This is a genomic window from Aquimarina atlantica (assembly GCF_000626715.1).
Taxonomy (GTDB): Bacteria; Bacteroidota; Bacteroidia; order Flavobacteriales; family Flavobacteriaceae; genus Aquimarina; species Aquimarina atlantica.
The window spans coordinates 57,672-115,342 of sequence record NZ_AQRA01000008.1 but is presented as its reverse complement, the minus strand read 5'-3'; the positions used below and the strand labels follow the sequence as shown (position 1 = coordinate 115,342).

The following is a 57,671-nucleotide window of genomic DNA, read 5'->3' as shown; positions in this document are numbered from 1 at the left end:
GAAAAAATAAAAGATTATTGTAAACAAAACAATATATTATTGCACGCAGATGGAGCTCGTTTATGGGAATGTGCCTCTTATTATAAAAAATCATATAAAGAAATATGTAAGGGATTAGATTCTATATATGTGTCACTTTATAAAGGAATTGGAGGAATGGCTGGATGTTTTCTATGCGGAAATTCATCTACTATAAAAGAAGCAAAAAAGTGGAAAAAAAGACATGGCGGAAAATTATTTCAAGAAACTATTTTAATAGCATCATCAGCTTATCAATTTGACAAACGGTTACGAGAAATGTCATTGTATTACAAAAAAGCCCAAGAAATTTACAATAAATGTTCTGATTTTAAAGAGCTAACCTTTTATCCAGAAAAACCACTAATTAATATGTTTCATGTTCATATGAAAATAACAGTGGAAGAAGCAATTTTAATGCGGGAATATTTTAAAAATAAAAAAGGCATCTGGCTTTTTAATAATGTTTTCCCTTCCCAACTCAAGGATAATAAATCCTATTTTGAAATATATGTCGGAGACATATTACTTGATAAGACTATAAGTGAAGTAAATACAATTTTTGAATTAATTGCAAAATATATAAAACCTCTATTATCAGAATAAAAAACGAGGTAGAATAATGTATTCTATAGGTAATAGCAGTCTAAATGATAAAGCAAAGATAAGAGCAAAACTGAAATGTTAACAAGTAGTATATGCTACCACTCATACACAAAACCGTTGTGCGTAATACGATAAATTGAATGAATAAAATCGAAAACTATTGCGAATTTATTAAGGACGTTTTTAATAGGTATTATCCTATTGAAGAAAACTCTTTGTCTCAATTATATGCAATTGCCAAGGTTCGACAATTACAAAAAGGAGAATTATTACTTAATGTTGGGCAAACATCAAAACATATCTATATTCTAAATCAAGGAGTTATCGTTTCTTTCTTTATTTCTAATGAAGGAAACCAATATCATAAAAATATTTTTTTAGAAGGAGATTTTGTTGGTTCTACGGTTTCAGCCTTAAAACACGAATCATCTCATTTTGGTCTTGAAGTAATTGAAGATACTACAATTATCAGCTTTGATTATAAAAAATACAGGAAGTTAATCGAGAATCATTCGGACTTAAAAAATTTCTATATCGCTTATTTAGAAAAAAACTGGATAATTAATAAAGAAAAACGTGAAATAGAAATTGTAATGAAAGATGCTTCTGAAAGATATTTGGACTTTATTCGATTTCAACCAAATATAGAAAAACGAGTTCCGCTACACTATATTGCTTCTCATTTAGGAATTACACCTACTCAATTAAGTCGAATACGAAAAAAGATTAAAAAGAAATTCCCAAATCAACATATGTAAAGAAAAAACATCTTTTTTCTGCTCAACTTTGTCGTATGAAATTAGTAATAATATACATATTGGCATTTGTTGGAGGTGTTTTTCTTGCTATTCAAGCCGGTTTCAACACCCAATTAGGATCCATTATAAAACAACCTCTTTTAGCAGTTATTTCTACCTCTATCGCAAGTGCTTTTTTTGGTTGTATCTTAATTCTTTTTGTTGGTAAAGAAACAATTCAATTAAATACATTTCAACAAGTGCCCTGGTATTTATGGTTTATCGGAGGTCTATTCAGTACGGTTGGAATTACATTATATTTTTATACGATACCTAAACTTGGTATTTCAAAAATGATAACTTTTGGTTTATGTGGACAACTTATATTTTCTGTAATCGCGGGAAAATTTGGTTGGCTTAACCTTCCAATAGAACCAATAACAACTAAACGACTTATAGGTGTGTTTTCTATGATTATTGGTATAATTTTAATGAATACAAAATGAAAAAAGCAAAATTAAATATTGACAATCTTACTGATTTATGGATAATTGCATCTTCATCACATCAAGGATATTATTATGATGAACAATTTGAATACGCCTATATCAAAAATGCACAATGGCCAAGTAGAATTTGGCAAAAAAAGCCATTGTCAATTCAACCTTTAGAAAAATTTCAAAAAGCATTAAAAAAAAATACTAAAGGTTTAACCTTTTCCTATTTCAACTTACCTAACCGAGATAAATTCATAGAAAACAATAAAAATTTTAAGTTAACATCTGTTCAATATGGAATGAGTTTGCAGCTTAACAATAAGTTTATTACTCGAATGAAACTTGATTTTAAGCGAGTAGAAAATGAAAGTGACGCAAAAACCTGGAGCAACTCTTTTCGTAAGGCATTTGGCTATGAAATTAGTTTACAAATAATAACAAAAACAAAGGAAGAAATCCCTTTTTATCTTGTTTATCTAGAAGAAGAACTTATAGGAACAGTTATTTTACATATTACAAAAAATATAGCAGGAATACACAGTTTAGGTATACTACCCGAAAAAAGAAAACAAGGCTTTGCAACCCAAATAATGCATCATACCCTAAATAAATCTATTGATCAAAACTTGTCTTTAGCAACGCTTCAAGCTTCTGAAATGGCAAAAGATATGTATTTAAAATTGGGGTTTTCGGTAGATTTTTTAATGGAAAATTATCAAATAAAATAAAGACTATGGAGTTTATTAAAAATCAAAATTGGAGATATGCCACCAAAAAATTCGACAAAAGCAAAAAAGTCTCAATAGAAAATATGGAACTTTTAAAACAAGCTGTTCGGCTTTCTGTTTCATCTTATGGTTTACAACTTTACAAAATACTTATTATTGAAAACCAAGAAATAAGAAAGAAGCTACAACCTGTATCCTGGAATCAAAGCCAAATAACAGATGCTTCGCATTTATTTGTTTTCTGTAATTATACAAAAATTAAACCTCTCGACATTGATAACTATTTAAATCTTACAGCAATATCAAGAGCCTTAAAATTAGAAGATTTAAAAGGCTATGGCGATTTTATAAAAATGAAACTTGCAGAAAAATCAATTGATGAACAACTAAATTGGTCAAAATGTCAAACTTACATTGCTTTGGCCAATCTATTGTCTGCTTGTGCAGAATTAAAAATAGATAGTTGTCCTATGGAAGGCTTTGAAGCCCAACAATACAACAAAATTTTAGGATTAACCAAACAAGGGCTAAATGCTTCTGTGATCGCTACAATTGGATACAGAAGTACAGAAGATACAACACAGCATCTATCAAAAGTTAGAAAACCAATTCAAGAATTATTCAAAAACATATAAAAAAGGCAATTATAAAATAGATGGTAACTTTAACTTACAACAATCATCTTATAAATGAACCCCTTATATTGTATCACTTAATAAAAGTGAATATAAGATTAACCATACATCGTATATAAAGAATATATATTCTTTATTTTGTTGTTGTGTGTCATTAAAAAATTGATAATTGAAATATATATTGTGCATAATATTGCTAATTTCTATATTAAGTTGCTCTTCTGAGTCCTGCAAAATTGATTTTGAGAGAAATTCTGATTTATATGGACAGGCTCTAAATGAAATCTACAATTTGAATTTAAAAATGGACAGTGACGAACCATATCATAAACCGGTTTTATTATTCACTGAATTAAATAACAAAATAGATACTAATGTTTTTGATGAGATTGAATTTATAGAATGTCACGAAGATGGAACTGTAATTTTTCAAGCTCCAGATTGTGATAATGAATCTGATTTTCGAAATGTAATTTATTTTTTAGCATATTCTCCTAAAGGAAAATCACACCTTGAAAAGAAAAGAAATATTGGATCCTTAAAAAAAATAAAAGAGGATTGGTTTCTTGGGGAACATATCGAAACGCTGGCAAATTAAAAGACTACACGCAGCAATATATATGTGATCATAGCAATTAAGTGATGAATCGAATGGTTATTGTATTTTTGGTAAAGCACAATACTTGCAATAAAGAAAAATTAGCAATCACTGCATAGAGAAATCGAAAAGCAAGGTAACATTTTACCTTGCTGCGACACCTATAGTAAACGTTATAGCTCATTAAACCCAACCTAAAAAATAATGAACAAAATTATTGTTGTCTTATTCCTGGTAACCATCGGATTTTTATCCTGTAAAAACACTGAAAACGAAACCAACAAAATTGAAATTGCGAGGCATTATTATAAGGCTCTTGATAATTCTGATGGTTCTCTTATGAAAACCCTATTAACCGATAGCCTTCTGACCAAAATACCTGAATATGATTATAGACAAGATTATTCTAAGAAAGAATATCTTGAAAAATGGTTAAAATGGGATTCGGTATTTGATCCTACCTATAAAATCCTTGAAATAAAACAGGAAAACGGAATTGTAAAGGCAAAGATTTCAAAAATTGACAAAAGAATCTTTTTTCTTCAGCAAAAACCATTTATAACAAATGAGATTTTAAAGTTTCAAAATGACAAAATAATTGCTATAGAAACAGAATACGTATATTTTAATGAGAAGGTTTGGGGAGAAAACTTAAATACACTTTTAACCTGGATTGCAGAAAATCATCCTGAATTGAACGGCTTTTTACACGATCAAACAAAGAGTGGCGGGATAAAATACTTAAAAGCGATTGAACTATATAACAAAAAATAGCTGCCCTATAGATCAGTAACGTTTGTTATATTTAACGTTGTGCTTCATTTTGACCAACCCATAATAAATGAAAAATCTTTAGAAAAATTCACATAATCCATCTTAGTCATGAAACAGTCATTTCAAATATTCTTACCCTTATTTATTCTTATCTTATTTACCTCTTCTTTGTCTGCACAAAAAATAAAGAAAGATCCTAACGAATCCGCTTTAGAAACAGATTTATCCGATCGTCAAGCTATAATTACCACAATTAAGAATTTTTATATCGGTGACCATACCGGAAGTATCAAACATAAAAAACTTTCGATGCACGAAAAGGGTGCATACAGATATGTTAACAAAGATGGAGAATATTCAGAAAGTATTTTTCGATTGGATTCTGATAACGCCGATCCTAATTATAAAGAGGAATTATTGAGTATTGAAATTTATGATAAGCTTGCGCTAGCTCGACTTCGATTAGACCAATTTCGATCCAAGCTTCCAGAATATAAATTGATGACACTACATAAGGCTAATGGTAAATGGAAAATCACTAGTATTACCTGGGGCTTCGGAATTACGCAATAAAATAACGCATTTCGGATATTGGCCTGGTGGAGGGAACACACAATTTGTTGATTTTGTAATTTTTATTAGAAAAGATAAGGTATCATAAAGACAACCTTCCTTTAAAACATGCCTTGGTTTAGACCACAGATTTGGAAAAGAAATAGAAAATAGAAAGTTTGAAAAACATTGGAATGATGTTTTCTAGGATTTTTTAAATTGGGTCTATAAAACGGAATAAAAAACGTATACTAATAATGGCAACAAAACCTCTTTAATGAACAAGGAAGAAATCATAAACATAATTTGTGAGAAATATGCTTTTTTAAATGATGAATGCAAATTAGAGTTCTCTAAATATTCTAAAGTATTAGTATTAGAAAAAGGAGAAATATTGGTTAAAGAAGGGCAATATTCTGATAAGGCTTATTTTATTGTTAATGGATGCTCTAGAGCTTTCTATTTAAATAACGGAAAAGATATTACCGATTGGTTTGCATTTGAAAATGATTTTATCTGTGCTATAAATAGTTTTTTTCAAAATATACCTAGCCCGCATTTTATTGAAGTGTTAGAAGAAACTACACTACTGGTCATATCTAGAGATTATATAATGAAATTGTCGGATAGGTATCATGATTTTGAACGATTAACAAACAGAGTCGCTACTAGAACCATGCTAAAATTACAAGCTAGAATTGTAGCCATGCAATTTCAATCTGCAGAACAAAAATATCAAAACCTATTATCTGCATACCCCAATATTACCCAAAGAGTTTCATTAACACATATCGCTTCTTATCTCGGGATTACCCTCGAAACATTGAGTAGAATACGAAAACAACACATTAAAAATTTGATATAAATCAAATAAAAAATAATGATCTGTATCGACATTTGTAAAAATAGCAAAGATGAAACGAATACAATATACACCAGATATCATAACAACAACCCAGCAAAAATCTGCAATTATGATTAAAAAAAGTATTGCCATAAAAGAAGTTAGCCTGTTATTGCTATTTTTTATAGGTAGTTTTTTACTGTTTCCCACGATCACTATAGGGCAGCATCGATACACCGGAGTCTCGGACCAAAATCAGACAGGTTCGAAAGGGATCTCTACCGATGGTCTGGTGGCATCTTATGATTTTGAGACGTATACCAGTAATGGGTTGTTAAAAGACTTTGGTCCTTTTAAAAATCATGGTAAAACTTTAAGAAACCTGGATACATTGGGGCTCTCTGGTAAAGCCCGTAAATTTTCTACTCTTGCAGATATAGTAGCGCTTCGCGATCATAAAAGTTTTGATCTTGAAGGCCCTATTACAGTAGCGGTCTGGGTGAAGGTGTCTACTCTAAATCTACATCAACATATTTTGGCGTGTAATGATAAATTTGTTCTTTGGATCACAAAATCAAATAAGTTTAAGTTTGCAGACACACAAGGAAATGCTTTTACTACATTAGAAGGAACGGTGAAGGCCGATGGTTGGCATAGTGTAGTTGCTGTATGGTCGGGAACCAAAGGAGATACACTTTCTAAAGATAACATCAAAATATTTGTTGATGGTGTACAGATGGATGGTACTTATAAGAATAAATGGAGTCCCAGTACTATGAAAGCCAATAACGCATCTGTTATAGGTTCGACACTTCATGGTGCTATCCCGCATCAGGAATTACCTTTTGTAGGAGCAATAGACGAATTACAGGTCTTTTCTAGAGCTCTTAGTGAGGATGAAATAAAAATTCATGCAACAAAATAACCATTAGATTACTATTTTGATTTTATTTAGACTCCGCAGGCTTGTGCTGTGCTTATTACAGTATCCCTGTAGGATTTGTGTTTTAATTTTCGTGTGAGAAATTGTCCAAAAATAACAAGGTAACCTTATTAAAGTATATATATGTTTGTATATGAGTAATCCTACACAGTTAGAAAGGTACAAGTCTTTGTTAGATTTTTTGGATAAGAAGTTTAAAGAAGATATCACTATCAATGATATAGAAGAGGTATCATATTACTCCTATCGAAATATCAATCGAATATTTCTTGCACTACACCATGAAACAATCGGAAAGTATATTAAAAGAATTAAGCTAGAAAAAGCTGCACAATACATTAAATATTCTGACACTACTATTTCTGATATTGCTTTTTTTCTTGGGTATAGTGACATCGCAGCTTTTAGCAAAGCATTTAAAAATCAATTTAATTGTTCCCCCTCTCAATTTAGAGAAACCCAGGAACTTAAACGACAACTAATTCAAAAAGCAATAGCACCTCGCGAAATAAATCAACAATCCCCTATTACTTTTGAAATTGAAGAATTGCCTGGTTTCGATTTTCTATACCTTACCTATCAAGGAACATTTGAAGATATTGATAGTATTAAAGAAACCTGGAAACAACTTATAACGTATGCATCAAAAAATAATGTATTTGATAATGATACCATATGTATGGCAGAGATATTAGATGATAATGATATTACCGATAGTGTACATTGTAGATATAATGCAGGTATTGTTATAGAATCTCCATTAAAATTTGAAGTAGATGGATTGTTTAGAACTAAAACAATAGCGCCTCAAAAATATGCTAAATTTCTTCATAAAGGCAGCTATGAAAACTCTACGGTGACCTATGATTATATTTATTCGCATTGGATGACCGATATACAATTAGAATTGGTAGATAAACCTACCCTGGAGTTTTTTCTTAATGATGAAGCAGATACTCCCCAAGACGAATTACTTACCGAGATTTACATTCCTATCAAATAACATATTGTCCAAAATTAACAAACAAGTGCTTTAGCATTGCTATTACTTTTGCTTTATAAGTAAAAAGCATGAAGAACTTTACGTTTCAAAAATACTGGTACTTAGGAGTTTTAGGGTGTATTGGTTTCTATACCTTCTCAGATGTGGTTGATTATTACCATGGTCGAGGTTCTATATGGGGGTTATTAAGCCTGTTGTGGTTCCTTTGGTTTTTATACTTCTTACCAGAAAACCAACAGCAAAAATGAATATAGACGAAATTACTTTACTTTTTGAGACTTCAGAAATACTAGATTATGTAGCGTATTTCTTTATCATTAATTTTACGCTTATCTTTTTTGAAATTTGCTTAGATTTTTTTACCAGTAAAGCGCGAAGGTGGAAAGATACAGGAGCTAACATCCTTATATTTTTTATCGGACAATTAGTAGAAAAAACAGCCTTTGGCTCTATCGGCGTCATTTGTCTCCTGCCCTTTTACCATCTATCACCATTTGAGATCCCTATGAGTGGCTGGACCTGGATTGTAAGCCTATTGGCTGCTGATTTTACCTACTATTGGATGCATAGGTTAGAACATGAACATCGTATTTTATGGGCCAACCATAGTGTACATCATTCTTCTGAAGATTATAATCTAACCGTATCTATGCGATTAAGCATCATAGAAAGTGCAATCGAGTGGATCTTTCTTATACCAATGATCTTAATGGGTTTTAATCCTTTTCAGGCGATAGTTTCATTAATTTTTGTAGCACAATATCAAACATGGATCCATACCGAAAGAATTATCAAACTGGGCTGGCTCGATGAAATATTTAATACCCCTTCTGTACATAGAGTGCATCATGGCTCTAATGAAAAGTACCTCGATAAAAATTATGGTGGCATCCTGATACTATGGGATAAACTCTTTGGCACATTTCAGAGAGAAGAAGAAAAAGTGATTTATGGTTTAACAAAAAACATAAATTCTAATAACCCTATCACGATCAATTTTATTGAATACAAAAACATATGGAGAGATGTAAAACAATGTAGAACCTGGAGTGATCGGTTTAGGATCATCTTTGGTGGTCTTATATGGCGCCCTTCTTATTTTAAAAATCATAAAAAATAATACATGACAACTATAACAATAGCTAACAAACTAGTAGAGTTACTACGGGAGAAAAAAATTTTGGAAGCCCAGCAACAATTATTTGCTACAGATGCAATAAATCAGGAACCCGATATGTATAAAGAAAAATCAGTAGCAGGTTTAGAAGCTATGATTCAAAAAGAAAAACGTTTTCTTTTGTATATAAAAAAATGGAATCATTTTGAGGTTTCAGAACCCTTAGTGAGTAAAGATCATTTTAGTATACGAATGATCACAGATGTAACCATGGTAAATAATGATAATGTAGTGATCGATGAGGTTATTGTTTATGAAGTAAGGGAAGGAAAAATCGTAAAAGAGCAATTTTTTTATTAAATAATCAAACGGCTTCAAATAATTTTCCTGGCAACGGCTTTACAACTCCTTTAAGTTCCATATTAAGTAAAACAGAAGCTGTTTTAAACGTAGGGATTTGGCATTGTAATGCTATAACATCTAATAGTTCTTTTCCGTTATCGGTTAAAAAATCATAGATTTTCTTTTCTTGTTCATCTAACTCTACAAACAATTTTTTCTGTACAGCAGGTTGTTTATTCTCATCGAGTTTCCAATTAAGCATATACATTAGATCAGCTGCACTGGTAAGCATATGGGCGCGCTGGGTCTTTATCAACATATTACATCCCTTGCTTAAAGGATCATGTGCCCTGCCAGGTACTGCAAATACATCGCGATTATACGAATTCGCAATATCTGCAGTGACCAAGGAGCCTCCTTTATCGGCACTCTCGATTACTATAGTTGCTTCGCTAAGCCCGGCAATAATTCGATTACGACCCAGAAAATTTTTACGATCAAAAGTATCTGTGCTCCAGAAATCTGTGAAAAATCCGCCGTTTTCCTCGATCTGTGCGACATACCTCTTATGTGCTTTGGGATAAATTTGATTTAAACCATGAGCTAAACAACCTATAGTTTGCAGATTATGCTTAACCGCTGCGCGCTGTGCTGTAATGTCTACACCATACGCAAAACCCGATATAATAACAGGATCTATAGGCGCCAGCGTTTCTATCAATTCTTCACAAAACCGTACTCCATATCGAGTTACCTTTCGTGTCCCCACAATACTCAGTATCTTTTTGTGCTCAAGATCAATATTTCCAGAACTAAATAATACTACGGGGCCATCAATACAATGTTTTAGTTTTTCAGGATACCCCTGTTGATCATATACCAGGCAATTGATATTATTCTCCTGCACAAATTGTAGTTCGTTTTCTGCCATTTTTCGATATTCTGGATTATGCAAATCTTTGATTTTCATTTTTCCTATTCCATCAATTTTGAGCAGGTTGTTCGTTTTTTCGGCAAGTACTGCCTGTGCATCACCTACTTCGCGTATTAATTTTTTGATAGAACTATCCCCAAGATTGGTTACTTTTTTAAGGGTAAGTAAGGCAAGAAGTTTTTCGATATTCATGTAATAATTTGTAAGTCAGTGCAAGAAACAAAAAAAAACGAAACTGTTAATAAATTCAGCGGTTAGAGTTTAAATGGCCTTCATTTTTTTATACCTTTGGGATAATTAATTTTCACTAACAAAGAAAGCACATTTTAGAAGGGGTAATGAATAACACAGCTAACTATATAAGCGAACTATTATATCGATATGAATGCATAATTCTACCAGGTTTTGGAGCATTTTTGACCAGACGTCAACCCGCTACAATACAAGATGGTACTAATGCATTTTATCCTCCTCAAAAATTAATTTCTTTTAACAGTCAGTTGAAAAACAATGATGGCTTGTTAGCGAATTATATTGCTTCTGCCGAAAACATCTCATATACAGATGCTGTTGCCAAAATCCAACGTTATGTTTTATCTCTTAATGAAAAGATGGCAAAAGGACAACGTATAGAATTAGAGAAAATTGGTGCGTTCTATACTTCGGTAGAAAACACCTTACAATTTGAACCTTTACAAGAAGTAAATTATCTTACAGAGGCTTTTGGATTACATTCTTTTGCATCTCCTGTGATCAAACGTGATATTGAAATCAAGCGTGAAGTATACAAAGAAGAGGTAGAAGCTATCGAAGAAGCAATCCCACTTACATTTACACCAGAAAAACGTCGTGAACGCCCTTATTTACAATATGCAGCTGTGGCAGCAATCCTATTGGGAGTTGGTGGCTTTTTTGGTTTGAAACAAGTTAGTGATACCAATGTAAGTTATAATAATAAGGAATGGCAAAAAGCCAATCAGGAAATTGAAAACAGAATACAAGAGGCTACTTTTGAGATTTCTAATCCACTTCCTGCTATTAATCTTAATATTATAAAAGGCAAAGAAAATACTACAACTACAACCTCTGAAGTATCTAATACTACGACATCAGGAAGTTTTCATATTGTAGCTGGTGCCTTTAGAATTGCATCTAATGCAGATACTAAAGTACAAAAACTTAAAGCGCAAGGGTTTAATGCACATCTAATTGGAGTAAACAGATATGGTTTACACCAGGTAGCTTACGAAAGTTATGAAAATCGTTCTGAAGCGGTACAAGCACTAGCCAGAATTAAAAGAGAACAAAGTTCTAAAGCCTGGTTATTAATTAAAAAGTAATCTAAAAACCTTACTGCACCTATATGGTATAAGTGTTTTGTTGTTACCATGACAGAATACTGTAATATCAAGTTTAAATACTCATAAATTATACCTGTTGTTATTTTCTCATTATGGTATTACCGCATATCTTTGCAAAAATTTAAAATTGCATGGAATCCAGATACCCTTCAGAATCTCTTACTACTTTAACCGATTTGGTACTAACAGGAGAAACCAACCCTTTAAATAACTTATTTGGAGGAGAACTTTTAGCCCGTATGGATCGGGCAGCAGGAATTGCTGCAGGTAGACATTCTAGACGAATTGTGGTTACTGCTTCTGTAAATCATGTTGCTTTTAATAAGGCTATCCCATTAGGTAGTGTTGTAACTGTCGAAGCAAAAGTTTCCAGAGCTTTTAGATCGTCTATGGAGGTGTATATAGATGTTTGGGTAGAAGACCGCCAGAGTGGAGATAAAACTAAAGCGAATGAGGCTATCTATACCTTTGTTGCTGTAAACGAAAGCGGAAGCCCGGTAGCCGTACCTTCAATAAAGCCAGAAACAGCACTCGAAAAACAGCGGTATGATGCAGCTTTGCGCCGTAAGCAATTGAGTTTGGTTCTAGCAGGAAAAATGAATCCTAGTGATGCTACAGAGCTAAAAGCATTATTTGTATAAACGATATACTCATTACATCTTATAAATCCAACTTTGAGGATTTAATCGTTTTGCATTTTGGTAGATTAAGAATTTCATGATTGCTCTACCGGTTGTTGGGTTGGTACGCACCTCACCTATTGCTTGTTTTGTTGCTACTTTTTGCCCTTCTTTAACACTAATATTCTCGATATTATAATAGGTAGTGATATAATTACCATGTCGTATTTGTATCAAACGACTGGCCCCCTTAAGTTTTTGTATCGCGATTACTTCTCCTTCAAAAATGGCTCTCGCAGGTTCTCCCGACCTCGTTTCAATTTCTACCCCACTACTATTAATTTGTATATTAGGAAGCGTAGGATGAGGCTGACGGCCAAATTTCTTTGTTATTCTTCCTGTTCCTACAGGCCAAGGCAATTTTCCTTTATTAGATGTAAAATTATCTGCTAATATTTTAGCCTCTGCAGTAAGGGCAAATGTGGTCGCAGATCCTTTTTTAGTTACTTTTTTACCTGCCTTTTTATTAGCTCTGGCAATTGCTTCTCTAATTAACTTCTCAATCGCTTTATCAATAGCACTGGCCTGTTGTTCTTTTTCTTTAATTTGCTTTGTGTAGGTGCCTTGTTTTTTGCGAATAGAAGCCATTAAAATCTGTTGCTCCTTTTTTTCTGCTTTAAGCTTATTCTGTTCTTCGCGATTCTCCTCGATCAGTACTTGCTTTTCTTTTTTTTGTCTAGACAGATCTGTATTTAAAGCCTGCAATTCTCTGGTATTACTTTCTATTCGATCTGCCTGCTCTTTGCGATGTTCATTATATTGTTTCATATACTGTAATCGCTTATAGGCTTGAGAAAAATCAGAAGAAGAAAGTAAAAACATAATTCTACTTTGGTGAGATTTACTCTTATACGACTTTGTGATCATCTTGGCATAATCCTTCTTAAGGGCAGAAAGCTCCTTACGATACGCTTCTATTTTTTTAAAATTCGTATTGATCTCACGGGTTAATAAGTTAGCCTGTTGGTTGGTTATTTTTATTAGATTTTTACGTGTTCCTATCTGCGAATTGATCGTTTCAACTTCATAAAGAACAGATCGTTCTTTACGTTTGTTATTAGCCCGTAGCTCTTTCATTTGTTCGATCTCTTCTCTAAGTCGCTGGCGCTCTTCTTCTAGCTGCTGTTGTTTGCTACTTTGAGAAAAGGATGGATTACAAACCAATAATAAACCTACGAAATATATAATCTTTAAAAACCTCATTGAATAGTGACTTGCTTATATCCTGATGGTATTTTAAACGGAAAACTCACCTTAGCATTGTAATCTACCGTCTTATAATCTATCTCTATCATTGTTTTTTCTTTTTCCTGCAATGCTTCGATATAGATTTCTTTTGGAAAATCCTGATTTCCTACTTTTTGATAGCTTTGATAATTAATCGTTAAATCTCTATTTTCGATAGGCTGTTTTAATCGTTGTGAGTACATTTTGAAGGTATCCGGATGTATTAAAAACAATCGTTCAAAAAGTGCTAATTCTGTTTTAGGTCGTAATTGATATCCTTTTCCTGTTATTGAGGATTTATATTTATCGTCTCTTAAGTTAAACAACGCTTGCCCTAACAGCATTTGCTGTACCTTATCATAATCCAGATCTGTGCCCAACCAATCACTTAGCAATTTAAAATCTCCTTCAAAATAGGTATTGTTAATTTTCTCGTAGTAGCTTACCTTTTCTGGTGTTATTAGTGCCTTTGCCAATGTAATACCTAACATCTTTACACTAATCCAAATGGTTTTATCTTTTTCTATTCGCAATGTAGCATTAGGGCTATAAGATTGTTTGCCATCATCATATCTTACTTTTATACGAGTATTAAGTGTTTTAAAATTAAAAGATCGATTGTAATGATTTGCAATTATTTTTTCTGCATTTAGTTTTTTGATTCCCAACGCACTTACCGCTTTGGTTCCCTTACAAGAATTAAGCATCATCATAGCAATGCACAATAGATAAAATATTCTGTTCATTACCCGCTTATGATTTTTTCTGAAGTTGATTTACTTTTTGTTGATATTCTGAAGCTTTTGTAGTATCTCCCAAGTTGCGATATGCCACACTTATTTGTTGGTAAAAGTCTGATTCCATCTTTAGGTCATCTATCACGTAGTCTATACCTATCGTAAGGATCTCGATAGCTTCTGTCGCTTTTTCGAGATGAATTAGTGCTACACCATTAGCCAAATAGAAAATAGGTTGTGCAGGATACATTTCTAAAGCCAATTCGCTTCCTATTTCTACTTTTTCGTATCGCTTTAAATCGAGTTGTAATAGTAATATTCTTTTTAGCAATACAAAGTCATTAGCATTACTTTTAATTCCTCGTTCATAAAAATTGAGAGCCTGCTCTTTTTTGTCTTTTTTATAATAATAATGGCCTAATTCTGTAAAGACTTTTCCATTATTTTGACCATTAGAGAGCAACGAAACAATATCTGTTAATTGAGACTCATATTGAGGATGCTTATCAAGAAACGGCAAAAAATCGTTAATCACTTTATATTTTGATTCGACATCTATTTTATTGCTTTTTAAAGCAATCTTCATCGAACTAATAGCTTGTTCAAAATTATTTTCTTCAAGATAAAATTTATACAGTGCCAGATGTACGAATTCTGATTTTGGCTTTTTCTTTAATAACAATTTAGCCGTTTCAAACGCTTTTTCTTTTTGATTATCCTTACTATACAGGTAGATCAGGTTTAAATAATTCTGCTCTACCTTAGGTTTTTCTTTTATTTTTTGCTCTAGTCTACTAATTTGACTATTGGGGTTAATAATTTTTGAAGAGATTCTTTTTCGCAACCGATTGCGATAATCATCGGCTCCAAATTCATCATCTAATTCATCCAGAACGATTAATGCTTCTTCATATCGTTTTTCTAGAAAATACAAATTCGCTAGTTGCTCCTTGAACATAGGATTAAATGCAACTAGTTTTTCTACTACTCCTATTGATTCTTTATATTTTCGTTGTTGAAAATAAACTTCGAATAAAAGCTCAAGGAGAAACCTGTTATTGGGTTTGGCATCTAATACTTTTACAAAATTATTTTCTGCATCCTGATATCGTTTTAGCTCTAAATAATTCTTACCTAATTCTAAATATAAGAAATCGGGTTTAGGATCAATTTGTATACATTTCTCTATAGCTTCAATTGCCTTATCGTAATTGGTAATCGCTTTTTGTTTTAGCGCCTCAAAAAAATTCTCTTGAAATTCGTCAGAAACATTTCCCAGATCGTCGATATTTATCTCTTGTTTAGGTTCTATATCCTGAGATAGAACCATAGTATTCCCACTCCAAAAGAATAGAAATAAAAAACATATATGTTTCCAATAGTTAATCATAAACCGGGTTCTGCAATACTAGTATTGCATCATAAATTATTCCAAAACAGAATAGTCTCCAATACTCACTGTAGTGAAGTTTCCATCATAAACAGCATTGTTTCCAATCATAGCATTGTCTAAGTTAGCATTTTTTATGACAGTTTTGGTCTGAATCAGACTATTTTTGATTATTGCATTCTCGATTGTACACCCATTTCCTATCGAAACATTAGGCCCGATAGTCGCATTTTTTAACGTTACTCCTTCGCCCAAATAGCATGGTGCGATAACAGTTGAGTTTTCTTGAGTAACTTTATCACTAACCAAATGTTCTCCATCTTTTTGTAAAAACCCCAGCATTCTTGTATTTGTTTCTACCGTAACATTTTTGTTTCCGCAATCCATCCATTCATCTACCTGTCCGGTTACAAATACTTTTCCATTACTCATCATTCTTTTAATGCCATCATTAATCTGGTATTCTCCCCCATTAATAATATTATTATCCAGAACATACTGTAATTCGTTTTTAAGAACTCCCACATCTTTAAAATAGTATATCCCTATTACTGCCAGGTCAGATACAAACTCTTTTGGTTTTTCTACTAGTTCTACAATCTCATTATTATCATTTAGTTTTACAACACCATAAGCTTCTGGGTGATCTACTTGCTTTACCCAAATTACAGAGTCTGCGTTTTTATCGAGATTAAAATCTGCTCTAATTAGTGTATCTGCATAAGCAATTACTGCAGGTCCAGACAAAGATTCTTTGGCGCACATAATAGCATGCCCTGTTCCCAGGGGTTGATCCTGTCTATAAATAGATGCTTTTGCTCCCAGGCTTTCTGCTAATGTGGTTAAACTTTCTACTACATCATCTCCAAAAAATGCAGGGTCACCTAATACAAAGGCGACTTCATCAACTGGTTCTCCTAAAACTTTAGCAATATCAGATACTAACCGATGTACTATTGGTTTTCCGGCAACCGGAATTAATGGTTTAGGAACGGTGAGCGTATGAGGTCTTAATCTCGACCCTCTTCCTGCCATTGGTACTATAATTTTCATGTGACTTTAAATTGGTTTTATGATGATTGTTGTTTTATTTAACTCCTGTACTTCCAAATCCCCCTTCTCCTCTAGTTGTTTCTGACAATTCTGTTACTTCGATCCATTCTGCTCGCTCGTGTTTTGCAATTACCATTTGGGCTATTCGTTCTCCATTCTGAATAGTAAAATTTTCATTTGACAGGTTTACTAAAATTACTCCTATCTCTCCACGGTAATCTGCATCTATTGTTCCTGGTGCATTAAGTACTGTAATTCCCTTTTTGGCTGCTAATCCACTACGCGGACGTACTTGTGCTTCATACCCAACTGGTAACTCTATAAACAATCCGGTTTTTACAATGGTACGTTCTAGTGGTTTTAGCGTTATTGATTCTGTTATATGTGCTCTTAGATCCATTCCTGCCGAAGCAATAGTTTCATAATGAGGTAGATCGTGAGCTGATTGATTAATTATTTTTATCTGCATATTAACATCTTATTATCCTGTAAAAGTAGACTACTTTGCTATAAGCACTAAAAGCCAAAATTTTAACCGGACTTATCTTTTTAAAATTTGTTTTAATTCTTTCTTTTCTGAGGCGTACAAAATTACTAAAAACCCAAGTAACAACGGGATAGAAATTATATAATTACTATCAAAAACATAAAATGATAAAATCGAAAAGGTAATGGATACAACAAGGTACATTCCTATCTTTTTAAGATTATAAGGAATGGGGTAATATTTTTTGCCATAATACCATGATAACATCATCATAGATCCATAAGCTGCCAATGTTGCTATCGCTGATCCGAGATAACTATATTTTGGTATTAAAATAAAGTTCAACACCAATGTAATTATGGCCCCTACAACAGAAATATAGGCTCCAAACTTCGTTCTATCTGTAATTTTATACCATACAGAAAGGTTATGGTATATCCCAAGACAGAGGTTAGCTAATAAAATTATCGGAACCACAATCATTGCTTCCCAATATTCTGGGTTCTTAATCATAAACTCCTTTAAAAATTTTGAAAAAGTGATTACAATGATTAAAATTAAAGAGCCAAAAATCACAAAATATTGAGTTATTATTGCATAGGTTTTGGGTGCATCTTTTTCATTAGCATGACTAAAAAAGAATGGTTCGATTCCCATTCTGAAAGCTGTAGCAAATAATGTCATAAAAAGGGCTAGTTTATAGCAAGCAGAATATGCTCCAGAGTCAAACAATCCTTCTTTCTTACCCAATATCCATTCTAATAGTATTTTGTCAAAATGTTCATTAATAGCAAAGGCTAGACCAGAAACTAAAATTGGAGACCCGTATAATAACATCTTATGCCATAGTTCTTTATCAAATCGATAATCAATCTTGATATAGAAAGGTAACATTAACAATAATGTTACTCCACTGGCAATTACATTAGAAAGAAAAATATACTGTACTTGAAAATCTTCTTTATAAATTATCTGAAGCCATTCTATTTCTGTTGAAAGATCACCAAGAAATATAAGGAAAAACACATTTAAAGATGCATATATTATAACATTAACAGTCTTAATAAAAGCATAACGAATAGGTCTTTCTAAAGCTCTTAAATTGGCAAAAGGAATGATAACCAAGGCATCTAATACCAGAATCCAAATCACGTATATCAAAAACTCAGTTTTGACACCTATTAAAGTTGATATTTGATCTTGTGCTATGAATGCTACTATTGCAAAAATTATTGTAGAGACTACTATAGAAATTGCAGAGGTGCTAGTTACATTGTTTTTATATTTATCTAAATTTAAAAATCTAAAAAAAGAGGTCTCCATTCCATAAGCCAAAATAACATTAAACACTATGATCCATGAAAATAGTATAGTTACTCTACCATAAGATATAGGGCCTTCTAGATATTTGGTATGAACGATTACCAAAAGAAAAGACAACATACGCGGAAGCACTGTTGCCAGCCCATAAATAAAAGTTTGCTTAAAGAGTTTTTGAAATATGCTCAATTGGTGGTGTCCTTATAACTATAAAAATACAATTTTTTGTCTTACGTTTTTACCAACAAACTAGCTCTTAATCCCTAAAATATCATCAATAGTATTTATAGTAACAGAATGATAGTTTGGTCGAGCTTTCTCATAAATAAGTAATGCTTCTTTTGTTTTATTGTTTTGTTGATATGCCTTAAAAATAGTAGAAACGTACCAACGACGTCCTACAGTAATAAGAAAATCTTCAATTTTTTTATCTACATCATTACCATGGTAATCATAATTTATTGATTGTTCATACCAAACCATTGCGATATAAGAATTGGTAGCATTCGTTAGATTAAAAGCATCATCAAACATGGCTAAATGCTTTTTATTTATATCTTTTGGAAAATTACGAACAAAATATACCCACTCCTGAGTTGTCCAATTTTCGGTAATTTTTACATCTACCTTATTATTTGCAATAAATTGTGTTAATGCTTCTAAGACCTTATCAAATTTGTCTGATTTTGCAACAGCTTCATTATCCGGAACACCTGCTTTATAAATCCACTCATCGGTATTAAATTTAATGTTCTCTTTACTCAATAAATTTTCATTCAGAAAAACAATAAATTTCTCTGTACTTATGGTAGAAAAGGCATGCGTTTGAAAGTAATTGTTAAGGAATGTATCGAATTTTTCACGCCCCACTGTTTCTTCTAATGTTCTTAAAAACAAGTATCCTTTCTCATAAGCAATACTATTCATACCATCATCAGGATTACGTCCTTTTAAGTTCAGTTTTAATTTAGTCTCATTTGGTGTAGCTTTAAAACCCTCTATTTCATCATCTAAACTTTGTCTACTAATTAATGCTAACATATTTGCTCTGTCGACTCCATACAATTCTTCCATTATACGGGTTTCAAAATAAACTGTAAATCCTTCATTAAGCCAAAAATCATCCCAGGTTGAATTAGTAACTAAATTCCCTGACCAGGAATGTGCCAATTCATGTGCTATAACAGATGTTAAACTTTTATCTCCGGCTATTAGTGTAGGAGTAGCAAAAGTTAAACGTGGGTTTTCCATTCCTCCAAAAGGAAAACTTGGCGGTAATACAATTACATCAAATTGCTCCCAGGCATATTTTCCATATAACTTTTCGGCTGCAACAACCATTTTTTCCATATCCGAAAACTCATTATGAACGGCATCTACCATAGATTTCTCTGCATAAACTCCTGTTCTATTACTAATCGCCTTATACTCAATATCCCCAACCGCAAGTGCAATGAGATACGGAGAAATAGGTTGTTTCATTCTAAATCGATACTCTCCGTTTTCTGCTTTCTCTTTTGGGTTTTCTGCACTCATCACTGCCATCAAACCTGCAGGAACATTTACTGTAGCATTGTACGTTATTCTTATCTGCGGACTATCTTGTATAGGAATCCAGGTCCTGGTCAATATTGCCTGCCCCTGAGTAAATAAGAAAGGATGTGTTTTATCTGCGGTTTGTTGAGGATTTAACCATTGTAATGCTTCAGTTTTATTGGTGGTTTTATATTGAATAGTTATTGTTTTTGTGGTGTTTTGAATATCAATTTTTAGTGGTTGTCCCATGTATTCATCAAAACTTCCTAATACAAACTTGGTATCAACCCCATCTGCCTGTACATTTTCAATTTCCAAAAATTTAACATCCAAAACTATTTCTGAAGCGTTGTTGTTTTCTATTTGATACGTAGCACTTCCATTAATGATTTCTTTTTCAAAATCAACATCTATATCTAAATCTAAATGTTTTATCGCAGCTTTATTTGGTTGTGCAAAAGAATGCGGTTCTTCTTCATACTTAGGTAAAGAAGCTTCCTTTTTCAATTCTGTTTTTTCTTTTTTAGCATCGGCACAACTTCCTAACATTAGTGTTGCGCACACCAATAAAGTAATTACTTTTTTCATTTCCTATTTATAAATTTACAATGTTGATTATTCTCTTTTATTCAAAAACAGCATTTCTTGTCATGCATTGTTTCTCTAAATACACCAATATATGACTAGTTTTTCTTTATAATTTACTGACTCTTTCTACTCGGATACGCTTGCAATTCTTTTTCGGGTACATTATTTAATTTAAAATACCCTTTTTTACCTTTTTTGGTATACGCAACAATGCACTCATTATCTTTAAGTTCGAAAAGAGGTTTTTTTTCAACTGCAGGTAACTGGTTCTTAAACTCTTTCTTAGGATCATCACTCATAATCAGATCTTGCCTTCTAGGAGGGTAAGTATGATGGCCTACATATACAAGTTCGCTGGTTTTATGCCCCAGTTCTATCTTTTTCCCTTTAAAATAAGCATACTCTAATTGCACATCTGATGTCGAATTAACTTCTATATACAACATAAAACCAGAACCGCCGCCTTCAACCCCGGCTACCCATTTCTGAAAATAAACATCTTTAATAACTATTGGAGTTTTCATATCTATTTGCTGACTGCTGGCACATTGTGTATGTGTAATCAGTATTAACAAAATACCAATTGTTGTACTTATTGTTCTCAAATTTATCATTTTTGATATTTTAAATATTGAAAAACAAAATTGATACCAAAAACAATAGTTCTGGTAATTTTAGTTTCGCTAAAGATAGGGAAATAGGCAAAATACCAATTGAAAAAACAAAAAACCTCATAAGTTTTCTTATGAGGTTTTGGTATTTTATTATGATAACTCTGGCCAGGCAGAATTTATATCAAATTGTAATTAGTTATTTAAAGCTTCGGCACCACCAACAATTTCTAGAATCTCATTAGTAATAGAAGCTTGTCTTGCTTTGTTATACGACAATTTAAGCGCATCTCTAAGCTCTGTAGCATTATCTGTTGCTTTATGCATGGCTGTCATACGTGCTCCATGTTCTGATGCAAATGAATCTCGTATTGCTTTATACAATTGCGTCTTAAGTGATTTAGGAATTAATTGCTCTACAATTTCTTCTTTAGAAGGTTCGAAGATATAATCTAGATTTACATTCTTATCACTTTCTATTGGTACAATTGGTAAGAATTGCTCTGTAGTAACATCCTGAGATGCTGCATTTCTAAATTTATTATACACAATAACAATCTTATCGCAAGAACCATTAGTAAATAACTCCATAAGTTCTTCGGCGATATCTGCTACATTAGCAAAGGTAAGATCATCATACACCGAGCTTTTATTTGCTACTACTGTATGTGTTTTTGAAACAACATCATTAACTTTTTTACCTATAGTAACAAAATCTACTTGCTTACCTGCATATTCATTTTGAGATAACTCTCTTACAGCTTTAACAATATTAGAGTTAAAAGCACCAGCTAAACCTCTATTAGAAGCAATTGCTACTATCAATACTTTATTTACTTCACGTTCTTCTGCATATGCACTTGCACTATCTCCTTCTAGCGAAGCACTTAAGTTTTGTAATAACTCGGTAAGTTTATCTGCATAAGGACGCATTGCAGTAATTGCCATCTGTGCCTTATTCAACTTTGCTGCAGATACCATTTTCATGGCACTTGTAATTTGCATCGTTGAAGATACAGAGGTAATTCTACTACGTAATTCTTTTAAATTTGCCATTTTTCTTAGTATTGAGTATTGAGTAGTTAGTAATGAGTACTTTCTAGATCAACACCATTCTAAATAGTAAACTTTATTTTATTAAGTACAGCGTATTAGAACCTAATACGCTGTACTCTAATACTAGTTTTTATATTTTGCTGAAATTTCTTTACAAGCAGCCATTAACACATCGATTACCTCGTCTGTTAATTTTCCTGCTTTTAAAGTATCTAGTGTATCTCTATGCTTGGCATTAAGATATTCTATATAATCACTTTCAAATTCTTTTACTTTATCTACCGGTACATCTTTCAGTAAGTTCTTAGAACCTGCATAGATAATTGCAATCTGATCTTCTACAGTATATGGATCATTTTGCGCTTGCTTAAGAATCTCTACGTTACGTTTTCCTTTTTCGATTACGTTTAAGGTAGCTGCATCAAGGTCAGATCCAAACTTGGCAAATGCTTCTAGTTCACGAAACTGTGCCTGATCAAGTTTTAATGTACCTGCTACTTTTTTCATAGACTTAATCTGTGCAGATCCACCCACACGAGATACAGAAATACCTACATTAATTGCCGGACGTACACCAGAGTTAAATAAGTCTGATGTTAAGAATATCTGACCATCTGTAATCGAAATTACGTTTGTAGGAATATATGCAGATACATCACCTGCTTGCGTTTCGATAATTGGTAATGCAGTTAATGATCCTCCTCCTTTTACTTTATCTTTTAAAGAATCAGGAAGGTCATTCATATCTTTAGCAATAGTATCATCTGCAATTACTTTTGCAGAACGCTCTAATAATCTAGAGTGAAGATAGAAAACGTCTCCAGGATACGCCTCACGACCTGGTGGACGACGTAATAATAAAGATACTTCACGATATGCTACCGCTTGTTTTGATAAATCATCATAAATAATTAATGCAGGACGTCCTGTATCTCGGAAATATTCTCCGATAGCCGCACCCGCAAATGGAGCATATACCTGCATTGGAGCAGGGTCAGAAGCATTAGCCGCTACAATAGTTGTATATGCCATTGCTCCTTTATCTTCTAATACTTTTGCGATACCTGCTACTGTAGATGCTTTTTGCCCAATGGCAACATAGATACAGTATACTGGCTCACCAGCATCATAAAATTCTTTTTGATTAAGAATAGTATCAATACATACCGTTGTTTTACCTGTCTGACGGTCGCCAATAACTAATTCACGTTGTCCTCGTCCTACTGGTACCATCGCATCGATAGACTTGATCCCTGTCTGAAGAGGTTCGTTTACTGGTTGACGAAAAACTACACCAGGAGCTTTACGCTCTAATGGCATTTCGAAAGTTTCTCCTTCGATTGCACCTTTACCATCGATAGGGTTACCCAATGTATCCACTACACGACCTACGATTCCTTCTCCAACATTAATAGATGCGATACGTTGTGTACGTTTTACAGTTGCACCTTCTTTAACTTCGGTTGAAGAACCTAAAAGTACTACCCCAACATTATCTTCTTCTAAGTTAAGTACGATACCTTCTAAACCAGATTCGAATTGTACTAATTCTCCATATTGAGCATTAGACAATCCGTATACACGAGCGATACCATCCCCTATTTGTAATACTGTTCCTACCTCTTCTAATGAAGCTGATGCTTCAAATCCAGATAATTGTTGTTTTAATATTGCTGATACTTCAGCAGGATTCACTTCTGCCATTTTATAATAGTTTGAAAGAAAGAGTATAAACACTCATCCTCTTATTATTAAATTTATAAACGTATGTATTAATTACTTAATTCTCTTCTTAAGTTTGTAAGCTTATTTGCTATACTTGCATTATACTGTAAATCACCTACTCTAAGAATAAACCCACCGATAATACTTTCATCGATTACATTTTCTATTGTAGCTTCGTTACCTGTTAATTCTTTAATCTTGGCCAAAACTTTAGCACTTAACCCTTTGTCTAATGGTACTGCTGTAGTTACTTTTGCAATCTGAGTGTTATTTAACTTATCAAACAAAACACTATATTGCTTAGCTACATCATTTAATAGATGTACTCTTTTATTTTCGATTAATACATCAAAAAGTTTTTGTGTAATCTCACCAGTATTCTTAAAGATCTCACGCAATGAAGCAAGTTTTACTTCACTTTTGATCAACGGACTATTTAACACCATTCTGAGCTCGGCGCTATCGCTAATTGTTGCGATAATACTTTGCATATCCTTCTGAACATCTTCTGTAGCTTTTTTATCCTGAGCTAAACTCAAAACTGCTTTAGCATAACGTATTGCTGCTCTACTCATTTAGTTTAATTTAAAGTAACGTCCTCTAACATAGACTCAACTAATTCTAGTTGTTTTCCTTTGCCAGATAATTCTTTTCTTACTACTTTTTCTGCAATCTCTACAGAAAGTCCTGCTACCTGATTCTTAAGATCTGCAATTGCGGCCTTTTTCTCGCTAGCAATAGTAGCTTGTGCCTGTGCTACAATTTTATCGGCTTCTGCCTGCGCTTCAGACTTTGCATCTGCAATCATATTTTCTTTAAGCTGTCTAGCTTCTTTAAGCATCCCATCTCGTTCTGCTCTAGCCTCATTTAAGATGCGCTCATTATCAGCCTGAAGGTTTTGCATTTCTTTTCTTGCTTCTTCAGCAGATTCTAATGCATTTTTGATTCCTTCTTCACGATTACTAACAGCCTCTAAAATAGGTTTCCATGCAAATTTTCTTAATAATAATAGTAAACCTACAAAGATTAAAATCTGCCAGAAAAACAGACCAAACGAAAAATCATTTATTAACTTCTCCATTATTAATTATATTAATTTCTTTACTGTTTAATTTTAAAAATCTAATAACAACAGCTACAACCAACCGTTATAGCTGTTGTTTGTAAATTAAGCTGCGAATAACGCTGCAAATCCAATACCTTCAATAAGTGCCGCTGCAATAAGCATAGCGGTTTGTATCTTACCAGAAGCTTCTGGCTGACGAGCGATAGCGTCCATCGCCTGACCACCAATTCTACCGATACCGATACCAGCACCTATTACAATTAAACCTGCTCCAACAATATTTGGAATTTCCATAATTATATAATTAAAAATTAAACGTTCAAATTCTAGTGATGTGCCTCTTCATTTGCCATACCGAAGTATAGTGCAGACAACATCGTAAATATATAAGCTTGTAATGCTGCTACCAATAATTCTAATATTGATAACGCAAAAGCTAATCCAAATGATAATGGACCACCGATCCAGTTTTTAAACAAGAATATCATTCCGATAATACTCATTAGTACCACGTGACCCGCAGTCATGTTCGCATATAAACGAATCATTAATGAAAATGGCTTGATAAAAACTCCTAACAATTCTATAGGTGCCAAAACAACTTTCATAAAAGTTGGCACACCTGGCATCCAGAAAATGTGACCCCAGTAATTTTTATTCGCTGTTAAATTAGTGATTAAAAATACGATTAATGCCAACGCAAAAGTTACTGCAATATTTCCTGTAACATTAACTCCCAGAGGAGTCATTCCCAAAAGGTTCAAAAACCAAATAAAGAAGAAAACAGTAAGCAAAAAGCTCATATACTTCTTATATTTATGTTCACCTATATTAGGGATAGCGATATCATCTCTTATAAATAAAACCAAAGGCTCTAAGAAACGTCCTACACCTGTAGGGATACCATTATTTTTCTTATATGATTTTGCAAGACTTCTAAACATAAAAAACATAAGTAAACTAATTAATAGCATACTTACTACATTTTTGGTAATCGAAAAATCAAGTGGTTTTGCATTGGTGGCATGATGATCCTCATCATAATTGATCGTTCCCGATGCATCTGTTTTGTATATTTTTGAATGGTATAGTTTATAGTAATTACCATCAACTTCTGCAACAGTTTCACCATGATGAAACTTAGAAGAAGAAAAAACTTTTAGTCCATTATCCCATAAAATTACAGGCAAAGGAAAGCCATAATGCTTATTTGCTTCTTCATCAGAAAACAATGTAAAATCATATGAGTCTTGAAGGTGATGATCTATAAATTCTTTGATTCGTTCTTTTAAACCTCCTTCTCCTTCATGTTCCTTTTTCTCGGATTCTTTGGCAAATAAGTTTCCAGTCGTAAAGACCAGGCTAAAAATCAATAAAATTTTAACTACAGTATGTTTTTGCATTACGCGTAAAATTTCGGTTCCTAAATTTCGGTGCAAATGTACATAATTATGTTAGATTCTTAAACTATTTTGACTAAATAAGTTTAAGATTATCTATAAATAATTAAGTTTCTGAAAATCAATTACTTATTAGAATTCAAAATCTTAGAAAGATAGTAGACTTCGAGGATTAAACAGATTAGATAGGCTATAAAAAAATCAAGAAAGACATTTTTATTGATTTCGAAATCACTTAACTTACTAATAGCAATAAAAACTCCGATTTTTATAAGGCTACCAGCCATAAAAATAAAACCAAGTTGGTCTTTAAATTTTTTACTTAGTAATAGTATAATGAAGGTAAACACAAAGGTAAATGTGCTGTTAAATATATATGAAAGCTTGATAATATTGATATTTCTTTCTAGCAAAAATGCATTTATGATGCCCATATGGATCAAATAAGTGCCTGCTATTACAATAGTGAAAAGAAATAAAAAACGAAATACGTTCTTTCCCATTAGCGTATTAAAATTCTATATTCAAAAAAACTCATCAAATATCTAAAATTTTCTAAACATGCATAAGCAAGTAAGAAATTTAAAAATCTAATACGTGATATGTTAATAATTAATCCGATTTATTAATCCGATTGAGTTGCTTAATTACCAAATATATAGAAGCAGTTACCCCAAAAAGAATAAATCCCATGGTAAACCATTGTTTATCCAGTTCATAGTAGGCATCCAGTTTTTTTCCGGCATAAGCACATAGGAATATGGTAGCCCCCATTTGGAAAGCTATTCCTGTAAGGGCAATATATTTGTTAAAGGTCTTCTTGCCTCGATTATTATTTTTCAAGATTTCTTTTATTAAGAAAAAACATCGTTTTAAATAAACATTCTAATATACAGAAAATCTATTGTTTGGTCTTGTCCTTATATCACAACCAAAATAAATAATCGCTAAATTATCGAGGTTATTTACTAAAGAGAAGCTTTTCTCTCTCATCGTTTCGGAGAAATACCCACTTTGGTACCCTGTAACTAATTTATAGTACGTGTTTTTATGAAATTGATATTTTTCATACACTCTATCAACAGTTACATTTTTTATATTAGAAGTTTGTATTTACTCTATCAAGAGAAAACCTAATCCAGCAAATACAAACTTCTAATCTAAGCCGATTTTCCTTGCCCTTGTGTTGTTTGAGGTTGTGAAGATTTCTGTTCACTAGGCTTGCTCAAAGATTTTACATTACCTTTCATAGAACAAGATGCATTAAAGTTTGCTCCTGGTTCGACAGCTAATTTACCTACGGTAACTTCACCTTCGATATGTGCTGTTGGTTTTAAAGATAAGGTATTTGACACGTTAAGAGTTCCTGAGAACTTACCTTCGAAATCTGCATCAGAGCACTCTAATGTACCTTTAATAAAGCCTGACGTTCCTACTACTACTTTGCCAGTAGTTTTAAAAGTTCCTTCGATAGTACCTTCAATTCTAAAACCTCCTTCAGAAATAACATCTCCTACGATTTTAGTTCCTTCTGAGATTTTGTTTTGGTTACGAGAGAAATCGGTTGTACTGCCGTAGTCTCTTCCTTTTTTATTGTCTGAAAACATAATATATAAGGGGGATTAAATGATTATTCGGTTTCTGGTTCTAATTCTGGTTCTGATTGAGCATATTCTTCAAGATTTTTATGAATCTGAAGTACTCTATAATTTGGAGATGCTATTGTAAAATACGTAGCCTCCACTTTTTCATAATATTTCTTTTTCCTGTTCCACTTTGTTAAATCTACACCACGCGTATCTTCGGTTTTACCCAAAGACAATAATTCTCCAAACCCTTCTGCTGCTAATCTATTTCCGTTTGTATGTACAACTACAAATTGTTGATCTTTATTATATACATCTAAAGAAACTTTCATCTTCTCATATCGAAGTTCTTTGATAATAGCTTCTATTTGTTCTTTTAATGCTTGCGCTTGATTGTTTCCAAAAGTAGAAAATGCATAAATCAACTTATGATTATTCTGATCGTCTATATTGGTCAAAAATGCATTATCCTGAATTTGCGGAATCGTAACCTGATAGATCACCTGTGCCTTTTTACCTTCTGGGCTTTGAGGGTAATTAAGAGCTACATAATTAAGGGCTTCTTTATAGGCTTCAAACCCTCTATAACGTCCTATCGCTTGAGCTTTCAATAATTCAAATTTGGGTAAGAAATCTTCATCTCCTCCAAATCTTGTAATCATCACATCGCTTTCTTTTATTACAGATGCATATTTTTGATTCTGAAAATCCCTATATAACCTATTATATATTGATGTTGGGCTATTTTCATCATCTTTTAATGCTTCATCAGGATTTTGAAGAATTTTGGCATATCTCGATTCTCCATGATTATTAATAATATCCTGCATCATTGCATTGGATCTCGAGGTATTCCCTTGTGCCAAATAAATTTTATACAGATTATATTTAGAAGGAATAATCAAACGTTTTTCGGGATTACTTTGCAATAGATTCTCGAATTTATCTATAGCTAAACCATATTCCTGAAATTTTTCTTTATATATAACTCCGAGTTGATAATAGGCAAAGTTACGATCGGTTTGAAGGCTATCTATAGCTGAAGGGTCGGTTGGCAATTGAGCAATATAGGTTTGCGGATCAAATGTTGGATCAGTATCGATAGAGTATTCATCCTTTTTCTCTTCCTCTACTGTAGAAACGGCGCCTGGATTAGAAATACTCGAAACTCTCCAATTGTCTTGTAACTCTCTGTTTCCATATGTTCTTTTAAATGCAGTTTTACCATAGGCTACAGTAGTTTGGTTATAGAAATAAAAAGTTCCTCCTTCTACACTTGGTCCTTTAGTATCTGTTCGAAATCCAGAACCTGGCTGTCTGTACCTTTGTTCTACAGGCAAGTTATCCTTTATTCTGGCAATTTCTGCAGCTTTTTCTTGTTCTATAGCTTTTGTTTTTAATGCATTGGTATACTCTGCATAATACGCTATTCTCTGTTCTGGTGACATAGCCAAAACAGTAAGAATACTGTCGTTTGTTTTGGCAATACCTTCATATAAAATAACGTCCTCAAGATTGTCTCTCTTTTTCTTTAATACCCTATACCGTTTTGAATCTACAATCATTCGCTGAAGTGTACTATCATAATATGCTCCAGAGATAGCGTACTCTTTTCTGTCAAAGCTAATATCCCCAAGAGTATAATAATTAAGGGATTCTAAGTATTTATCTTCAGACTTTGTTCGCAATGATTTATTATAATATGTTATAGCCAAATCAATAGAATCCAAAGTTTTAAAATAGACTGCTTTTTGGTTATATATTTTATCCAAAAATGGGCGATTTTCTCTATTTTTTTCAAGGTCACCTAATAATTCGAGAAATTCTTCTTTATTCCCTTTCTCGTAATTAAAATTTCGGGCTTTTGCCATATAGGCATTCATCATATATTTTCTGGGTGCCTTTCTATTAAGTGCAATGACCTGATCAAAAGCATAATTTGCACTATCCTTATAACCCAATTCATTTAATAATTGTCCTTTTATATAGAGGTATCTGCCTTTTTCTTCATTTTTTCTGGTATGAACAGCAGCTTTGGTAATATAAGTAACGGCAGAGTCTTTTCTTTCTAAATTAATATATGCCTGAGCCATCATAGCTACAGCATCGGCATAATCCTGAGGTTTCATAAACTCCTGTTCGATCATTCTGGTAAGATCCTCTATCGCTTTATCGTTATTATCAAGACGAAGATTCGTTTTGGCCCTCCATACTTTAGCATGATTGATCGTATTACTTGTGGGATATTTATATAGAATATAGTTAAAAGCTTCTAATGCCGGCACAAAACGTTGTTCAAAATAACGAGCTTTACCTAATAGCAAAAATGCTTCATCGATTTTAGGGTTACGTTCCTTATTATCAATAAGCATGCTATGTTTTTGGATTGCTTTTACCGCCTTTTCTTCTGCCTTATCAAAGTTTTTATTAAGCACTTCGTTAGGGAGTCTAACATCTTCACTTACAATCATCCTTTCTACCGGTAGTAACTCCCAGAAATTATCTTTATAAGATTGAACGATATCTTCTTTGCCTATATCAAAAGCTAATCGGCCATTATATAGCGTATTATTTTTTGTAGTAACATCATGCCATGTACGATTTATAAACTTGTCCTTTTTACGAGAACAAGCAAATCCTACAATTGCCAAAAGCAATATCAGCGCGATCTTTAATAATTTTCTGCCCAAACCAGATTAAATTTATACGTGTGATAACTAAAAAACTTGACTTTTAGTGTGTTGATTGTACACAAAAATTATGTGTTCGTTGTAAAAATACATTTCTTTCGTTAAAAAACCGGTTGTTAACATATTTTTCTCGGCTTAAGCTCTCTTTTTTTATCATATTGATTATTGATCAAAATATTACATTGAAAATTAAGGAAATCACGATATCAACACTTTATTGATTATCAAAATGTTAAATATAATTATGATTTGTTTTCCAGGTAAAAATTATTCAATAAATTCATTGTGGTTTTTATAAACTATTATTCTATCAAAATTTTAGACTCATACCTTAGGTATCTATAAATGTTTAAGGTAAAAATCTCTTAAAACTCTTATTATGAAATCAAAATTATTAAACTTAGGTAAAGCACTAAACAAAAAGCAACAGCAAAAAATTATGGGCGGTGCTCACAGGCGTTGTACCAGTCACCAGGATTGCCCCGGGGGTCAGGGATGTTGTTATGCTGTAGAATTATGCTTTTTAGATTCTTATCCGGGTCTACAGCCAGGTGGCACGTGCTGGAATTAACTATTTTTTTCTTTTTTAACTTAAAAAATAATATAGGGTGCTGAGATTGAATTTTCAATACCCTATATACCAAAAAAACATGTCCTTTTGTATCTTTCTTCTAATCTCGAAAGGTATTTTACAGCTCTCTTGTCAAAAAATTAAAATATCACAATGATTCTAAAAAAAGAGAGGAGTTGTCCATTATTTTTTCAATATGACCATCATAAGGTATTTTCTTCTCATACAAGCTCTTACAATTCTTTTTATTTCCGGAGGAGTTTTCTTCAAATATTCTAAAAATTTAAAAAGCTGGACTATCGGTTTATTTTCAGGAATATTTGGTTTGGAAATTTTAGTATTTCTATATGGGACCAGTAAACTATCAATAGTATATCCCCAGTTTTTGGGATGGTTTTATTTCGATATGGGTTTTCTCTATGGTCCTTTTTTATGGTTTCATTTTCAATCTTTTATCTATAACAAAAACAGATATTCAAAAATTGATGGTTTACATTTTATAGCATTTATAATTATATATATTCTCATAATAGATATTTTGATGTTACCCAATGAAGAGCGTTTACAATACATGAGGGAGCGTTTTTTGGATCAAATCATGCCTATAAATTATGCCAGAGCTATTCATCAACTATTATATGCAATTGCTGTTATTTATGTAAGCATAAAAAACAGGACAAAACTATCATCAAATGTATTAGTATACTTATTTACACTCGCGATTATATACATCTGTTCTACTCTGATCATTTCATTCCTTACTTTATTCGCTGATGGCTGGCGTCAATTTGCTTATTATTATTTGTTTAATAATATCATGATTTTTGTTGTTGGGATTATTCTCTATACCAATCCTCAATTTCTTAAAGAGATCACAAAAAAATACTCGAACTCTACATTGGATTATGACGATATGGTTCAAATTCAAAACAAGATTAATGAACTGTTTATTCATGATTTAATATTCTTAAAAAATGATCTTACCATTGGTTATTTGGCCAAAAAGCTTAACGTGAAACCCTATAAGATTTCGCAAACCTTTTCTGAATTTATTCAAGAAAATTTTAATGATTACGTGAACAAGCACCGAGTGATGTATTCTCAAAAACTATTGAAAGACAATGCATACAATATTTATAAAATAGAAGCTATTGCTACAGAGTCGGGTTTTAATAATAAAGTCACTTTTTATAAGGCCTTTACAAAACATACGGCTACAACACCTTCTAAGTACCGAAACTTAAATAAAAAAGAAGTAAAGAATAATTTAAGTTAACGTTTTACAAGGTTTTTTCTCCCCTACACATTATAGTTGGTTAGTAATTTTATGCTCATAACTTTTAAAACCATACAATTATGAAAACACAAAAAATGAAAAAATCAACAATCTCTACTTTGTTATCAGTAGTGGGGCTACTAATTTTTATTGTTGTACTTACTAGTTTTGAAAACAAAAGAAACATAGTTTCAGATGAAATAACTACAGTAGAATTTTCTGAAGACCTTACAGGAAGCTGGGTGTGCGGAGGAACATCATCTGGTTGCGGAGATACCAGAGAACGTAGTCGTACAGAAAAATCATGTCAAAAACATTGGAGTTGTCTTTGGTTATGTGAAAAAAAATATGTTGTAACTACCAAAGAAAAAAAGTATTGCGGCACTGGGTTTCCTAATTGTGAAGGAGGGAATGCTCATAAATGGGAAGAAACCAGTAGTAGCGGTAGATGGGTAAAATGTAACTAATCAAAAAGTCTTCATCCTATTTAAAAGGTCAAACAATTTTAAAATTGTTTGACCTTTTAATCATTTATAAAAAACATCTATGTTTTCTTATTCTTCTTCACCAAAATGTGCTTCGAGTTCTTTTAGAGTCTCTTCTGATGTTGAAAGATCCTTTACTACTTCCCCTTTATCCAATACTACAATACGCTCGCATACTTCGGTAACATGCATTAGGTCATGACTAGACACTAAAACTGTGATATTTGGGTCTGTAGATAGTTCTTTAATTATTTTTTTCAAACGAATTTGTGTCGTTGGATCCAAATTAGCAAAGGGTTCATCCAGGACAATTACTTCAGGATTACCAATAAGCGCCGCGACAATACCAGCTTTTTTCTGATTCCCTTTAGAGAGGTCTCTTAAGTATTTTTTTTGTCCTAAAATTTCACCATGAAAAAAGTCTTCAAAACCAGATAATAATGCATCTACATCGGCTTTATTTTGCCCACGAAGTTCTCCTATAAAATAAAAATACTCTTCGGCTGTAAGATATCCTATCAAGAATGTCTCGTCGATAAATGCCGAAGTAGCCGATTTCCACTCTTCACTTTCATTAACTTTAATCCCTTTATTTTCAATATATCCTGTTGTGGGTTGAATAAGATCTAATATGGCACTAAATAAAGTTGTTTTTCCTGCCCCGTTATTACCCACCAAACCAAAACTCTTTCCTTTTTCTATTTCTAGAGATTCAATATTAAGAACGGTATTTCCGGTATAGGTTTTAGTAAGGTTATGTACTGATATCATGTTTCTTATTTTTTTTGTTTGTATGCCCAGATCGTTTTATACTTTTCTGTTCTATAAATACTTTCGATTTTATTAAAAACTGCATCTTTAAATGCAAACCCTGCAATACCTGCAACTGTTACCAGAGCATATCCTGCATAAGGACTGTATGCATAATGACCTATAGCATACAATATCATAGGCAAAACCATTTTAGGTAATGACAATAGTAAAGTCTTGGCGTTAAAAGCCTGTTTATCTCCGAATGCATTTTTGTTACTAGTTAAATCAATAGGTGTTTTTACATATGCTCCTGCCCATAATACTACATGAGAATTCACTCCTATATTGTAGATTGCTCCAACGATTATAGCAAGATATACTTCCCATCCATAATACAAATACCCAGATGCTAATACTGTAGAGATTAATGTTGCAATTACCATCAACCACCATTTAGAAGATAAATATTCTTTATATCGAATATTTTGACTCATCATCAACGGATAATAGGAACTATCCCAACTTGGCACAAACTGTCCAAAACTTAATAGAAATCCACCGGTAACAAAAATAGCAGCAAAAATCCTCCAAACGGGTCCATCATAAGCCTCTACATTTCCTGTGAAGAACAACAATCCATAAAATAAGAATAGAATACTTACCAAAACAGTAGATCTCGCTCGCTTATTTCTTTTTATGAGTTTTATATCATTTTTAAGAAAGGTTGCTGTCTTACCAAATCTATCTAACCACTCGAGGTTTTCTGTTTTTACATTTTTGGTTTTAGCTGCTAATCCAGCATCCAGATATAGATCGGCTACAAAGGATCGAAACGATATAATTATTAAAAACAACAGTATCGCTATAGGAATCAATACTAAAAAAGGAACCTCGTATAACCCCTTAAAAAATGGAGCTGTATATATAGTTATATCAAAATATTCGAAATAATGTAATCCTCCTAAAATCGCCAAAATACCTCCTATGATAAATATGAGGTTGTCTTTTTTGTTTAAAATAATGTTTAGGAAATTGTTACTGTAGATTAATGCAGCTAATCCAATATTCCATAACAACACATCAAGTACTGGGTATTCATTACCAATCAACACAATAGAGAATGGAATAAAAAAGAAAATATGGATGATATTAAAAAATGAAAATACCGTTTTCCCAAAAGCAAATGAAACAATTTTTCTTTTTTTGAAAGGAAGAATGAGTAATGGTTTAATATTAATAACCGGCATTTTTTGTAATGCATACCGAAACAATAAGTCGACCACTAGCCAATATATTAAAAGCTTGTTTATGGTCTCTAGAGGATCGAGATTTAACTCTTCTTTAATTAAATAAAAGGCGCCAATTCCTCCCGAAGCCATCATCACAATAAACCAAAGTGCCCAAAACCCCATAAAGAACTTCATAAATAATCCAGAGGTTAAAGAAGCAGATCGCCAAAAAGATTTCCATTGTAAATTGATGAAGTGGGTAAACATAGTTAAGATGTATTTAACTATTTAGTAATCAAAAACGAGATTTTGTTACAAAAAACAATTAAGAACTGCTTAAATTTTTTAGTAAAGGCTATCTTCTCTGATTGCATTTACTATTTTTGTCACAAATTTTAAAAATGAGATTCCGATATACCATCGGACTCTTACAACTGTCTACTTTGAATTCTCTTTATACTGAAGTTTTCAAATTAGTTTTTTAGTACAATACAATGTCAGATTTTCATAAATTACCCATACAACATATTACTCGAGAAACTCCCTTGGCAGTTTCTATAACATTTGAAGTACCAACAACATTACAGAGTGCTTATTCTTTTATTCCAGGTCAATATATTACTATTAAAACCGAAGTAGAAGGAAAAGAATTGCGTAGAGCTTATTCTATTTGTAGTTCACCAAAAAGCAATATGCTTAAAGTGACTGTTAAAGAAATACCCGGAGGTACATTTTCGGTTATTGCAAATAACAAATTAAAAGAGGGTGATGTACTCGAAGTTCATACTCCCGAAGGTAATTTCTCAATTACTACTAATGCTCAAGCAAGTAATTCTTATGCTGCTTTTGCAGCAGGTAGTGGTATTACTCCCATAATGAGTATGATTAAATCTGTTCTTGAAGAAGAACCTAATAGTCGTTTTGTTTTGGTATATGGAAATAAAACACCAGAAGAGACTATTTTTCATAAAGAATTATTAGAATTACAAGCGAAATATTCTGACCGTCTATTTATAGAATTTATATATAGTAGAAGTCAGGAGGATAATGCACACTTCGGAAGAATAGAAAAGTCAACTGTAAATTATGTATTAAAAAATAAATTTAAAGACATTTCTTTTACTTCATTTTATCTATGTGGTCCCGAAGAAATGATCAATACAGTAACTTCCGTTTTACAAGAGAATGATATTACTAAAGAAAATATCCATTTTGAACTATTTACTAGTAGTGCTTCTGCAACAGAAATAGATACTAACCTTGAAGGAAAATCCAATATTAAAGTATTGGTAGATGATGAAGAGTTTAGTTTTGTTATGGATCAGAAAAAAACGATTCTTGATGCAGCACTAGATCAGGATATTGATGCTCCCTATTCCTGCCAGGGAGGAGTATGTAGTTCTTGTATATGTAAAATCACTGAAGGTAGTGCTGTAATGGAAAAAAACAGCATTCTTACCGATGGAGAAATAGAAGAAGGATTGGTCTTAGCTTGCCAGGCACATCCAACCTCTGCTTCGATTACTGTTGATTTTGATGATGTATAGATATAGAGGCATCTTTATCAGAATGTAATTATGTATTATTCAAAATACCTGTAACGGCAATTTTATCACAATTTGTTAACCTTTTCTACCACGGTTTCTGGTTTTATGGTGTGCATTACTTTTTCATAACCAGGAGGTACTTTATTACCATAAATCGAAGTTGGAATTTGGTCGTATTTTGCCAAATTTGGTAAGATGGCACGTTCCATAGGTTGTTCAAAGGGCATAAAACCGGTAAACGGATGCGTTACTCCCCATAGGGTAATTGTTGGCACTCCGTACATTGCTGCTAAATGTGCATTGCCACTATCCATTGATACCATAGCGTCTAAATTGCCTATAAGTTTTAGCTCATCTTCGAAAGATAGTTTACCAACAATGCTTGTTACGTTTTTATACTTACTTTCTATATTGTTTAGGATGTCCATTTCTCGTTTACCTCCTCCGAAAAGGAAAATTTCATATTCATCTTCCTTATCTAAGGTTTCAATTACCTCAACCATTAATGCTAACGGGTAGGTCTTACTTTTATATTGTGCAAATGGTGCAATGCCTAGCCATTTTTTTGTTGAATTTTGGGTTATAGAAAGAATTTCGGGTGTTAACGATTGTTTTTTAGGAAATTTATGAGTTGTGAGATCAATAGGATACCCTAAAGCAGAAAAAACATCGGCATATCGTTGATGTGTTGTTTTTAATTGTTTGAACACCTTATTTTTTGATCGAGTTAATGCTTTTTTCTCTGGGCGGCCTTTATCTACCTGAACTGTTTTTATCCCTCGTAATGAGAATAGGGTTTTAAGCACATTAGAGCGTAATACGTTATGCATATCGGCAACAGCATCTATATTTTGTTTACACAATTCATTAGATAATCGTGTAAGCCCCATAAAGCCTTTATGTTTATTATTTACATCTGCATGATATACCTGTAGATTTTCAATATCAGAAAATATAGGTTCAAAGAATTTTCGGGTAAGCACTGTTAGTTTTATATCGGGATAGGTAGCTCTAAAAACTCTTAAAACGGGAACCGTCATTGCTACATCGCCCATAGCCGAGAGGCGAATCACCAGAACGTTCGTTTCAGATTCTTTAGATTTCTTTAGACTACTTCCCGCCACGTAATACCGGGTTTAATTCATCATCATTGTACATTTTCATTTGCTTATATACTTTCATGTATTTATCCCCGTTTTCGATATCGTTCAACAAGGTATCAATAGCCGTAGACAAGTCTACTTGTTGCTCTAGTAATACATTCAGTTTGTTTTGGCATGCAGTTTTATGAGCATCTGTAGCTTCTTCACGAATCGTTTCTACATGCATATGATATACTTTTAATGCCAAAATAGACAGTCTATCTACTCCCCATGCAGGACTTTCTGTATTAATGGTAGCATTTGCTTTGGGCACTATCTCTTTGTACAATTCTAAAAAATAACTATCAATATATTCTACCATATCGGTTCTATCCTGATTAGAGGCATCGATCTGTCGTTTTAGCTTTAAGGCTGCTATAGGATCAATTTCGGGATCTCGTATGATATCTTCATAGTGCCATTGTACAGTATCAATCCAACATTTTCGATATAGCAAATGCTCTATTGCTTGTGATTTACTATCATATGGATTCGAAAATTCTTGATCAACACTATCGATCACATGGTATTTTTCTATAACTTCTTTAAAAATGGAATTTGCTTTATCGGTAAACATCTGCGCTATTATTTTTCTATAATTGTAAGTATTCTATTAAGTACCTTCATATGTTTTCTATATTGTGTTTATGAGCATCAAATTACTCACAATTCGTTGCTATAGCCAATTCTTTAAAAATCGGTTTTAACTGTATTAATTCACAATAAACAGAACAATCATATATACGAAACCTTATTTTTTGGCAGGTACAAAGGTATTATATTTTGTAATAGTATTTAGTATATGGCAATTCAATCTACTTCAACAAAAATTACATGGTTGAGTTTAGGCTTAATATGTTTGTTTTTAATGAGGGATATAATGCGCTATCGGGTCTTATTATACATTATTTAGAACAATAATACTGTAAACGGAATCAAAATGAATACCCAAATATTAATTTCTTTAGCAAATTGATGATAATTCATTTCTAGATATGTAGTACCAATAAGTGAAAGAGGTGTTGCTATAAAAAATAACTCAGAAGTATCTTTTTTTGGTGCAATGGCTGCTACTACAATCGCTACAATTAGATAGATGATAACAACCCTTAAGATCGGTTTTATATTCGCTGTCTTTCTACCAAACTTGATAAGATATATCGAGAAAAAGAATACAGTACAAATAACTATTATTCCTACAGAGAAAAGATGTTCTTTTATAAAATAAGCCTGAAATGAAAATGATATCGGATCAACATAGGTTGCAATTGCAAAAAACGAATCATAAAACAGCAATGTAAAGCAATTTGCAAATACATAGACCATACTAATCCCGATAAAAGGAATAATCCAGTTTCTATAGTTTTTGGAATCGAAAAACAGTATTCCTAAAAAAACCAAAATGATAAACCCAATACTCCAAAAATAAGCTAACGAAGCTAAGCCAATAAAGATTGATGCATTAAAGATTTTGGCCTTAACATTTTTTTCATTTCGCAGATGTAGAATATTTTGTAGCGCTAGTAATACAAACACATTTGCTAATAAAATAGGAAAACTGGTTAGAGAATTTGGTAATATTGCGGTAAGAAAAGCATATAAAAGTATTGTAAACGTACCTTTATTAGTAAGATTGTTTTTTTGCGCCACAAAATTAAGAGCTAACATTGGTAAAATATACAAAAAAATACTAGCTGCTGTTAGTAAGATATGACTACTTTCTACCTCAAAACCCTTTCTATAATGGGCAATGCCAAATAGTATACTCATATACAGTGCTACAGCAATGTAATTAATGGGTTTTGATTTACTAAAAAAGCTTGATAACACTACTATTTTTTATATTTTTGCACCAGACAATAGTATGGTATTGTCTTTAAATATTATTGAACTAATTTATAAAAAGTTTTTAGTTTACCTCTTTAGACTTTTTACAAAGAAAATATAGAACAAGTTATGAAAGATTTTTTTGAAGCAATAGAATCCCTTTTTGTAGATATTTTATTTATCCCTTTTGATTGGTTTAGAGCATTAGAATTAGAAAGCTGGACAGGTGCCAATATCCTTAACTGGGCATTTATGTTTATTGGTTTTGCTGCTTTTATATATTGGATGAAGGAATTAAAGAAATTTAATGATAATAACGAGGAGAATAGAGATCCTACTGCACATTCATTTTTAAACTAAAACTGTGTGATTAAGAAAGAAGTAATTCTTAAGATTTCTCAGGTATTTAAATATTAAAAAAGGCGTTTAATTTATATAAATTAAACGCCTTTTTTAATATTCTTATAAGGAAATCCTTGTTATAAATCGAATCCCAGATCTTTTCTATAGTACATCCTATCAAAATTAAGTTTTTCTATACTTTGGTAGGATGCTTTAATGGCCTTTCTAAAATCCTCATTTAGTGAAGTTATCGCCATTACTCTACCCCCGCTAGTAACTACTTTATTCCCTTCAAGAGATGTACCTGCATGAAAAACAATAGAATCTGTAATCGTATCTATTCCTGTAATCTCTTTTCCTTTTTCATAAGCTTCTGGATACCCTCCGGAAACAGTTACTACAGCTGCAGCACTTCGTTTATCCAACTCGAGATTGACCTTGTCTAGTGACTGATTCCCAACATGCTGAAATAATTGCACTAAATCTGTCTTTACTCTCGGTAGGACTGCCTCGGTTTCTGGATCACCCATACGTACATTATACTCAATTACTTTTGGATCATCTCCTACTTTAATAAGCCCAATAAAAATAAAACCTTTATAATCTATATTTTCTTTTTCTAATCCTTGTACAGTAGGTTTAATAATACGTTCTTCTATCTTGGTCATAAGTGCATCATCTACAAAAGGAACTGGTGAGATAGCCCCCATACCCCCTGTGTTTAAACCTGTATCTCCTTCTCCAATACGCTTGTAGTCTTTGGCGGTTGGTAAGGTTAAGTAATTTTTACCATCTGTAAGTACAAAAACACTAAGTTCTATACCATCAAGAAATTCTTCGATCACAACTTTCTCACTTGCTGCACCAAATTTTTTGTTGGTTAGCATGTTTTCAAGTTCAGCTTTTGCCTCATCTATGTCCTGAAGAATTAATACTCCTTTTCCTGCTGCCAAACCATCTGCTTTTAAAACATAAGGTGCTTGTAAAGTTTCTAAAAATTGCTTCCCATCATCAACAGTAGCAGCAGTAAAACTTTGATAAGCTGCTGTAGGTATATTATGTCTAATTAAAAACTCTTTGGCATATTCTTTACTTCCTTCTAATTGCGCCCCTTCTTTTGATGGACCAATAACTACAACATCTTTCAATTGGCTATCTTCAGCAAAATAATCACTTATTCCTCTTACCAATGGGTCTTCTGGGCCAACTACAACCATTTCAATGTTTTCCTGTAATACTAAATCTTTGATTGCAGAAAAATCTGTAACTGCAATAGCTACATTAGTAGCTATACTAGCTGTTCCTGCATTACCAGGTGCAACAAATAAGGTGTCACAAATCGGACTTTGTACAATTTTATAAGCAAATGTATGTTCTCTACCTCCTGATCCGAGTACTAAAATATTCATGATGTATTATGGCTTGTTTTTATGGTCCCAAAAATAGTTTATTCGTAGTTGTATAGCTAATTCTTTCTAGATAAAAACTCATGATTTTTTTATGTGCTTCTCAAATTAAAACGATACTGCATCCAATAATCAGATACTGTAATATCCTATTTTAATTTTATTCACTACTATCATTGCGAATAATCCTACTACTTAAAATACTTCTCTTTTTTAAAAGTAAAGGGGTGACAATAGAGAAGAATACAATACCATTAAATCGAACTAACATAGATTCGAACATTAATGATATAAAAAGGATCAAAAAGACTGAAAATTCATTTCTACTTCTTTTCATACGCATTGCTAATATGACAAAAATGCATACCAAAACCCCAAACCCAACAATGCCTGTTTGTAAATAGGTCTGCAGAAACTGATTGTGCGCATTATACTTGCTCTTGTAATTAAGAATGTAATTTAATTCTTTATATTTCTCAACTAAAACATCGTTTGCATCTCCAACTCCATAGCCAAATACAGGAGCATCTTTAATCAATTTGATACTAGCATCCCATGCCAATAGTCTTGATTTTTCTGATGCTGTGGTATCATAATATTCTCTTACATTACTAAAATCTTTTATTCTGGAATAAAAATCAAATACCCTTGGGTTATTTAAAAACAATAATAATCCCATCAAAAAAATAATGGTCATCGTATATTTCTTTTGTTTATCAGTAATATCAAAAATCAATAATATCGACATTACAAACAAAATAAGATAGGCCGCTATTGAAGCCAATAAAAAAAGATACAGGAATAAAAGAATAACTACTGCAAGTTGTATTCGAGATTTCAACTTGTTTTTAAGGTAATAACTTAATACCAGTAATATGTATATAGAAATATAATTAGCATTAACTGATCTGGAAAATAGAGATCCTACAAAAAAGTAATGCCAATTTTTTACAATCCCTTCTATAAATACAAGAATTTCTATACTTTCTCTTTCATCAATAATATGCCATGTTAAGCTATTACCTGCCTTAAAAACATTAATAAAAAATGAAACAATTAGCCCCATAAGTAAAAAGTCAAATAGTTTTTTTACTGTAGCAGCATCTTCCTTAACAAATAGAAAAATTAAGGGAAATAATAATAATGAAAGGGATCGTTGTACCAAATCGAATCCACTGATCAAATTATCAGTATAAATCAATCCCAAAGACATCACAATAAAATATAATGGAAAAAGCAGCAATGATTTATCCAGAACAAATTTCTTTTCGGTTCTAAACATCATACCAATCCCAAAAACGATCGAAATTATAAAAAATGGAGTTGGGAGATTGATACCTAGTGGTAGTAAAAAAAAGGCAATATACAAGCTGTTCCAAAAGGTCATTACCACCCAATGATCTTCTTTATAAAACATGTTGGTAGCCTGGGTTATTATGTTAACTAGTTGCACTTTTTATAAGATATATTATGAGGTAGTTAACGATTTTTAAAGAGTTGTATTATGATAATGTATCGACAAAAAAGGTTTTATTTAAAATCTCTATGTTCACTCTTTTGAAGCTCTTCTTCAGAAAACCTTCTAAAATAATCTAAAGTTAATTTCATTCCCTCTGATCTACTTGTTTTTGGTTGCCAATCCAAAATTTCTTTTGCTTTACCAATATCGGGTTGTCGTTGCAACGGATCATCAATTGGTAATGGTTTATAAATTACTTTTTGGTGTGTCTCGGTAAGTTTTACAATTTCTTCAGCAAAATCTTTGATCTTAATCTCGTCTGGGTTACCTATATTTATGGGGTATACATACTCACTAAAAAGCAATCTATAAATTCCTTCTACCAAATCATCTACATAACAAAAGGATCGGGTTTGTAATCCATTGCCAAATATAGTTAAATCTTCACCTCTTAATGCTTGCCCAATAAATGCTGGCACTACCCGACCATCATTTAATCGCATTCTTGGGCCGTAGGTATTAAAGATACGTGCAATTCTTGTCTCTAAACCATGATAGGTATGGTATGCCATTGTGATTGACTCCTGAAAACGTTTTGCTTCATCATATACACCTCTAGGTCCAATTGCATTAACATTACCATAATAATCTTCACTTTGCGGATGCACTAGAGGATCACCATAAACCTCGCTAGTGGATGCAATAAGAATTCTAGCATTTTTTTCTTTTGCAAGGCCAAGTAGATTATGTGTTCCTAATGACCCTACTTTTAATGTTTGGATAGGGATTTTAAGATAATCTATAGGGCTAGCAGGAGATGCAAAATGCAATATATAATCTAATGCACCAGGAACATGAACAAATTTGGTTACATCATGATGATAAAACTCAAAATGCTTTAACTTAAACAGGTGTTCAATATTTTTTAAAGTACCTGTGATTAGATTATCCATACCAATCACATGAAAACCTTCTTCAATAAACCGATCACAAAGATGAGATCCTAAAAACCCTGCTGCTCCTGTAATGAGAACCTTTTGCATAGTTATAATTTAATATCTTTTCTCCCTATAGAAAAATAGGAAATTTCTTCTTTTTCTATATCAACAATATCATAAAGATTTCTTCCATCAAAAATTAAAGGGGTTTTTAATCCTTCTTTTATTTTATTGAAATCGGGAGTTCTAAAAATACTCCATTCTGTACAAATAATTAGTGCATCTGCATTTTGGACCGCTTCATACATCGTAGTAACCAAATCGATCTTATCTCCATATTTATGAGCTACATTTTTCATTGCCTCTGGATCAAATGCTTTAATCTTTGCCCCTTCTTTTAGCAATTCATCAATCAGGTATAATGCGGGAGCTTCTCTAATATCGTCTGTCTCTGGCTTAAAAGCTAATCCCCATATTGCAAATGTTTTGTTAGACAGATTATTATTAAAATATGTATTGATCTTTGGTAATAATGCAATTTTCTGACTATCATTTACTCTAATTACTGCATCAAGAATTTTAAAATCATATTGCGAATTTTTACCTGATTTATGAAGCGCTTTTACATCTTTTGGAAAGCAAGAACCGCCATATCCTATACCTGGAAATAAAAAGCGTTTCCCAATCCTAGAATCTGTTCCTATTCCTATTCGCACTTTATCGATATCTGCACCAACTTTTTCGCAATAATTTGCGATTTCATTCATAAATGTAATCTTAGTTGCCAGAAAAGAATTTGCTGCATACTTAGTAAGTTCTGCGGATTTTTCATCCATCACTATTATAGGGTTACCAGATCGTACAAAAGGCTTATATAATTTTTTCATAAGCTCTATTGCTCTATCAGAACTTGACCCCACAACAATTCGTTCTGGTTTTAAAAAATCATCTACTGCAAAACCTTCTCTAAGAAACTCAGGATTTGAAACTACATCAAAATCACATGTTGCATATTTTGCAATGGTATCTCGAACTTTTTCTGCTGTCCCAACGGGAACAGTACTCTTATCTACTATTACCTTATACTCATTGAGTAACTTCCCTATATCTTCTGCAACACCAAGAACATATGATAAATCTGCAGAACCATCTTCTTCTTCTGGAGTTGGTAATGCTAAAAAGATAACCTCTCCATGTTCTAAGCCTTCTTTTAGAGAAGTCGTAAACTTTAGTCTTCCAGCTTTTATATTTCTATCAAACAATATATCTAGGTGTGGTTCATAAATAGGGACTTCACCCATACTCAATTTTTGAACTTTACTCTTGTCTATGTCGATACACACAACTTCATTCCCCGTCTCCGCAAGGCAGGTTCCTGTAACCAATCCAACATATCCAGAACCTATTACTGCTATCTTCATTTATTGCCTTTATCCTTTTTTGTTTTTGATTTCAAATTTTCTTTCATGGCTTTTACTTTTCTTCTAAACAGAATCTTTTGCTTCAATGAAGTAAAATTATAATTAAATCTGAAAAAAATAAAGCTCAAAATTATTACGCTAACCAACAACGTTATGAATAACCATAAATTCTTGGCGGTACTACCCAAAACAATAAATAATACTACAAAAATTATATTAAATCCACCTATTAAATAACTAGCTTGTTTATGAGATAAACCCCAGTAATCTATAAGAACATGATGCGTATGATTCCTATCGGGTGAAAATGGACTTTTCTTATTTGCAATTCTTATAGCAAAAACTCTAGCTGTATCAAAAAGTGGAACGATAAGAATGCTTATAGCAATCAACGGAATATTTTCTAAAAAGAACGGTAATTCTGCAGAAGAAGATGGTTTTAGGGCCAAAAATTTTAGCGTCATAATACTAATTACAAATCCAACAATTAATGATCCGGTATCCCCCATAAATATTTTTTTGGTCGATGATACATTATACCCAAAAAATGCAAGTAAACAGGCATTTAAGCTAATTGTTATTAATGCATAAAAATACTCTTTAGTAAAATAAAAAATCGTTGTATAAATAATTAAAATAACTATACCCACTATAGAAGCTAAACCATCTATACCATCTATAAGATTGTATGAATTTATTATAGTTACCATAATAAATACAGCAATAAGAAAATAAATATAATATGGTATTTCTTCTATATTAAAAAAACCATTCAAAGAGTGTATTGTAAAACCACTACTTGCTACAACAAAAGATACTGCTACAAGCTGAGCAATTAACTTAGATCCAGGAGACAAAACCACCAAATCATCTTTAAGCCCAATAATAAATAAAATCGTAAGTCCGGGAATGATATGTATAATTTCACCATTGGTATCCCAACTATTAATAAAGAATAAACCTATTATTAATGTATAGTAAAAAGCTACACCTCCTAAACTAGGTGTTTGTATTTTATGAGAACTTCTTTCATTGGGAGCATCCATTAATCTCTTATACGAAACAACACCTATAATTTTAGGTATTGTTAAATATGTCAACAAAAATGATCCTATAAAAATTAATACTGCTGTTTCTAAAAAATTCAACTCGCTATAAATTTTGAAAATATGGTAAAAGTAGAGAAAGTTTTTAGATTAAAATTTAATCTTCAATAAACATAAGCATTTTTTTTGCCAGATTTTTCCTATCGAAATCCTTGATAAGGCTTTCAAAATTTTCTTTTTTATTTTGTGAATCTTTCAAAATCACGACTTTATTCAAAAAATCTTTCTCATTTTCTGGTTCAAAGGTTTCTCCTACATTATACTTTTCTATCAATTTTTTAGCTTCACCTTCAACACCTAATAATATGGGTTTATGCATTGCACATAGTTCAAATATTTTTGATGGTAATACGTTTTTAAATGTATCAGATCTTTTAAGATTTACCAAAGCGATATCAATAATTGAAATATAATCTACAACCTCCTTTTTTGAAACCGAGGGCAACATTGTAACATTATCCAATTTTAGTTCTTTTTTAAGTTGTAATAGCTCTTCTTTTTTTGCTCCATCTCCCAAAAACAAAAAATGTATTTGTTTATCTTCAATTTTTTGAGCGCATTTCAAAATAAAATCCAGACCATGTGCCATACCATGTGTCCCAACATATCCAATTATTACTTTATCTTCTAATTTTAATTTTTTTAATACCTTTTTTTCTTTAGCTATAGGAGTAAACAATGTGGTGTTTACACCATTTTTGATCACCTCTATTTTTGATTCTTCAATATGATGTTTTTTAGATAAAATTTCTTTGAAAGAATCGGTCACAACTACAATTTTATACGCTTTTTTGTACATCTTTCTTTCAAGAAATTCAAAAAAACGTATGGCAGGATTTGTATTCATAGCTCCAACAGCTTTTATTGACTCAGGCCATAAATCTCTTACTTCCATAATCCATTTCTTACGCTTCCAAAATCCTAACCATCGACCTGAAATTGCTGTAAAAAACTGAGGCGAAGTAGCTACAATAAGGTCTGTTTTAATGAATAATCCAACAAGAAAGGAACTGAACATAAAACTCATATAATCCAGAATTCGTTTTAAAAACCCTTTATTGGCAGATATGTACGTCCAAACACGAATAACTTTTATACCATCTACTATTTCCTTTTGATACAATTTATTTTTATATCCTGTAAACACTTCTCCTTTTGGAAAATTTGGAGCACAAGTAATTACTGTAACATCTATACCGCTTTTTACCCATTCTCTGCAATGTTCGTATGTTCTTGTTGCTGGAGCATTAACCTCTGGAGGAAAATTATCAGTCAGGAAAAGTAATTTCATTATATTTTATATACTTATAGTGGTCGATAAAGTGGTTTTAAAATACACTTTTATTTTTTTAGCTGTTTTTTTCTTATTAAATCCTAAAGCGTACTCATAATTTTCTGTTTCGAGATTTAATAATTCGTTATCAAATTTTATTCCAACATTTTCATTTGGTAAATATATTTGAGCACCTGAAATCTCAACTTTCTTTATATCTGGATGAAAATGAAAAAAAGCAACTTGTTCTGTATTAATTTCTTTAGAAATTGTATCCTTGATTAAGATTTTAGATTCCTGGAAAGAAAACCTTCTGGTATGTGTAACTCCCAAATTTTTATACCCATTATGAGTAGCTTCAAGGATACTTTCTTTTTCTTTTAGATCAATAACTTTCGCTCTTTTTGCCACTCTAAATCCGTCCCAGACTTGTGTCTGATCCTGATTTCCTATTTTTACGGTATTATGGTATGCTGTTCCTCGTTCTTTTAATCTATTATCATTTTTTTCATAGGTAGAAATTGCAGGATCTACTAGTATAGGCTTGTTCTTTACATATAATTCAAAACTAAAAGTATCAGAATGAGCATGACCTGGTTGATATTTTGGTCCAATATCACCTACATCTACAAAAAGTTCATAACTTTCGTTTTTTAACATTCTATAACCAGAGTCCATAAGATTACCTTTATTCCAGTTTAGCTTAAGTTTTATAGCATACTCAAATAATTGTTGGGATGTAGGAGCAATATTGTAGGCACTATCATTCACCATGGGTATGTTGCCATTGTGGTATGTTACTTCTTCTAACCACGAAATCATTTTAATTGCTTTTTTTTCTAAAAAAAGTAATAATTTATCTTCTTTCCATAGGTTATTTTGAACTAAATTAATACAATCTAATAAGCGATGTAATAAAATTTGATGATACATTGGTGAGAGCTCAAAGTGCGCCCCATCGTATAAAATTTGTTCGTTAAGTTCTTTAATTAAAATTCGTTTTGAAATTTTATACAAAACTTCATCCTTAAAGTAATATGCTCCAAACAATAATGAATATCCATTTTCTAATAAATGATTTCCCAGCAAATGATATTCTAGATTGTGAATTAAAGTCTCATAATGATTGTATAAGGTCTGATCAATATCAATATTTGAGATTTTATTTTTGGATAAAAACTTAATCCAATTAATACCTCTTAATGAAATAGGGTAAGGTTCTTTCCCATCTTTTAAATTGACTTCATTTTCTATATAATCATTAATCAACGCTAAACCTTCGTTTACAGAACAATCTTTTTGATTTAAAAAATCAAAATAATTCAGATTATACGTCCACAGTTTTCCGAAATTAGCATAATTCCAATCTATTTTATCTGTAAACTGGTGGGGTAAATTAAGAAATGTAAACTTATTTTCTTTTGTAAAACTATTTGGATACAAAAATGAGTCCTTCCAATTTAAAGGATGAATTTCTTTTTTTAACTGCTTTGTATACTTCCTTTTAAAAAACTTATTGCGAATCAAATAATACAGTTGATAATAAATCTGTTTAAATCGAAGGTATTTTACCGTATGTATAAGTAATATTAGTTTACTTCGATCCATTTTCCTTGCTTAAGAGATTCTATAGCTGCAAAAGATGCTTTTGTTGTATTTACTATCTCTTCAAAAGGAATGATTGGCTTTCCTCCTTTTTGCTGTTGTTTAATAAGCTCATTAAACTGATTATAATGACCTTTATCTTGTTTTGACGAAGTATTTTTACCTCCTTTAAAACCAAACGCTTTTAGTTTTCTCCAATTATCCATTATTAAAGTACGTTCTTGAGAATACACTTCAACACGTTCTTTGGAGTATGCTTTGCTTCCATTTGCAAAGTAATTGATTACAGCATTGGTTCCGTTTTCATATTTTAAAAGAATACTGGCATTATCTGTATTTTCTTCAGGATTTAAACCCATTGCATTCATGCAAACTGCTGTTACTTTACTACCTGCGAAATAAGTACATAAATCGATATAATGACATGCTTCGCCAATGATTCTTCCGCCACCAACTTCCATATCGTGTACCCAAACGTCGGCTGGAATAAAACCAGCATTCATTGTAGCAACAATATTAATTGGTGTATTGTCACTTCCTAAAAGCTTCTTCATCTTTTTTGCTAAAGGTGCAAAACGTCTATTAAATCCAACTGAAACGTTTACACTTTGAGCATTGTATTCTGTTATGATTTCTTCAAGCTCTATACCTGTAAGTGCTAGTGGTTTTTCAACAAAAACACTTTTACTCGCTTTGAGGCTTTCTAAAACCATTGAAGCATGCATATTGTGCTGTGTAGTGATAAATACTAAATCAACATCATTGTCTTCTAAAATTTCTTTGTAGTTGGAGGTTGAATTAGCAATACTATGGCGTTTGGCCATAATTGTAGATGATAACCCTCCAGAACTAGCTATATATTTTATATCTGCATTAATTTTTTTCAGGTTAGGAAGTATGGTAGAGCTTGTAAAGTTACCTGCACCGACAATACCGATTACTCCTTTTTTACCTTCAAATGATTTTTGTGTAACAGAGACCGTTGATTTAGGTATCTCGGTACTGTCATACTCTAGAATCGAGGCAATCGATCTTGAGTTTTTCATATCGCCATAAATCTTTTGATACTCTTGTAATGGTATTCGCTCTGTGATTAATGGTTTTACATCTAATGTTCCTTTAGAAATTGCAGTTAATATGGCCTCAAAGTTTCTTTTCTCTGTCCATCGTACATAACCAATCGGATAATCATTCCCTTTTTGTTCATATTCTTCATCATATCTCCCTGGTCCATAAGAACAAGATACCTGAAAAGAAATTTCTTTTTCATAAAAATCTGCTCTACTAATGTCTAACCCAATAACTCCTACAAGAACTACTCTACCTCTCTTTCTGCACATATTGGCAGATTGCGAAATGATCTCATTACTTTTATTTGATGCTGTAATGATCACACCATCTGCACCAATCCCATTGGTATACGATTCTACAAATTTTACCTGATCTGTTCCTTCTGCTGGATTAATTGCTACAATTCCTTTTTCTTTTGCAATCCTTATTTTTTCGGGATCAAAATCAAAACCAATAACATTACATCCATTTGCTAATAATAACTCGGCGGTAACCAAGCCAATAAGTCCTAAACCAACTACTACGATTGTTTCTCCAAACGTTGGGTTTAGTAATCTAATTCCTTGTAAACCTATAGATCCTATTACTGTAAAAGCAGCCTCTTCATCTGTCACATTATCAGGGATCTTAGCTACTAAGTTTTTAGGAACATTTACATATTCAACATGATTACCATTAGAAGCCACTCTATCCCCTACTTTAAACTCTGTAACCCCTCTGCCTACAGCCACAACTTCACCTACATTACAATATCCTAATGGTAACGGTTGATTGAGTTTATTAAAAACAGCATCCATAGTAGGTTTAAGACCATCTGTTTTTACTTTATCCAAAACCATTTTTACCTTATCTGGTTGCTGGCGTGCTTTCTGGATAAAATTAGCTTTACCAAATTCTACCAACATTCTTTCTGTACCTAAAGATACCAGAGACTTAGTTGTTTTAATTAATACATGCCCAGACTTTACCATAGGTACAGGTACTTCTTCTAAGATTGTTTCTCCGTTTTTAAGGTCTTGTATGATTTGTTTCATTTCCTTATACGCTATAACGACTAATAATTTTGTTTAATTCGAAAGTAGATCTTTCTTCTTTGTTTTCTACCATTTCTGCAATAAAAAGCATAATTAATGTACTGATTTTTAATTCTTTCCATTGTCTTCTGTCTTTTTCAAAAGGTTGTAATATTGCTTTTTTATGTCCTACATCTTTACGAAAATATTTTCTTCTTACAAATTTCTCGCCTTGCCAGATATTTATTTTTCTAAAATCATCGATTTTAGCAATCAAATTTCCCATCTGCAAATTTATCGATTCATTGATTCCTTCAAAAGGTTCATCGCGTGAAGTTAAAGTTAGTGTTATTAAATCTGATTGCTCTGTAATTATTGTTACTGTCAAATTATCATCAGATTCATTTTTATTACTGTATGTTATACTAATATCCCATTGATTAGGTATTTCATATGAAGATAAAATATGAACTGATAAATCGATCCAATGTCCAAGGTTACCACATACCCTAGTCCCTTCACCAGGTTTTCTATACCAATGCTCTATTGGTATTACATGACCAATAATAAAACAATTTAAAGTAATAGGAGACCTTTCTTCAGGCATAAGTTTTTTTATTTCTTTAATAGCTTTAGAAAAAGGTCTATTATATCCTACATACACATTAGATGTTTTTTTGGAAATTACTTCATTTAATAAGGTAAATTGTTCAAAAGAAGTACTAATTGGTTTTTCGATATATACATCCTTCCCTTTTTCTATAGCCATAATAGCGTAATCTGTATGAGAGGCATGATTAGAAGCAATATAAACAAGGGATATTTCAGGGTCATCAATAATTTCTTCAACCCTATTTACAGAAAAAGTTTTATAATACCTTGAAAAAGTATAGCTATTCTTAAAATTTATATCATAACTTTTTTTTATTACAGATCCTTGATTTTTTCTTAAAAAAAATCCTATCGTAGCGAATGAAAATTGCCCACACCCAATAATACCCACGTGTTTTTTTCTATTAATTAACGCTATTGGTATAGTAATTATATATTTAAAGCGTAAACGCCCCATTGTTTTTACATATGTACGCGCAAACCCATAAAGTCTATAGAATCTGTAAATTTTTATAATATTATTTTTGCTTAAAAAACTATGATTTGATGAACTCATTTATTGCTTGGCATTTTCTTTAACAATATTCTTATATATATCTAAAACCTGAGATGCATTTTCATGGATGTTATAATTTTTTGCTGCTAGCTTATAAGCATTTTCTCCCATTCTTCTAATTTCTGAAGGATTTTTATAAAAATGAGTAATTGCTTTTGCTATATCTTCTGGCGATTTTTGAGTAATACTTATTCCTGTTTCCATATTTACAATTGCATCATCATAAGGATCATCTATTGCTACAATACTGGGTACATTAAAAAATCCTGCTTCGAATACAGGTCTACCAACAGCATTAATATGAGATGGAAAACACAAAACATCTATTTTATCATATGCTATTGCCAAGTTTTGAACAAATCCTTCTATTTTGAAACAATTAGACAAATGATATTCTTCTATCAAATTATATATTTTTTCATCCACAAAATGCTTAAATCCAAATTTTTTCAGTAACATGTCTATAATACTCTTTTTTTTATAAACCCTGCCACCAATTATAGTAAAATCTACATCTATATTATTTTCTTTGCATAATCTGGCAGCTTCAACAAAATCTAAAACTCCTTTAAAAACCAATAGATTGCTCACCATTCCTATTGTGATTTTATCTTTTTTCTTTTTTGAAACTGTTTCATTTTGTTTTTTAGGTATAATTAATCCATTATGAATTACCTCAACATTAAAACCATCAGGGAGGCTATATTTAACTGTTTCATCTATTGCTAAAGTAATGACAACATATTTCTTTATAAATCTTTTCAAAAAATGAAATCTTTTACCTCTTTTTTTTATTATTGGGCACCTTACATGTAACACAATTGGGGCTTTAAAAAAATATTTAGCTATATATAATGGAATGATACTTTGTATATCATTGACGTGGATTATGTCAATATTCTTCCATTTAGATTTAGCTTTTAAAATAGCAATAATAGTAAAAGGGATATAAAATAATTCCCTAAGTAAAATTAACCATCTCAATTTTCGATAGTAACCTAATTGCGTCATATCAAATTGGCTAATCCCAATTGTTCTTATTACAGGAATGTTAGCTTTTTCAAAATAATCTGCAGCTGTACCTTTCGGAGAAATTACATATGGCTGTACTGATCTATCAGGAAAAGCCTGAATCATTTCTCTTAAGCTCCTAGATGATCCTCCTTGTGTTCCACAATGATGTATATAGAGAATTTTTAATGTCATTACTTTAATTTAATATTTAATAATCCTATGTATAAGAGAAATAAAAAATTATACGGTACAAAAAAACTACCATACGATATCACAATAACAGATAGTATTAAAACTAAAAAATATACTAATTTATTTTTATCTAAAAGAGCTGCTCTTTGCGCTTTATATAAGAAAGAGAATAATAAAAATGCAGATACTCCTATACGAGCTAATAAATTTGTGAAAAAAGATTCAGAACCTGTAGTTTTTTGATATGCTAAATTCGAATCTATTACATAATCTTGAAACTCATAAGTACCAACACCAAACAAAGGATTTGTCATAAATATGTCAATATGTTTTTCCCAAATCCAAACTCGACTAATAGTATTATATAATTGTTCTTTTGAGCTTATTCCTTGAGAGGATTTAAATAATAATTGATTAACAAACTCATTATCAAATTGATTAAAATATAATATTATAGTTTGAAAACTTAATGCCAATATAAATAGTACAATAAGAGTGCTATTAAAATTAATATAAAAAGCACGATATCCAAACTTAAAAAAACGAGTACAAAGTATAAAAAGTACAAAGAATGCAAATAAAATGATACTGGTTCTTAAACCTCCAAAAACGAGAAAATAACCTGCTAACAAAAAATAAAACAGACGAGAAATCTTGTTTTTATTATAAAAGAAATTATTTATAATAACAATTAAACTAAACATAGCACTTTCTGGCAGTAATGGAAATAAAGAAATCCTCCACCCGACATCACCATAAATCATTAAATCTACAGAGCCAAACTTTGGAAAGTACCCATATTCATTAACCCCTAAATGATAACTTATTATCGAACCGAAAACCGAAAACAAAAATAATTTGTTTATAAAAGAGAAAGGTATCGTAACTTTTGAGTTAATAATTACAACTATAGTCAATAGAAGTAGATTAACACTAATAAATGTACTCAAGTCAAAACGTAAAACAGAAACTACACTAGTAAATAAAACAAGAAATACTAATGGAAGGTTTTTCTTATTATACCCTCTAGTGAAAATATATTGACTATTAACAACTATATATAATACAATTGGTAAGGTAAACATAAAATACATTGGAGAAAACCTCTCTATTTCATTATCTGAACCTCCAATGAAGTAATTTAAGAGCCAATAATAAATTATAACAAATTTAAAAAAGAAGTCTTTATAACGTTCCATGTCTAACTGGTAAAATCCAGATATTTTTTGTATACCTTCAATTTTTCCATTAAATCGTAAATAGTATTATAACTGGTAAAATCTTTGATTGGGAGATTCATTAATTCTTCAAACTCTGCCTTAGAAATATCCAATTTTTTAATCACATATTCTTTATCTTCCATAAGTCCATTTTCAGGAAAAATAGGCAATGCTAACTCTTCTAAAGCCTCTTCCCTTGTTATTTGTTCTGAATTTATTAGTGTAGAAAGATGTGCTTTTCGTTTATCAATATTAAATTTTCTAGGAAGTATATATGCTTGAAAAAACCGTGTATAAATAGATTCATAATGTTTTCCTCCATAATACACCCAACCTAGTTCATCTTGAATAAGTTTCATTGCTTTCTCTTTATTATAATCAACGTAATTAAGAGGCGAAACTGTTTTTATCTTTTTGACTTGAGTATACATGAATAATTTAGGGAGCCCCATTATCGGGAATGTTTTTATTTTCTTTTTCCCAAACCTACCATGTACATCTTTAATATATTTAGAATCATAATACCCATATCCCCATTTCAAAGGTAAAATAGCTTCTGTTGCATAATTATGGCCGTTTAATATGTATTTAACATTAAATTTTGCAGCAAGTTTAAATAATAAAGCTATGATACCGTGATCCGTTGGTATTTCAGCATCTGGTGTAGAAGCTTTTAAAAAGGACAATTGGATATCTTTAAATTCATCCCAATCCACAACATGTGTATAAAGATCAATATCTAATGTTTTTAATGTTTTTTCGATATTACTCACTGCTAACTCCGAGTTCCACCCGTTATCAAAATGAACAGCTAATGGTCTTAATTTCAGATTTTTAGCTAAATAAGCTATGTAAGTACTATCTACTCCTCCACTTACTCCAATTATACAATCATATTTTTTTCCTTTTCCTGTTAATTTTATATCATCAACTAATTTCTTTAACTTTCTATCACGATCTTCTAATGATATAATTCTCTTTTTGTAAACCTCATCATATCGTTTACAATGATTACAGATGCCTTTATCATCAAATATAATATCTGGGTCACTTGTATCCATGATACATCTGCTACAGATTGTATAATCCATACTAAAATTATTTAAATAAGTTCTCTAATTCGTTGATTGAAGGATAATTTATTAATACCGCTCGATTAGGACCGTTGAAAACAAAAAGGCTTCCAGCAGATACAGCTGAAGCTCCTCCAGTATTAATTGCTGATTGAAAATCATCTAATTTACCTGCCCCTCCACAAGCAACTAAAGGTATTTGTAATGAGCTAGATATATTTTTAATCAATTCTAAGTCATATCCGATCATTGTTCCATCTCTATCTATAGAATTTAAAAGTATTTCTCCTGCCCCTCGGCTTTCCATCTCTTTGGCATAATCAATAGGAGTTTGCGAAACTGATTTTGATCCATTTTGGATATACACTTTTTTCTTACCAAACATGTTTTTTTTGACATCAATAGATACTACAATTGTTGATGTTCCAAATTCTTTTACAGCTTCATCGATTAATAAAGGGTTGTTAGCCGCAGCATAATTAATGATTACTTTTTCAAAGCCTAGTTTTAAGATTTGTTCTATATTCGATAAAGAGCTAATTCCCCCTCCGTATCCTAAAGGCATAAAACATTCACCAGCTATCTCACTTAAAAGTTTGAAATTTGGCCCCTTACCTAACTTGGTCGCTGATATATCTAAAAATACAAGTTCGTCTACCTCTTTGTCATTAAAAATCTTTATTGCATTTATTGGATCCCCAATATATTTATGATTTTTAAACTTAATCGACTTTACTAAACCATTATTTTTTAACAATAAAGATGGAATAACTCTAATCTGAAGCACGTATAAATTATATTAAATATTACTAAAGTTTTTTAATAATTCCATTCCATATTTATGGCTTTTCTCTGGATGAAATTGAGTACCATAAATATTATCTTTATGTATACTGGAATCAAAAGTGAGTCCATATTCGGTTGTCGCTAATGAATTACTCTTTTGACTGCATCTCACATAATATGAATGTACAAAATAAAATTTAGATTTTTCTTGTAAGTTTTTAAAAAGTAAATTAGAATCATCGGTTCTTATTCTATTCCATCCCATATGTGGGATTTTTAGATTATTGTTATTAAATTCAAACTTTAAAGTATTTGCATCGATCCACCCAAAGCCTTCTACATTTCCTTCTTCACTATGATTAGTCAAAAGCTGCATTCCTAAACAAATCCCTAATAAGGGTATTTTATCAACAAGGGCTTTACGATTTAAAATATCATATAAATTTCGGTTTTTAATATTCGTCATTGCTGCTTCAAAAGAACCTACTCCAGGCAAAATAATCTTATCCGCTTTCTCCAAAATACCGATTTCACCCGAAATTACGGAATTTTGACCAATCTTTTTTAACATATTTTTGACGGAATTTAAATTACCCATTCCGTAATCTACTATTACTAACAATTGAAAAAAATTTTGTTCTTATTTATAGAAGCTTGCTAATCAACAAATGTAGTAAATTTAAAAATAGCTGTCCCTTACTTAGCCATTTGTTTTTTTATATCACTTAAACTTTTCACTTATGATTATCTAGAAAATTTTTGCGTTTTGATCGATAAATATTTTCCTATACTCATGAAGTTTGATTCAATAACTTCATAAGTTATTAAACTTAACACAAATGTCAGTACAAAACAAAGTATAATAAAGAAAATAGGGTTTTGAGAATTATCAATAAAACTTGTCATGTATGAA

At 31.8% G+C, this 57,671-nt stretch carries 58 protein-coding genes (2 of these 58 cut by a window edge); 20 read left to right on the top strand and 38 right to left on the bottom strand.

Translation table 11 applies throughout. The annotated features are described in order from the left end of the window. The 13 genes from ATO12_RS18480 to ATO12_RS18420 all read left to right on the top strand — a co-directional run. Nucleotides 1-624, top strand: partial view of a threonine aldolase family protein gene (locus ATO12_RS18480; protein ID WP_051575940.1) — the 3' portion only. It extends 471 nt beyond the left edge of the window; only the last 624 of its 1,095 coding nucleotides appear in the window; its start codon lies beyond the left edge, outside the window; it ends in the stop codon at nt 622-624. A 140-nt stretch (nt 625-764) separates the two neighbouring features. After that, nucleotides 765-1,382, top strand: coding sequence for a Crp/Fnr family transcriptional regulator (locus ATO12_RS18475; RefSeq protein WP_034244827.1), 618 nt, complete (start codon nt 765-767; stop codon nt 1,380-1,382). Between the two features lie 35 nt (nt 1,383-1,417). Beyond that, on the top strand, nt 1,418-1,867 hold the full coding sequence (locus ATO12_RS18470) for a DMT family transporter (RefSeq protein ID WP_034244825.1): 450 nt from the start codon (nt 1,418-1,420) through the stop codon (nt 1,865-1,867). Beyond that, nucleotides 1,864-2,586 carry a GNAT family N-acetyltransferase gene (locus tag ATO12_RS18465; protein WP_034244823.1) on the top strand — a complete coding sequence of 241 codons (723 nt, stop codon included), beginning with the start codon at nt 1,864-1,866 and terminating at the stop codon, nt 2,584-2,586. Before ATO12_RS18470 ends, ATO12_RS18465 begins: the two co-directional genes overlap by 4 nt. A gap of 5 nt (nt 2,587-2,591) precedes the next feature. Next, nucleotides 2,592-3,221, top strand: a complete 630-nt coding sequence (locus ATO12_RS18460) for an NAD(P)H-dependent oxidoreductase (RefSeq protein ID WP_034244820.1) — start codon at nt 2,592-2,594, stop codon at nt 3,219-3,221. Nucleotides 3,222-3,525: 304 nt separating this feature from the next. Next, the gene (locus ATO12_RS18455) at nt 3,526-3,819 is read left to right on the top strand and encodes a hypothetical protein (protein ID WP_034244818.1); all 294 of its coding nucleotides are present in this window, start codon (nt 3,526-3,528) and stop codon (nt 3,817-3,819) included. Between the two features lie 204 nt (nt 3,820-4,023). Next, nucleotides 4,024-4,593 carry a hypothetical protein gene (locus ATO12_RS18450; protein WP_034244815.1) on the top strand — a complete coding sequence of 190 codons (570 nt, stop codon included), beginning with the start codon at nt 4,024-4,026 and terminating at the stop codon, nt 4,591-4,593. A 108-nt stretch (nt 4,594-4,701) separates the two neighbouring features. Beyond that, entirely contained in the window at nt 4,702-5,166 is a 465-nt protein-coding gene (locus tag ATO12_RS18445; protein WP_034244809.1) for a nuclear transport factor 2 family protein, read from the top strand. 256 nt (nt 5,167-5,422) lie between these two features. Beyond that, complete coding sequence (locus ATO12_RS18440; protein ID WP_034244807.1) at nt 5,423-6,010, top strand: Crp/Fnr family transcriptional regulator; 588 nt, start codon at nt 5,423-5,425, stop codon at nt 6,008-6,010. Between the two features lie 49 nt (nt 6,011-6,059). Further along, a complete protein-coding gene (locus ATO12_RS18435; protein ID WP_034244805.1) occupies nt 6,060-6,914 on the top strand; it encodes a LamG domain-containing protein in 855 nt (284 codons plus the stop codon). A 151-nt stretch (nt 6,915-7,065) separates the two neighbouring features. Continuing rightward, entirely contained in the window at nt 7,066-7,935 is an 870-nt protein-coding gene (locus ATO12_RS18430; protein WP_034244802.1) for an AraC family transcriptional regulator, read from the top strand. 175 nt (nt 7,936-8,110) lie between these two features. Then, entirely contained in the window at nt 8,111-9,055 is a 945-nt protein-coding gene (locus ATO12_RS18425) for a sterol desaturase family protein (RefSeq protein WP_205625251.1), read from the top strand. 3 nt (nt 9,056-9,058) lie between these two features. Then, a complete protein-coding gene (locus tag ATO12_RS18420) occupies nt 9,059-9,412 on the top strand; it encodes a SnoaL-like domain-containing protein (protein WP_034244800.1) in 354 nt (117 codons plus the stop codon). A gap of 4 nt (nt 9,413-9,416) precedes the next feature. On the opposite strand, the gene dprA is transcribed toward ATO12_RS18420, so the two are convergent. After that, nucleotides 9,417-10,520, bottom strand: a complete 1,104-nt coding sequence (gene dprA, locus ATO12_RS18415; RefSeq protein ID WP_034244797.1) for a DNA-processing protein DprA — start codon at nt 10,518-10,520, stop codon at nt 9,417-9,419. Between the two features lie 146 nt (nt 10,521-10,666). Between dprA and ATO12_RS18410 the strand changes: the two genes are divergently transcribed. Continuing rightward, nucleotides 10,667-11,668: an HU domain-containing protein gene (locus ATO12_RS18410; protein WP_034244794.1), complete on the top strand. Its 1,002-nt coding sequence runs from the start codon at nt 10,667-10,669 to the stop codon at nt 11,666-11,668. 152 nt (nt 11,669-11,820) lie between these two features. Then, entirely contained in the window at nt 11,821-12,330 is a 510-nt protein-coding gene (locus ATO12_RS18405) for an acyl-CoA thioesterase (RefSeq protein WP_034244786.1), read from the top strand. 12 nt (nt 12,331-12,342) lie between these two features. Here ATO12_RS18405 and ATO12_RS18400 read toward each other — a convergent pair whose 3' ends face one another. The 17 genes from ATO12_RS18400 to porW form a co-directional block, all read right to left on the bottom strand. Further along, on the bottom strand, nt 12,343-13,572 hold the full coding sequence (locus ATO12_RS18400) for a murein hydrolase activator EnvC family protein (RefSeq protein WP_034244783.1): 1,230 nt from the start codon (nt 13,570-13,572) through the stop codon (nt 12,343-12,345). Beyond that, on the bottom strand, nt 13,569-14,342 hold the full coding sequence (locus ATO12_RS18395) for a DUF4292 domain-containing protein (RefSeq protein ID WP_034244780.1): 774 nt from the start codon (nt 14,340-14,342) through the stop codon (nt 13,569-13,571). The genes ATO12_RS18400 and ATO12_RS18395 overlap by 4 nt, the downstream gene beginning before the upstream one ends. Nucleotides 14,343-14,349: 7 nt before the next feature. Beyond that, entirely contained in the window at nt 14,350-15,723 is a 1,374-nt protein-coding gene (locus ATO12_RS18390; protein WP_034244777.1) for a tetratricopeptide repeat protein, read from the bottom strand. A gap of 36 nt (nt 15,724-15,759) precedes the next feature. Then, nucleotides 15,760-16,776: a sugar phosphate nucleotidyltransferase gene (locus ATO12_RS18385; protein WP_034244774.1), complete on the bottom strand. Its 1,017-nt coding sequence runs from the start codon at nt 16,774-16,776 to the stop codon at nt 15,760-15,762. A 34-nt stretch (nt 16,777-16,810) separates the two neighbouring features. Continuing rightward, a complete protein-coding gene (gene dut / locus ATO12_RS18380; RefSeq protein ID WP_034244770.1) occupies nt 16,811-17,245 on the bottom strand; it encodes a dUTP diphosphatase in 435 nt (144 codons plus the stop codon). Nucleotides 17,246-17,317: 72 nt separating this feature from the next. Continuing rightward, complete coding sequence (locus ATO12_RS18375; protein ID WP_034244768.1) at nt 17,318-18,772, bottom strand: oligosaccharide flippase family protein; 1,455 nt, start codon at nt 18,770-18,772, stop codon at nt 17,318-17,320. 60 nt (nt 18,773-18,832) lie between these two features. After that, nucleotides 18,833-20,707, bottom strand: coding sequence for a hydrolase/aminopeptidase (locus ATO12_RS18370; RefSeq protein ID WP_034244764.1), 1,875 nt, complete (start codon nt 20,705-20,707; stop codon nt 18,833-18,835). 113 nt (nt 20,708-20,820) lie between these two features. Then, nucleotides 20,821-21,312, bottom strand: coding sequence for a hypothetical protein (locus ATO12_RS18365; RefSeq protein WP_131248859.1), 492 nt, complete (start codon nt 21,310-21,312; stop codon nt 20,821-20,823). A gap of 201 nt (nt 21,313-21,513) precedes the next feature. Then, complete coding sequence (atpG, locus tag ATO12_RS18360) at nt 21,514-22,374, bottom strand: ATP synthase F1 subunit gamma (protein ID WP_034244759.1); 861 nt, start codon at nt 22,372-22,374, stop codon at nt 21,514-21,516. 123 nt (nt 22,375-22,497) lie between these two features. Continuing rightward, nucleotides 22,498-24,078, bottom strand: a complete 1,581-nt coding sequence (gene atpA, locus ATO12_RS18355) for a F0F1 ATP synthase subunit alpha (RefSeq protein ID WP_034244756.1) — start codon at nt 24,076-24,078, stop codon at nt 22,498-22,500. A gap of 68 nt (nt 24,079-24,146) precedes the next feature. After that, nucleotides 24,147-24,674 (bottom strand): ATP synthase F1 subunit delta, encoded by a 528-nt coding sequence (gene atpH / locus ATO12_RS18350; protein ID WP_034244752.1) that lies wholly within the window; start codon nt 24,672-24,674, stop codon nt 24,147-24,149. 5 nt (nt 24,675-24,679) lie between these two features. Continuing rightward, the gene (locus ATO12_RS18345) at nt 24,680-25,180 is read right to left on the bottom strand and encodes a F0F1 ATP synthase subunit B (RefSeq protein ID WP_034244749.1); all 501 of its coding nucleotides are present in this window, start codon (nt 25,178-25,180) and stop codon (nt 24,680-24,682) included. An 87-nt stretch (nt 25,181-25,267) separates the two neighbouring features. After that, nucleotides 25,268-25,459, bottom strand: a complete 192-nt coding sequence (atpE, locus tag ATO12_RS18340) for an ATP synthase F0 subunit C (RefSeq protein WP_034244746.1) — start codon at nt 25,457-25,459, stop codon at nt 25,268-25,270. A 32-nt stretch (nt 25,460-25,491) separates the two neighbouring features. Further along, entirely contained in the window at nt 25,492-26,568 is a 1,077-nt protein-coding gene (gene atpB / locus ATO12_RS18335) for a F0F1 ATP synthase subunit A (protein WP_034244743.1), read from the bottom strand. Nucleotides 26,569-27,177: 609 nt separating this feature from the next. Beyond that, the gene (locus ATO12_RS18325) at nt 27,178-27,408 is read right to left on the bottom strand and encodes an AtpZ/AtpI family protein (protein WP_025665406.1); all 231 of its coding nucleotides are present in this window, start codon (nt 27,406-27,408) and stop codon (nt 27,178-27,180) included. Nucleotides 27,409-27,725: 317 nt separating this feature from the next. Continuing rightward, nucleotides 27,726-28,172 (bottom strand): bactofilin family protein, encoded by a 447-nt coding sequence (locus tag ATO12_RS18320; protein ID WP_034244737.1) that lies wholly within the window; start codon nt 28,170-28,172, stop codon nt 27,726-27,728. A 23-nt stretch (nt 28,173-28,195) separates the two neighbouring features. Further along, nucleotides 28,196-30,841, bottom strand: coding sequence for a type IX secretion system periplasmic lipoprotein PorW/SprE (gene porW, locus ATO12_RS18315; protein WP_240486152.1), 2,646 nt, complete (start codon nt 30,839-30,841; stop codon nt 28,196-28,198). A gap of 379 nt (nt 30,842-31,220) precedes the next feature. On the opposite strand from porW, the gene ATO12_RS18310 reads away from it, so the two are divergent. The 3 genes from ATO12_RS18310 to ATO12_RS18300 all read left to right on the top strand — a co-directional run bounded on the left by ATO12_RS18310 (nt 31,221) and on the right by ATO12_RS18300 (nt 33,155). Further along, nucleotides 31,221-31,412: a hypothetical protein gene (locus ATO12_RS18310; protein WP_034244733.1), complete on the top strand. Its 192-nt coding sequence runs from the start codon at nt 31,221-31,223 to the stop codon at nt 31,410-31,412. A gap of 196 nt (nt 31,413-31,608) precedes the next feature. Next, nucleotides 31,609-32,688, top strand: coding sequence for a helix-turn-helix domain-containing protein (locus ATO12_RS18305; protein ID WP_051575936.1), 1,080 nt, complete (start codon nt 31,609-31,611; stop codon nt 32,686-32,688). Between the two features lie 80 nt (nt 32,689-32,768). Further along, nucleotides 32,769-33,155 carry a hypothetical protein gene (locus ATO12_RS18300; protein WP_034244730.1) on the top strand — a complete coding sequence of 129 codons (387 nt, stop codon included), beginning with the start codon at nt 32,769-32,771 and terminating at the stop codon, nt 33,153-33,155. Between the two features lie 87 nt (nt 33,156-33,242). On the opposite strand, the gene ATO12_RS18295 is transcribed toward ATO12_RS18300, so the two are convergent. After that, a complete protein-coding gene (locus tag ATO12_RS18295; protein ID WP_034244727.1) occupies nt 33,243-33,944 on the bottom strand; it encodes an ABC transporter ATP-binding protein in 702 nt (233 codons plus the stop codon). 5 nt (nt 33,945-33,949) lie between these two features. Then, nucleotides 33,950-35,422 carry a DUF5687 family protein gene (locus ATO12_RS18290; RefSeq protein ID WP_034244724.1) on the bottom strand — a complete coding sequence of 491 codons (1,473 nt, stop codon included), beginning with the start codon at nt 35,420-35,422 and terminating at the stop codon, nt 33,950-33,952. Nucleotides 35,423-35,649: 227 nt separating this feature from the next. On the opposite strand from ATO12_RS18290, the gene ATO12_RS18285 reads away from it, so the two are divergent. Then, on the top strand, nt 35,650-36,702 hold the full coding sequence (locus ATO12_RS18285) for a ferredoxin--NADP reductase (RefSeq protein ID WP_034244721.1): 1,053 nt from the start codon (nt 35,650-35,652) through the stop codon (nt 36,700-36,702). A 65-nt stretch (nt 36,703-36,767) separates the two neighbouring features. Here ATO12_RS18285 and ATO12_RS18280 read toward each other — a convergent pair whose 3' ends face one another. From ATO12_RS18280 to ATO12_RS18270, 3 genes are all read right to left on the bottom strand, one after another. After that, nucleotides 36,768-37,826: a glycosyltransferase family 9 protein gene (locus ATO12_RS18280; protein ID WP_240486151.1), complete on the bottom strand. Its 1,059-nt coding sequence runs from the start codon at nt 37,824-37,826 to the stop codon at nt 36,768-36,770. Further along, on the bottom strand, nt 37,813-38,421 hold the full coding sequence (locus ATO12_RS18275; protein WP_034244715.1) for a DUF4254 domain-containing protein: 609 nt from the start codon (nt 38,419-38,421) through the stop codon (nt 37,813-37,815). Before ATO12_RS18275 ends, ATO12_RS18280 begins: the two co-directional genes overlap by 14 nt. A gap of 332 nt (nt 38,422-38,753) precedes the next feature. Next, a complete protein-coding gene (locus ATO12_RS18270; RefSeq protein WP_131248858.1) occupies nt 38,754-39,674 on the bottom strand; it encodes a DUF6427 family protein in 921 nt (306 codons plus the stop codon). A gap of 126 nt (nt 39,675-39,800) precedes the next feature. On the opposite strand from ATO12_RS18270, the gene ATO12_RS18265 reads away from it, so the two are divergent. Continuing rightward, complete coding sequence (locus tag ATO12_RS18265) at nt 39,801-40,031, top strand: DUF6341 family protein (RefSeq protein WP_034244708.1); 231 nt, start codon at nt 39,801-39,803, stop codon at nt 40,029-40,031. Nucleotides 40,032-40,150: 119 nt separating this feature from the next. Here the strand turns inward: ATO12_RS18265 and purD are convergent, their stop codons facing one another. From purD to ATO12_RS18190, 15 genes are all read right to left on the bottom strand, one after another. Beyond that, nucleotides 40,151-41,422: a phosphoribosylamine--glycine ligase gene (gene purD, locus ATO12_RS18260; protein ID WP_034244705.1), complete on the bottom strand. Its 1,272-nt coding sequence runs from the start codon at nt 41,420-41,422 to the stop codon at nt 40,151-40,153. Between the two features lie 157 nt (nt 41,423-41,579). Continuing rightward, nucleotides 41,580-42,872, bottom strand: a complete 1,293-nt coding sequence (locus ATO12_RS18255) for an O-antigen ligase family protein (protein ID WP_131248857.1) — start codon at nt 42,870-42,872, stop codon at nt 41,580-41,582. Between the two features lie 77 nt (nt 42,873-42,949). Continuing rightward, the gene (locus ATO12_RS18250) at nt 42,950-43,921 is read right to left on the bottom strand and encodes a UDP-glucuronic acid decarboxylase family protein (protein WP_034244701.1); all 972 of its coding nucleotides are present in this window, start codon (nt 43,919-43,921) and stop codon (nt 42,950-42,952) included. A 2-nt stretch (nt 43,922-43,923) separates the two neighbouring features. Beyond that, the gene (locus ATO12_RS18245; protein WP_034244699.1) at nt 43,924-45,237 is read right to left on the bottom strand and encodes a UDP-glucose dehydrogenase family protein; all 1,314 of its coding nucleotides are present in this window, start codon (nt 45,235-45,237) and stop codon (nt 43,924-43,926) included. Further along, on the bottom strand, nt 45,234-46,385 hold the full coding sequence (locus tag ATO12_RS18240) for an MraY family glycosyltransferase (RefSeq protein WP_051575935.1): 1,152 nt from the start codon (nt 46,383-46,385) through the stop codon (nt 45,234-45,236). The genes ATO12_RS18245 and ATO12_RS18240 overlap by 4 nt, the downstream gene beginning before the upstream one ends. A 55-nt stretch (nt 46,386-46,440) precedes the next feature. Continuing rightward, a complete protein-coding gene (locus ATO12_RS18235) occupies nt 46,441-47,634 on the bottom strand; it encodes a glycosyltransferase family 4 protein (RefSeq protein ID WP_034244695.1) in 1,194 nt (397 codons plus the stop codon). A gap of 6 nt (nt 47,635-47,640) precedes the next feature. Next, the gene (locus ATO12_RS18230) at nt 47,641-49,224 is read right to left on the bottom strand and encodes an alginate lyase family protein (protein WP_034244693.1); all 1,584 of its coding nucleotides are present in this window, start codon (nt 49,222-49,224) and stop codon (nt 47,641-47,643) included. Next, nucleotides 49,206-51,326 (bottom strand): bi-domain-containing oxidoreductase, encoded by a 2,121-nt coding sequence (locus ATO12_RS18225; RefSeq protein WP_034244690.1) that lies wholly within the window; start codon nt 51,324-51,326, stop codon nt 49,206-49,208. Before ATO12_RS18225 ends, ATO12_RS18230 begins: the two co-directional genes overlap by 19 nt. A gap of 4 nt (nt 51,327-51,330) precedes the next feature. Beyond that, nucleotides 51,331-52,374 carry a Gfo/Idh/MocA family protein gene (locus ATO12_RS18220; protein ID WP_165583407.1) on the bottom strand — a complete coding sequence of 348 codons (1,044 nt, stop codon included), beginning with the start codon at nt 52,372-52,374 and terminating at the stop codon, nt 51,331-51,333. Nucleotides 52,375-52,473: 99 nt separating this feature from the next. Next, nucleotides 52,474-53,679 (bottom strand): glycosyltransferase family 4 protein, encoded by a 1,206-nt coding sequence (locus tag ATO12_RS18215; RefSeq protein ID WP_034244685.1) that lies wholly within the window; start codon nt 53,677-53,679, stop codon nt 52,474-52,476. Continuing rightward, nucleotides 53,679-54,878 (bottom strand): O-antigen ligase family protein, encoded by a 1,200-nt coding sequence (locus ATO12_RS18210; RefSeq protein ID WP_034244683.1) that lies wholly within the window; start codon nt 54,876-54,878, stop codon nt 53,679-53,681. Before ATO12_RS18210 ends, ATO12_RS18215 begins: the two co-directional genes overlap by 1 nt. 2 nt (nt 54,879-54,880) lie before the next feature. Continuing rightward, nucleotides 54,881-55,990 carry an N-acetyl sugar amidotransferase gene (locus ATO12_RS18205; protein ID WP_034244678.1) on the bottom strand — a complete coding sequence of 370 codons (1,110 nt, stop codon included), beginning with the start codon at nt 55,988-55,990 and terminating at the stop codon, nt 54,881-54,883. Nucleotides 55,991-55,997: 7 nt separating this feature from the next. Next, entirely contained in the window at nt 55,998-56,759 is a 762-nt protein-coding gene (locus ATO12_RS18200) for an AglZ/HisF2 family acetamidino modification protein (RefSeq protein WP_034244676.1), read from the bottom strand. 12 nt (nt 56,760-56,771) lie between these two features. Next, nucleotides 56,772-57,380, bottom strand: coding sequence for an imidazole glycerol phosphate synthase subunit HisH (gene hisH, locus ATO12_RS18195; protein ID WP_034244674.1), 609 nt, complete (start codon nt 57,378-57,380; stop codon nt 56,772-56,774). Nucleotides 57,381-57,502: 122 nt separating this feature from the next. Continuing rightward, a protein-coding gene (locus ATO12_RS18190; protein ID WP_034244672.1) for an acyltransferase family protein crosses the window boundary here: on the bottom strand, nt 57,503-57,671 show its final stretch. The gene runs 866 nt beyond the window's last position; the window shows 169 of its 1,035 coding nt (coding positions 867-1,035); its start codon lies beyond the right edge, outside the window; it ends in the stop codon at nt 57,503-57,505.

Coding starts and splice junctions, on each gene's coding strand:
- ATO12_RS18475 (WP_034244827.1), top strand. CDS start 765: ATGAATAAAATCGAAAACTATTGCGAATTTATTAAGGACGTTTTTAAT.
- ATO12_RS18470 (WP_034244825.1), top strand. CDS start 1,418: ATGAAATTAGTAATAATATACATATTGGCATTTGTTGGAGGTGTTTTT.
- ATO12_RS18465 (WP_034244823.1), top strand. CDS start 1,864: ATGAAAAAAGCAAAATTAAATATTGACAATCTTACTGATTTATGGATA.
- ATO12_RS18460 (WP_034244820.1), top strand. CDS start 2,592: ATGGAGTTTATTAAAAATCAAAATTGGAGATATGCCACCAAAAAATTC.
- ATO12_RS18455 (WP_034244818.1), top strand. CDS start 3,526: ATGGACAGTGACGAACCATATCATAAACCGGTTTTATTATTCACTGAA.
- ATO12_RS18450 (WP_034244815.1), top strand. CDS start 4,024: ATGAACAAAATTATTGTTGTCTTATTCCTGGTAACCATCGGATTTTTA.
- ATO12_RS18445 (WP_034244809.1), top strand. CDS start 4,702: ATGAAACAGTCATTTCAAATATTCTTACCCTTATTTATTCTTATCTTA.
- ATO12_RS18440 (WP_034244807.1), top strand. CDS start 5,423: ATGAACAAGGAAGAAATCATAAACATAATTTGTGAGAAATATGCTTTT.
- ATO12_RS18435 (WP_034244805.1), top strand. CDS start 6,060: ATGAAACGAATACAATATACACCAGATATCATAACAACAACCCAGCAA.
- ATO12_RS18430 (WP_034244802.1), top strand. CDS start 7,066: ATGAGTAATCCTACACAGTTAGAAAGGTACAAGTCTTTGTTAGATTTT.
- ATO12_RS18425 (WP_205625251.1), top strand. CDS start 8,111: ATGGGGGTTATTAAGCCTGTTGTGGTTCCTTTGGTTTTTATACTTCTT.
- ATO12_RS18420 (WP_034244800.1), top strand. CDS start 9,059: ATGACAACTATAACAATAGCTAACAAACTAGTAGAGTTACTACGGGAG.
- dprA (WP_034244797.1), bottom strand. CDS start 10,520: ATGAATATCGAAAAACTTCTTGCCTTACTTACCCTTAAAAAAGTAACC.
- ATO12_RS18410 (WP_034244794.1), top strand. CDS start 10,667: ATGAATAACACAGCTAACTATATAAGCGAACTATTATATCGATATGAA.
- ATO12_RS18405 (WP_034244786.1), top strand. CDS start 11,821: ATGGAATCCAGATACCCTTCAGAATCTCTTACTACTTTAACCGATTTG.
- ATO12_RS18400 (WP_034244783.1), bottom strand. CDS start 13,572: ATGAGGTTTTTAAAGATTATATATTTCGTAGGTTTATTATTGGTTTGT.
- ATO12_RS18395 (WP_034244780.1), bottom strand. CDS start 14,342: ATGAACAGAATATTTTATCTATTGTGCATTGCTATGATGATGCTTAAT.
- ATO12_RS18390 (WP_034244777.1), bottom strand. CDS start 15,723: ATGATTAACTATTGGAAACATATATGTTTTTTATTTCTATTCTTTTGG.
- ATO12_RS18385 (WP_034244774.1), bottom strand. CDS start 16,776: ATGAAAATTATAGTACCAATGGCAGGAAGAGGGTCGAGATTAAGACCT.
- dut (WP_034244770.1), bottom strand. CDS start 17,245: ATGCAGATAAAAATAATTAATCAATCAGCTCACGATCTACCTCATTAT.
- ATO12_RS18370 (WP_034244764.1), bottom strand. CDS start 20,707: ATGAAAAAAGTAATTACTTTATTGGTGTGCGCAACACTAATGTTAGGA.
- atpG (WP_034244759.1), bottom strand. CDS start 22,374: ATGGCAAATTTAAAAGAATTACGTAGTAGAATTACCTCTGTATCTTCA.
- atpA (WP_034244756.1), bottom strand. CDS start 24,078: ATGGCAGAAGTGAATCCTGCTGAAGTATCAGCAATATTAAAACAACAA.
- atpH (WP_034244752.1), bottom strand. CDS start 24,674: ATGAGTAGAGCAGCAATACGTTATGCTAAAGCAGTTTTGAGTTTAGCT.
- ATO12_RS18345 (WP_034244749.1), bottom strand. CDS start 25,180: ATGGAGAAGTTAATAAATGATTTTTCGTTTGGTCTGTTTTTCTGGCAG.
- atpE (WP_034244746.1), bottom strand. CDS start 25,459: ATGGAAATTCCAAATATTGTTGGAGCAGGTTTAATTGTAATAGGTGCT.
- atpB (WP_034244743.1), bottom strand. CDS start 26,568: ATGCAAAAACATACTGTAGTTAAAATTTTATTGATTTTTAGCCTGGTC.
- ATO12_RS18320 (WP_034244737.1), bottom strand. CDS start 28,172: ATGTTTTCAGACAATAAAAAAGGAAGAGACTACGGCAGTACAACCGAT.
- ATO12_RS18310 (WP_034244733.1), top strand. CDS start 31,221: ATGAAATCAAAATTATTAAACTTAGGTAAAGCACTAAACAAAAAGCAA.
- ATO12_RS18305 (WP_051575936.1), top strand. CDS start 31,609: ATGACCATCATAAGGTATTTTCTTCTCATACAAGCTCTTACAATTCTT.
- ATO12_RS18300 (WP_034244730.1), top strand. CDS start 32,769: ATGAAAACACAAAAAATGAAAAAATCAACAATCTCTACTTTGTTATCA.
- ATO12_RS18295 (WP_034244727.1), bottom strand. CDS start 33,944: ATGATATCAGTACATAACCTTACTAAAACCTATACCGGAAATACCGTT.
- ATO12_RS18290 (WP_034244724.1), bottom strand. CDS start 35,422: ATGTTTACCCACTTCATCAATTTACAATGGAAATCTTTTTGGCGATCT.
- ATO12_RS18285 (WP_034244721.1), top strand. CDS start 35,650: ATGTCAGATTTTCATAAATTACCCATACAACATATTACTCGAGAAACT.
- ATO12_RS18275 (WP_034244715.1), bottom strand. CDS start 38,421: ATGTTTACCGATAAAGCAAATTCCATTTTTAAAGAAGTTATAGAAAAA.
- ATO12_RS18265 (WP_034244708.1), top strand. CDS start 39,801: ATGAAAGATTTTTTTGAAGCAATAGAATCCCTTTTTGTAGATATTTTA.
- purD (WP_034244705.1), bottom strand. CDS start 41,422: ATGAATATTTTAGTACTCGGATCAGGAGGTAGAGAACATACATTTGCT.
- ATO12_RS18250 (WP_034244701.1), bottom strand. CDS start 43,921: ATGCAAAAGGTTCTCATTACAGGAGCAGCAGGGTTTTTAGGATCTCAT.
- ATO12_RS18245 (WP_034244699.1), bottom strand. CDS start 45,237: ATGAAGATAGCAGTAATAGGTTCTGGATATGTTGGATTGGTTACAGGA.
- ATO12_RS18235 (WP_034244695.1), bottom strand. CDS start 47,634: ATGAAATTACTTTTCCTGACTGATAATTTTCCTCCAGAGGTTAATGCT.
- ATO12_RS18230 (WP_034244693.1), bottom strand. CDS start 49,224: ATGGATCGAAGTAAACTAATATTACTTATACATACGGTAAAATACCTT.
- ATO12_RS18225 (WP_034244690.1), bottom strand. CDS start 51,326: ATGAAACAAATCATACAAGACCTTAAAAACGGAGAAACAATCTTAGAA.
- ATO12_RS18220 (WP_165583407.1), bottom strand. CDS start 52,374: ATGGGGCGTTTACGCTTTAAATATATAATTACTATACCAATAGCGTTA.
- ATO12_RS18215 (WP_034244685.1), bottom strand. CDS start 53,679: ATGACATTAAAAATTCTCTATATACATCATTGTGGAACACAAGGAGGA.
- ATO12_RS18210 (WP_034244683.1), bottom strand. CDS start 54,878: ATGGAACGTTATAAAGACTTCTTTTTTAAATTTGTTATAATTTATTAT.
- ATO12_RS18205 (WP_034244678.1), bottom strand. CDS start 55,990: ATGGATTATACAATCTGTAGCAGATGTATCATGGATACAAGTGACCCA.